49 protein-coding genes and 5 tRNA genes (1 of these 54 running past the window's edge) are annotated in these 56,624 nt (G+C 54.2%); 22 read left to right on the top strand and 32 right to left on the bottom strand.

Features of this window, described 5'->3' with window-relative positions; genetic code table 11:
* The 3 genes from ybeY to miaB all read right to left on the bottom strand — a co-directional run.
* Nucleotides 1-263, bottom strand: partial view of an rRNA maturation RNase YbeY gene (gene ybeY, locus INT33_RS10530; protein ID WP_192539049.1) — the 5' portion only. It extends 202 nt beyond the left edge of the window; only the first 263 of its 465 coding nucleotides appear in the window; the start codon lies at nucleotides 261-263; its stop codon lies off the left edge, out of view.
* Nucleotides 260-1,339, bottom strand: coding sequence for a PhoH family protein (locus INT33_RS10525; RefSeq protein WP_018916709.1), 1,080 nt, complete (start codon nucleotides 1,337-1,339; stop codon nucleotides 260-262). The genes ybeY and INT33_RS10525 overlap by 4 nt, the downstream gene beginning before the upstream one ends.
* Before the next feature lie 87 nt (nucleotides 1,340-1,426).
* Nucleotides 1,427-2,770, bottom strand: a complete 1,344-nt coding sequence (gene miaB / locus INT33_RS10520) for a tRNA (N6-isopentenyl adenosine(37)-C2)-methylthiotransferase MiaB (RefSeq protein WP_192539048.1) — start codon at nucleotides 2,768-2,770, stop codon at nucleotides 1,427-1,429.
* 183 nt (nucleotides 2,771-2,953) lie between these two features.
* Here miaB and INT33_RS10515 point away from each other — a divergent pair.
* The 3 genes from INT33_RS10515 (at nucleotide 2,954) to INT33_RS10505 (ending at nucleotide 3,273) form a co-directional block, all read left to right on the top strand.
* A tRNA-Asn gene (locus INT33_RS10515) sits at nucleotides 2,954-3,029 on the top strand.
* A gap of 46 nt (nucleotides 3,030-3,075) precedes the next feature.
* Nucleotides 3,076-3,151: transfer RNA gene (locus tag INT33_RS10510), tRNA-Asn, on the top strand.
* Nucleotides 3,152-3,197: 46 nt separating this feature from the next.
* Nucleotides 3,198-3,273: transfer RNA gene (locus INT33_RS10505), tRNA-Asn, on the top strand.
* A gap of 209 nt (nucleotides 3,274-3,482) precedes the next feature.
* Here the strand turns inward: INT33_RS10505 and INT33_RS10500 are convergent.
* The gene (locus tag INT33_RS10500) at nucleotides 3,483-5,573 is read right to left on the bottom strand and encodes a carboxy terminal-processing peptidase (RefSeq protein WP_193091854.1); all 2,091 of its coding nucleotides are present in this window, start codon (nucleotides 5,571-5,573) and stop codon (nucleotides 3,483-3,485) included.
* Between the two features lie 138 nt (nucleotides 5,574-5,711).
* Here INT33_RS10500 and INT33_RS10495 point away from each other — a divergent pair, with 138 nt between their 5' ends.
* Nucleotides 5,712-7,016 carry a M18 family aminopeptidase gene (locus tag INT33_RS10495; protein WP_193091853.1) on the top strand — a complete coding sequence of 435 codons (1,305 nt, stop codon included), beginning with the start codon at nucleotides 5,712-5,714 and terminating at the stop codon, nucleotides 7,014-7,016.
* An 89-nt stretch (nucleotides 7,017-7,105) separates the two neighbouring features.
* Here INT33_RS10495 and INT33_RS10490 read toward each other — a convergent pair.
* The 9 genes from INT33_RS10490 to INT33_RS10450 form a co-directional block, all read right to left on the bottom strand.
* A tRNA-Met gene (locus INT33_RS10490) sits at nucleotides 7,106-7,182 on the bottom strand.
* A 64-nt stretch (nucleotides 7,183-7,246) separates the two neighbouring features.
* Nucleotides 7,247-8,338: a redox-regulated ATPase YchF gene (gene ychF / locus INT33_RS10485; RefSeq protein ID WP_192539045.1), complete on the bottom strand. Its 1,092-nt coding sequence runs from the start codon at nucleotides 8,336-8,338 to the stop codon at nucleotides 7,247-7,249.
* Between the two features lie 82 nt (nucleotides 8,339-8,420).
* Complete coding sequence (gene pth, locus INT33_RS10480) at nucleotides 8,421-9,002, bottom strand: aminoacyl-tRNA hydrolase (protein ID WP_192539044.1); 582 nt, start codon at nucleotides 9,000-9,002, stop codon at nucleotides 8,421-8,423.
* 211 nt (nucleotides 9,003-9,213) lie between these two features.
* Entirely contained in the window at nucleotides 9,214-9,849 is a 636-nt protein-coding gene (locus tag INT33_RS10475) for a 50S ribosomal protein L25/general stress protein Ctc (protein WP_192539043.1), read from the bottom strand.
* A gap of 96 nt (nucleotides 9,850-9,945) precedes the next feature.
* Entirely contained in the window at nucleotides 9,946-10,887 is a 942-nt protein-coding gene (locus INT33_RS10470; protein WP_192539042.1) for a ribose-phosphate pyrophosphokinase, read from the bottom strand.
* Between the two features lie 91 nt (nucleotides 10,888-10,978).
* A tRNA-Gln gene (locus INT33_RS10465) sits at nucleotides 10,979-11,053 on the bottom strand.
* A 30-nt stretch (nucleotides 11,054-11,083) separates the two neighbouring features.
* On the bottom strand, nucleotides 11,084-11,935 hold the full coding sequence (gene ispE / locus INT33_RS10460) for a 4-(cytidine 5'-diphospho)-2-C-methyl-D-erythritol kinase (protein ID WP_193091852.1): 852 nt from the start codon (nucleotides 11,933-11,935) through the stop codon (nucleotides 11,084-11,086).
* Nucleotides 11,936-11,998: 63 nt separating this feature from the next.
* On the bottom strand, nucleotides 11,999-12,637 hold the full coding sequence (gene lolB, locus INT33_RS10455) for a lipoprotein insertase outer membrane protein LolB (protein WP_226940154.1): 639 nt from the start codon (nucleotides 12,635-12,637) through the stop codon (nucleotides 11,999-12,001).
* A 193-nt stretch (nucleotides 12,638-12,830) separates the two neighbouring features.
* Nucleotides 12,831-14,624 carry a tetratricopeptide repeat protein gene (locus INT33_RS10450; protein WP_193091851.1) on the bottom strand — a complete coding sequence of 598 codons (1,794 nt, stop codon included), beginning with the start codon at nucleotides 14,622-14,624 and terminating at the stop codon, nucleotides 12,831-12,833.
* 244 nt (nucleotides 14,625-14,868) lie between these two features.
* On the opposite strand from INT33_RS10450, the gene hemA reads away from it, so the two are divergent.
* The 6 genes from hemA to INT33_RS10420 all read left to right on the top strand — a co-directional run bounded on the left by hemA (nucleotide 14,869) and on the right by INT33_RS10420 (nucleotide 22,933).
* Nucleotides 14,869-16,179 (top strand): glutamyl-tRNA reductase, encoded by a 1,311-nt coding sequence (gene hemA, locus INT33_RS10445; protein WP_192539039.1) that lies wholly within the window; start codon nucleotides 14,869-14,871, stop codon nucleotides 16,177-16,179.
* Complete coding sequence (gene prfA / locus INT33_RS10440; RefSeq protein WP_192539038.1) at nucleotides 16,176-17,264, top strand: peptide chain release factor 1; 1,089 nt, start codon at nucleotides 16,176-16,178, stop codon at nucleotides 17,262-17,264. Before hemA ends, prfA begins: the two co-directional genes overlap by 4 nt.
* Nucleotides 17,264-18,112 (top strand): peptide chain release factor N(5)-glutamine methyltransferase, encoded by an 849-nt coding sequence (gene prmC / locus INT33_RS10435; protein ID WP_193091850.1) that lies wholly within the window; start codon nucleotides 17,264-17,266, stop codon nucleotides 18,110-18,112. The genes prfA and prmC overlap by 1 nt, the downstream gene beginning before the upstream one ends.
* A 75-nt stretch (nucleotides 18,113-18,187) precedes the next feature.
* Complete coding sequence (locus INT33_RS10430; RefSeq protein ID WP_018916723.1) at nucleotides 18,188-18,688, top strand: Lrp/AsnC ligand binding domain-containing protein; 501 nt, start codon at nucleotides 18,188-18,190, stop codon at nucleotides 18,686-18,688.
* A gap of 4 nt (nucleotides 18,689-18,692) precedes the next feature.
* Nucleotides 18,693-19,442: a HesA/MoeB/ThiF family protein gene (locus tag INT33_RS10425; RefSeq protein ID WP_192539036.1), complete on the top strand. Its 750-nt coding sequence runs from the start codon at nucleotides 18,693-18,695 to the stop codon at nucleotides 19,440-19,442.
* Between the two features lie 344 nt (nucleotides 19,443-19,786).
* Nucleotides 19,787-22,933, top strand: a complete 3,147-nt coding sequence (locus tag INT33_RS10420; protein ID WP_193091849.1) for a UDP-N-acetylmuramoyl-tripeptide--D-alanyl-D-alanine ligase — start codon at nucleotides 19,787-19,789, stop codon at nucleotides 22,931-22,933.
* 119 nt (nucleotides 22,934-23,052) lie between these two features.
* On the opposite strand, the gene ahpF is transcribed toward INT33_RS10420, so the two are convergent.
* Both ahpF and ahpC read right to left on the bottom strand, forming a co-directional pair.
* A complete protein-coding gene (ahpF, locus tag INT33_RS10415; RefSeq protein ID WP_193091848.1) occupies nucleotides 23,053-24,609 on the bottom strand; it encodes an alkyl hydroperoxide reductase subunit F in 1,557 nt (518 codons plus the stop codon).
* A 214-nt stretch (nucleotides 24,610-24,823) separates the two neighbouring features.
* Nucleotides 24,824-25,387 (bottom strand): alkyl hydroperoxide reductase subunit C, encoded by a 564-nt coding sequence (gene ahpC / locus INT33_RS10410; RefSeq protein WP_193091847.1) that lies wholly within the window; start codon nucleotides 25,385-25,387, stop codon nucleotides 24,824-24,826.
* Between the two features lie 335 nt (nucleotides 25,388-25,722).
* Between ahpC and INT33_RS10405 the strand changes: the two genes are divergently transcribed.
* The 4 genes from INT33_RS10405 to INT33_RS10390 all read left to right on the top strand — a co-directional run bounded on the left by INT33_RS10405 (nucleotide 25,723) and on the right by INT33_RS10390 (nucleotide 29,886).
* Nucleotides 25,723-26,826 carry a polyamine ABC transporter substrate-binding protein gene (locus INT33_RS10405; RefSeq protein ID WP_018916728.1) on the top strand — a complete coding sequence of 368 codons (1,104 nt, stop codon included), beginning with the start codon at nucleotides 25,723-25,725 and terminating at the stop codon, nucleotides 26,824-26,826.
* Nucleotides 26,827-26,921: 95 nt separating this feature from the next.
* Nucleotides 26,922-28,103 carry an ABC transporter ATP-binding protein gene (locus INT33_RS10400; RefSeq protein WP_018916729.1) on the top strand — a complete coding sequence of 394 codons (1,182 nt, stop codon included), beginning with the start codon at nucleotides 26,922-26,924 and terminating at the stop codon, nucleotides 28,101-28,103.
* A gap of 35 nt (nucleotides 28,104-28,138) precedes the next feature.
* Nucleotides 28,139-29,050 carry an ABC transporter permease subunit gene (locus tag INT33_RS10395; RefSeq protein WP_193091846.1) on the top strand — a complete coding sequence of 304 codons (912 nt, stop codon included), beginning with the start codon at nucleotides 28,139-28,141 and terminating at the stop codon, nucleotides 29,048-29,050.
* Nucleotides 29,047-29,886: an ABC transporter permease subunit gene (locus INT33_RS10390; protein ID WP_193091845.1), complete on the top strand. Its 840-nt coding sequence runs from the start codon at nucleotides 29,047-29,049 to the stop codon at nucleotides 29,884-29,886. Before INT33_RS10395 ends, INT33_RS10390 begins: the two co-directional genes overlap by 4 nt.
* A gap of 33 nt (nucleotides 29,887-29,919) precedes the next feature.
* On the opposite strand, the gene INT33_RS10385 is transcribed toward INT33_RS10390, so the two are convergent.
* Complete coding sequence (locus INT33_RS10385; RefSeq protein WP_018916732.1) at nucleotides 29,920-30,129, bottom strand: CPXCG motif-containing cysteine-rich protein; 210 nt, start codon at nucleotides 30,127-30,129, stop codon at nucleotides 29,920-29,922.
* A gap of 177 nt (nucleotides 30,130-30,306) precedes the next feature.
* Here INT33_RS10385 and INT33_RS10380 point away from each other — a divergent pair, with 177 nt between their 5' ends.
* Nucleotides 30,307-30,735, top strand: a complete 429-nt coding sequence (locus INT33_RS10380; protein ID WP_193091844.1) for a DUF3617 domain-containing protein — start codon at nucleotides 30,307-30,309, stop codon at nucleotides 30,733-30,735.
* Nucleotides 30,736-30,830: 95 nt separating this feature from the next.
* Here the strand turns inward: INT33_RS10380 and INT33_RS10375 are convergent, their stop codons facing one another.
* The gene (locus INT33_RS10375; RefSeq protein ID WP_193091843.1) at nucleotides 30,831-33,944 is read right to left on the bottom strand and encodes an efflux RND transporter permease subunit; all 3,114 of its coding nucleotides are present in this window, start codon (nucleotides 33,942-33,944) and stop codon (nucleotides 30,831-30,833) included.
* On the bottom strand, nucleotides 33,944-35,023 hold the full coding sequence (locus INT33_RS10370) for an efflux RND transporter periplasmic adaptor subunit (RefSeq protein ID WP_193091842.1): 1,080 nt from the start codon (nucleotides 35,021-35,023) through the stop codon (nucleotides 33,944-33,946). The genes INT33_RS10375 and INT33_RS10370 overlap by 1 nt, the downstream gene beginning before the upstream one ends.
* 222 nt (nucleotides 35,024-35,245) lie before the next feature.
* On the opposite strand from INT33_RS10370, the gene INT33_RS10365 reads away from it, so the two are divergent.
* Nucleotides 35,246-36,430 carry a BaiN/RdsA family NAD(P)/FAD-dependent oxidoreductase gene (locus INT33_RS10365; protein ID WP_193091841.1) on the top strand — a complete coding sequence of 395 codons (1,185 nt, stop codon included), beginning with the start codon at nucleotides 35,246-35,248 and terminating at the stop codon, nucleotides 36,428-36,430.
* Nucleotides 36,431-36,532: 102 nt separating this feature from the next.
* Here the strand turns inward: INT33_RS10365 and INT33_RS10360 are convergent, their stop codons facing one another.
* The 4 genes from INT33_RS10360 to INT33_RS10345 all read right to left on the bottom strand — a co-directional run bounded on the left by INT33_RS10360 (nucleotide 36,533) and on the right by INT33_RS10345 (nucleotide 38,652).
* Nucleotides 36,533-36,832 (bottom strand): YqjK family protein, encoded by a 300-nt coding sequence (locus INT33_RS10360; protein WP_192539211.1) that lies wholly within the window; start codon nucleotides 36,830-36,832, stop codon nucleotides 36,533-36,535.
* The gene (locus INT33_RS10355) at nucleotides 36,807-37,211 is read right to left on the bottom strand and encodes a phage holin family protein (protein WP_192539212.1); all 405 of its coding nucleotides are present in this window, start codon (nucleotides 37,209-37,211) and stop codon (nucleotides 36,807-36,809) included. Before INT33_RS10355 ends, INT33_RS10360 begins: the two co-directional genes overlap by 26 nt.
* Nucleotides 37,211-37,543 (bottom strand): DUF883 family protein, encoded by a 333-nt coding sequence (locus INT33_RS10350; RefSeq protein WP_192539213.1) that lies wholly within the window; start codon nucleotides 37,541-37,543, stop codon nucleotides 37,211-37,213. The genes INT33_RS10355 and INT33_RS10350 overlap by 1 nt, the downstream gene beginning before the upstream one ends.
* Before the next feature lie 77 nt (nucleotides 37,544-37,620).
* Nucleotides 37,621-38,652, bottom strand: a complete 1,032-nt coding sequence (locus tag INT33_RS10345) for a phospholipase A (protein ID WP_193091840.1) — start codon at nucleotides 38,650-38,652, stop codon at nucleotides 37,621-37,623.
* A gap of 155 nt (nucleotides 38,653-38,807) precedes the next feature.
* Here INT33_RS10345 and mscK point away from each other — a divergent pair, with 155 nt between their 5' ends.
* A complete protein-coding gene (mscK, locus tag INT33_RS10340) occupies nucleotides 38,808-42,161 on the top strand; it encodes a mechanosensitive channel MscK (RefSeq protein WP_193091839.1) in 3,354 nt (1,117 codons plus the stop codon).
* Here mscK and INT33_RS10335 read toward each other — a convergent pair.
* The 3 genes from INT33_RS10335 to INT33_RS10325 are packed head-to-tail and all read right to left on the bottom strand — an operon-like array spanning nucleotide 42,158 to nucleotide 46,236.
* Nucleotides 42,158-42,916 (bottom strand): TlyA family RNA methyltransferase, encoded by a 759-nt coding sequence (locus INT33_RS10335; RefSeq protein WP_193091860.1) that lies wholly within the window; start codon nucleotides 42,914-42,916, stop codon nucleotides 42,158-42,160. The genes mscK and INT33_RS10335 overlap by 4 nt on opposite strands.
* A gap of 26 nt (nucleotides 42,917-42,942) precedes the next feature.
* Nucleotides 42,943-44,982 (bottom strand): hypothetical protein, encoded by a 2,040-nt coding sequence (locus INT33_RS10330; RefSeq protein WP_193091838.1) that lies wholly within the window; start codon nucleotides 44,980-44,982, stop codon nucleotides 42,943-42,945.
* Between the two features lie 30 nt (nucleotides 44,983-45,012).
* A complete protein-coding gene (locus INT33_RS10325) occupies nucleotides 45,013-46,236 on the bottom strand; it encodes an ATP-grasp domain-containing protein (RefSeq protein ID WP_193091837.1) in 1,224 nt (407 codons plus the stop codon).
* A 224-nt stretch (nucleotides 46,237-46,460) separates the two neighbouring features.
* On the opposite strand from INT33_RS10325, the gene INT33_RS10320 reads away from it, so the two are divergent.
* The 3 genes from INT33_RS10320 (at nucleotide 46,461) to INT33_RS10310 (ending at nucleotide 48,184) form a co-directional block, all read left to right on the top strand.
* Nucleotides 46,461-46,790: a DUF1820 family protein gene (locus INT33_RS10320; RefSeq protein ID WP_018916745.1), complete on the top strand. Its 330-nt coding sequence runs from the start codon at nucleotides 46,461-46,463 to the stop codon at nucleotides 46,788-46,790.
* Between the two features lie 80 nt (nucleotides 46,791-46,870).
* A complete protein-coding gene (locus INT33_RS10315) occupies nucleotides 46,871-47,506 on the top strand; it encodes a TIGR04211 family SH3 domain-containing protein (RefSeq protein ID WP_193091836.1) in 636 nt (211 codons plus the stop codon).
* Between the two features lie 45 nt (nucleotides 47,507-47,551).
* Nucleotides 47,552-48,184, top strand: a complete 633-nt coding sequence (locus tag INT33_RS10310; protein WP_192539219.1) for a thiopurine S-methyltransferase — start codon at nucleotides 47,552-47,554, stop codon at nucleotides 48,182-48,184.
* 25 nt (nucleotides 48,185-48,209) lie between these two features.
* Here INT33_RS10310 and INT33_RS10305 read toward each other — a convergent pair whose 3' ends face one another.
* From INT33_RS10305 to cysP, 5 genes are all read right to left on the bottom strand, one after another.
* Complete coding sequence (locus INT33_RS10305) at nucleotides 48,210-48,803, bottom strand: YajG family lipoprotein (RefSeq protein ID WP_192539220.1); 594 nt, start codon at nucleotides 48,801-48,803, stop codon at nucleotides 48,210-48,212.
* 173 nt (nucleotides 48,804-48,976) lie between these two features.
* Nucleotides 48,977-50,068, bottom strand: a complete 1,092-nt coding sequence (locus INT33_RS10300; RefSeq protein WP_192539221.1) for a sulfate/molybdate ABC transporter ATP-binding protein — start codon at nucleotides 50,066-50,068, stop codon at nucleotides 48,977-48,979.
* Entirely contained in the window at nucleotides 50,065-50,892 is an 828-nt protein-coding gene (cysW, locus tag INT33_RS10295) for a sulfate ABC transporter permease subunit CysW (protein WP_193091835.1), read from the bottom strand. Before cysW ends, INT33_RS10300 begins: the two co-directional genes overlap by 4 nt.
* Nucleotides 50,892-51,743, bottom strand: coding sequence for a sulfate ABC transporter permease subunit CysT (gene cysT, locus INT33_RS10290; protein WP_193091834.1), 852 nt, complete (start codon nucleotides 51,741-51,743; stop codon nucleotides 50,892-50,894). The genes cysW and cysT overlap by 1 nt, the downstream gene beginning before the upstream one ends.
* Before the next feature lie 9 nt (nucleotides 51,744-51,752).
* Entirely contained in the window at nucleotides 51,753-52,763 is a 1,011-nt protein-coding gene (gene cysP / locus INT33_RS10285) for a thiosulfate ABC transporter substrate-binding protein CysP (protein ID WP_192539224.1), read from the bottom strand.
* Between the two features lie 301 nt (nucleotides 52,764-53,064).
* Between cysP and rpe the strand changes: the two genes are divergently transcribed.
* Nucleotides 53,065-53,760 (top strand): ribulose-phosphate 3-epimerase, encoded by a 696-nt coding sequence (rpe, locus tag INT33_RS10280; RefSeq protein ID WP_192539225.1) that lies wholly within the window; start codon nucleotides 53,065-53,067, stop codon nucleotides 53,758-53,760.
* 10 nt (nucleotides 53,761-53,770) lie between these two features.
* On the opposite strand, the gene INT33_RS10275 is transcribed toward rpe, so the two are convergent.
* Nucleotides 53,771-55,069 carry an NAD(P)/FAD-dependent oxidoreductase gene (locus INT33_RS10275; protein WP_192539226.1) on the bottom strand — a complete coding sequence of 433 codons (1,299 nt, stop codon included), beginning with the start codon at nucleotides 55,067-55,069 and terminating at the stop codon, nucleotides 53,771-53,773.
* 168 nt (nucleotides 55,070-55,237) lie between these two features.
* Here INT33_RS10275 and INT33_RS10270 point away from each other — a divergent pair, with 168 nt between their 5' ends.
* Nucleotides 55,238-55,933: a phosphoglycolate phosphatase gene (locus tag INT33_RS10270; protein WP_193091833.1), complete on the top strand. Its 696-nt coding sequence runs from the start codon at nucleotides 55,238-55,240 to the stop codon at nucleotides 55,931-55,933.
* A gap of 8 nt (nucleotides 55,934-55,941) precedes the next feature.
* Here the strand turns inward: INT33_RS10270 and INT33_RS10265 are convergent, their stop codons facing one another.
* Nucleotides 55,942-56,466, bottom strand: coding sequence for a metal ABC transporter solute-binding protein, Zn/Mn family (locus INT33_RS10265; RefSeq protein WP_264298935.1), 525 nt, complete (start codon nucleotides 56,464-56,466; stop codon nucleotides 55,942-55,944).
* Nucleotides 56,467-56,624: the final 158 nt, after the last annotated feature.

Raw genomic sequence — 56,624 nt, 5'->3', positions numbered from 1 at the left:
ATCAAATCGCCCAGCAGCGGTAACGTCATGCCGGGCGGATTTTCAAACGGAAACGATAAAACGTTGGTTGGCTTGTCCTTGCCGCGATAGTCACGATTCAGCGCCTGGCTTTCCTGCTCATCGACAAAGCGAATGGTAAGCTCTTTACGTTCATCATCGGGGTGATGCGCAAACACGCAGCCCACCCAGTGGGTGAGCTGCTCAAGAGTAGGTAGTGTCGGCTCATCAATCGCGGCTTGGCGATCAATCACGATAGCGTTCAACGTGACGTATCTCCCCAGCGTTCCTGCGCCTGAAGGCGTGCTTCGCGCTCTTGCTGGCGTGCATCGCGACGGGCACGCTCTTCGACTTCCTGCTGCGATTCAAAGTCGTCGTACGCTTCGATAATGCGCTGTACCAAGGGGTGACGTACCACGTCTTTAGCGGCAAAGTGAGTGACGCCGATTCCCGGGGTGTCTTTTAATACGTCAAGCACTTGGGACAGGCCTGAACGCTGCCCACGGGGTAAGTCGACCTGGGTAATATCCCCGGTGATCACCGCCGTTGAACCAAAGCCGATCCGGGTCAGGAACATTTTCATCTGCTCCGGCGTGGTGTTCTGGCTCTCATCCAAAATGATGTACGAATTGTTTAGCGTGCGGCCACGCATATAGGCCAGCGGGGCTATTTCAATCACCTGACGCTCAATGAGCTTGGCCACTTGTTCAAAGCCGATCATCTCGTACAGCGCGTCATACAGCGGGCGCAGGTACGGGTCGATCTTTTGTGCCAGGTCGCCGGGCAGGAAGCCGAGTTTTTCACCCGCTTCAACCGCTGGGCGTACCAGCAGAATACGCCGAACTTCCTGCTGATTAAGCGCTTCCACGGCAGCCGCAACGGCAAGGTAGGTTTTGCCGGTGCCCGCCGGCCCAATACCGAAGTTGATATCGTGCTCGCGGATACTTAACACATAGCGCTGCTGGTTCAGGCCGCGCGGTTTGATCATGGTGCGCGGGGTGCGCATGATCACTTCATCGCTGCCGCCTTCACCATCCTCTTCGTCCTCTAGCGCTTCCATGCCAGATTCCTGAAGGAACAGGTGCACGGTATCGGCAGAAAGCTCATCAGCCGCCGTTTCACGATAAAGGTGCTCGAGTACGTTCGCCGCTGCCTTGATGCGATTAGCTGGCCCTGCAAGCTGAAAAACATTGCCCCGGTTGCGTAATGTCACATCCAGTCGGCTTTCAATCAACTTCAAGTGCTCATCCTGCTGGCCGCAAAGGCTTGCAAGACGCTGCGGATCATTGGGTTCAAGGCTTAGGGTAATGATGCGATTGGCCTGAGTTGATGGTTGGCTCAAGAGTAGGAAACCCGTCAGTTGATGTATGTAGGTCTCAGCTTACTGCCCCGACGGGTGTCGGGGCAATTACCTAAGATAAGAGAGCGTTCAGTAACGTTCTGGGGAAGCAAGCTCGCCGCGCAGAGAGTTGGGGAATGCCTCGGTAATTTCGACATCCACAAAGTAGCCAATCAGCTCGGTCGGGTTGGCCGCACGGAAGTTCACCACGCGGTTATTCTCGGTACGTCCGGAGAGTTGTCCTGGATCTTTCGGCGAGAAGCCGGTGACCAGAATACGCTGAGTGGTACCTACCATGCGCCGGCTGATCTGGGCCACATTCTGCAGGATGCGCTCTTGCAGAATCGCCAAACGCTGCTTTTTGACGCTTTCCGGCGTGTCATCGGGCAGGCCAGAGGCGGGGGTGCCTGGGCGCGCCGAGTAGACAAAACTAAACGAGTGGTCAAAACCAATCCGGTGGATCAGGTTCATCGTGGCTTCAAAGTCTTCCTCGGTCTCGCCGGGGAAACCAATGATAAAGTCAGACGAGAAACTGATATCCGGACGGTTGGCGCGAACGCGCTCCATCTTCTCAATGTACTCTTCCGCCGTATGGCCACGTTTCATGGCGCTCAGGATACGGTCAGAGCCTGATTGAACCGGCAAATGCAGGTGGCTGACAAGCTCGGGGATATCCGCGAAGGCATCAACCAGACTGTCGGTAAACTCAACCGGATGCGAGGTGGTAAAGCGTATGCGGTCAATACCATCCACAGCGGCGATACAGGCAATCAGTTCAGCAAGATCAATTTCATCGCCATCGTCGTTATCGCCTCGGTAGGCGTTAACGTTTTGGCCCAGCAGGTTGACTTCGCGCACCCCTTGATCGGCCAGATGGATAACTTCATCCATGACCTTTTCAAACGGACGCGAGACCTCTTCACCGCGGGTATAGGGCACCACACAGAAGGTGCAGTACTTGGAGCAGCCTTCCATGATCGAGACAAAGGCCGTTGCGCCGTCCGACTTGGGCTGAGGCAGGTGATCGAACTTCTCGATTTCCGGGAACGTTACGTCTACCGCAGCAATTTGGTTATTGCTGCGTGCATCCAGCATGGAAGGCACACGGTGCAGCGTCTGCGGGCCAAAAATCATATCCACAAAGGGGGCGCGCTTGCGCAGCGCTTCGCCTTCCTGGCTCGCCACGCAGCCGCCTACGCCAATCACTAGGTCGGGGTTGGCATCTTTAAGCTTTTTCCAGCGTCCCAACTGATGAAACACCTTCTCCTGCGCCTTCTCACGAATCGAGCAGGTGTTAAGAAGGATAACGTCGGCTTCCTTCTCGTTATCGGTTAATTCAAGCTGGTGAGATTCACCGAGCAGATCCGCCATACGGGAGGAGTCGTACTCGTTCATTTGGCAGCCGTGCGTTTTGATGAAGAGCTTCTTCGCCATCGGTACCTGTCATCTATGAGTCGTCGGGGGACGAGGGATGAATGAAATGTCGTGTCAGTGGTTTAGGCCACTGTTGAATAACCCTATTATACGGACACACGAAACCCGGGGCTAGCGTTCAGCTATAATCGATACTTGACCTTCGAGTCTCAATCAGTATACTACGCACCGTGTTTGAGCAGTTCCTCGATAGCTCAGTTGGTAGAGCAAATGACTGTTAATCATTGGGTCACAGGTTCGAGTCCTGTTCGAGGAGCCAACACTTTACAAGTTGGTTCTGCTTGAAATACAATAGCTTAAGATGTTCCTCGATAGCTCAGTTGGTAGAGCAAATGACTGTTAATCATTGGGTCACAGGTTCGAGTCCTGTTCGAGGAGCCAACACTTTACAAGTTGGTTCTGCTTGAAATACAATAGCTTAAGATGTTCCTCGATAGCTCAGTTGGTAGAGCAAATGACTGTTAATCATTGGGTCACAGGTTCGAGTCCTGTTCGAGGAGCCATCTTATTGTCTTTCTAGATGTCTTTTAGTGCACTTCTTCGTGTGCGATTCTAGATTGATGTGCCAGGCTTATTTAAATCTCCTTGCTACTTTAACGCCCACTGCTTAGCCGCATTTTGGGTAATTTCGCGTGTCTGGCGGTTAGTAAAATGTTGCGTTATAAAAAACGCCGACCTTCAAGGCCGGCGTTGCAGGGCGGAAGCTTGGCGCTTAGCGCGCGGCCATCCGCTGAGATTTTTGCATATGGGCGTAGTCGAGCAGGATTTCTGCCGCTTCTAGCACTGGTGCGCGGTCAACCGGCATATCCTCATCTTCGTTCTCGTCCGCCTCGGCACCTTCCTCGGGCTCGCCGCTGTCAAGGCGCGCGTCCATCCATTCGTCAAGCTCCGGAAGATTTAGTGCTCGGCGGCGCTGGTTTTCAAGCGAAAGCTGCTCGGCTTCCTGAGCTTCAAGCTCGCGCTGGCGCTGCTCGCGGTTCAGGCTGACCGTCGTGTGCTGTTCGCGCAGCTGGCGGGCTAGCGCCGACTGGCTTTCAAGATAGCGGAAGTTGGGGTTCGTTTTGGCACGCGCCGTATGTTCAGCCGCCAATGCATCGATAAAGGTTTCCGGCGTACCGTAGCGACGATACTGAACATTTTGAACCGTATCCCAGCCTAGGGCGTTATCCAGGCTGCTTTCGCCGATGCGTTCCGGGTCGATCAGGCTTGGGAAGCTGATATCCGGATCAACTCCGCGATTTTGCGTACTCTCGCCGGAAATGCGGTAAAACTTGGCGCGGGTCAGCTTTATTTGCCCATGGCTTAGATCGTTCAAGGTTTGAACGGTGCCTTTGCCAAAGGTTGAAGAGCCAACCACTAGGCCGCGACCGTAGTCCTGAATGGCTCCCGCGAAAATTTCTGAGGCAGAGGCAGAGAGGCGGTTCACCAAAACGGTCAACGGGCCATCGTAAGTAGTCCCTGCATCCGTGTCGCCGTAAAGCTGAATGCGGCCTTGAGCATCGCGCACCTGGACGGTGGGGCCGCGGTCAATAAACAGGCCGATAAGTGAGTTGGCTTCCTGTAGGGCGCCGCCGCCGTTATTGCGCAGGTCCAGCACGATACCTTCAACGCCTTCTTCTTTCAGGCGCTCAATTTCACGGGCTACGTCGCGCGTAGTGCTGCGATACTCTTCTTCGCCTGCCTGCCATGCGTCAAAATCAACATAGAAAGTGGGGATATTGATTACCCCGACCGGGTGAGGTTCGCCATCACGCTCAATGTCGATTACTTCGCCGTGGGCCGCCTGGTCTTCAAGGCTTACCGTATCGCGGGTAATTTCGACGATATGCGAGCGGGTCATATCAACGGCCTGGGCGGGAACGATGTCCAGGCGTACCACTGAACCTTTGGGGCCGCGAATCAGGTCGACCACGTTATCCAGGCGCATGCCTACCACATTAACCATTTCGCCGTCTTCCTGGCCAACGGCAATAATGCGATCGGCTGGCTCCAGAACGTCAGCGCGATCAGCCGGGCCTCCGGGTACCAGGCTTGCCACTTTGACGTATTCACCGTCGGCCTGCAGCAGTGCTCCAATACCTTCAAGTGACAGACTCATCTGAATATCGAAGGATTCGCTTTGGCGCGGAGAGAGGTAGCCGGTGTGGGGGTCAATTGTGCTGCTAACAGCAGCCATCAAGAGGCCAAACACATCTTCAGATTCGGTCTGCCGCAGGCGAGAGAGCTGGCCTTCATAGCGCTGGCGCAGGTTGTCCTCGATCTGCTCGTCATCCTGGTCGGTGAGGGCGAGAGTCAGGGCGTCGTTTTTCAGGCGCTTGCGCCAAAGCTCGTCCAGTTCGCTTTCGCGGGTGGCCCAGGGGGCATCTTCGCGGTCAATCTCAAGGCGCTCGTCGCTATCGAAATCAAACGCTAGGCCTTCGTCCAGACGCGCTAACAGCCACTCCATACGCGCTATATGACGCTCGCTTAGCTGATCATAAAGTTTGAAGGCATCGTCCAGGTCGCCTTCAAACAGCGCATCGGCCATACCATCTTCCAGATGACGGTAGGGCTCGATATCACGGCTCAACAAATAGGCGCGCTGACCATCAAGCATATCCAGGTAGCGTTGAAAGGCCTCCTGTGACCACTGCTCATCAAAGCTAATATTAGCGTAGTGGCCGTAGCGGAGCGCATCCGCAATTTCTTCTGCCGCTTGGCGTTGTTCGTCGGTCGGCGCGATTTGTGCCATTACTGTCGGGCTGGTAACTACCAGCATGACGGCAAGGACGACCGAGCGCGAAAGCGTTGCAAACAAGCTCATCAGTCAAGCTCTCCCGGATTTGTGTACACTCATTCTTCCCTAGACCCGCAGGTGACCTATGAGTTGCGTAGGCCAGGGGAGCATTGTAGCAGGTCGTCTGCTCTATGAGACTCAATCATTACTGTTATGAGGATTTCCATGTCCGAAGCTTTCAACGCCGATCGTTTAACGCGGTTATGTGATTTTCTGCGCCAGTCGCCCACGCCGTGGCATGCTACGAAGACAATGGCTGAGCGTTTAGAGAAAGCGGGTTTTCAGCGCTTGAAGGAAACGGCTAACTGGCAGCTTACGCCTGGGAAGCGCTATTACGTCACGCGCAATGATTCCTCGATTATAGCTTTTCAATTGCCCAGCGATACGCTTAAGAGTCTGCGCATGTTGGGCGCGCATACCGATAGCCCGGGGCTGCGCTTAAAGCCTAACGCGACACAGTACTCGGCTGGTTGGTTGCAGTTGGGTGTGCAGGTGTATGGCGGGGTATTGCTGGCACCCTGGTTTGACCGTGATTTAGGCTTGGCTGGGCGAGTGCACGTGCGTCATGCCGGCGGCCAACTGGAAAGCCTGCTGCTTAATGTTGATCGCCCGGTCGCCATGGTGCCAAGTTTGGCGATCCATATGGACCGTGAGGTGAATACAGGCCGGGCGATTAATCCGCAAACGCAGATGGCGCCGGTGTTGCTACAAAGCGATAGTGCCAAGCTTTCAGACTTGCTGGCCGTGTGGCTTGAAGAGCAGCACGGCATGCGCTCGGTTGAAGTAGTGGATTTCGAGCTGGGTTTTTATGATGTGCAGCCGCCTTCACTGATTGGGGTCAAGCAGGAGCTAATTGCCAGCGCACGCCTGGATAATCTGCTGTCGTGCTTTATGGGCCTGGAGGCTCTGCTTGAAAGTGATGGTAGCCAAGGGGCGCTGTTAGTGGCCAATGATCACGAAGAGGTGGGTAGCGCTAGCGCCTGTGGTGCACAGGGGCCTTTCCTGGGTGACGTGCTTAAGCGTATCAATGGGCAGGTGGGTGGCGGATCCGAGGAGTCGCTGATTCAGCTGATTCAGTCGTCGCTGATGATCTCCTGTGATAACGCCCATGGCCTGCATCCTAACTTTAAGGATAAGCACGATGAGCGCCACGGTCCGGCATTGAATGGCGGCCCGGTTATTAAGGTAAATGCCAGTCAGCGTTATGCGACCAATAGCGTGACCGGTGCGCTATTTCGCGATGTGTGCCGCGAGGCGGATGTGCCGGTTCAGTCGTTTGTAACCCGTGCGGATATGGGCTGTGGCAGCACCATAGGCCCGATAACCGCCACTGAAGTGGGTGTGCCTACGCTGGATGTCGGCGTGCCGCAGTGGGCGATGCACTCCATCCGCGAGACGGCCGGTACGCGCGATGTGGAGTATCTTACCCGAGCGCTAACGGTGTTTTTAAATCGGCCAGCGTTGAGCTGATGCCTAGCTATTGGGCCTAGCGCTGAGCATAAAAAAAGCCCGCTGACGAAGTCAGCGGGCTTTTAGCTATTGCTAGCTTAAATCGGTGTTGGTGGCTACGCCCTGATTTGAACAGGGGACCCCATCATTATGAGTGATGTGCTCTAACCAGCTGAGCTACGTAGCCTTTCAACGGGGGCGTATGTTACTCAGCGAACCGCCACCCGTCAAGCGCTTATTGCTGAAAGCGCTTACACGTTGAACCGGAAGTGCACCACATCGCCGTCTTTAACAATGTACTCTTTGCCTTCCAGGCGCCATTTGCCCGCGTCTTTCGCGCCTTGCTCGCCGCCCAGTGTGACAAAGTCGTCATAGGCGATGACTTCTGCGCGAATAAAGCCTTTCTGGAAGTCGGTATGAATAGCGCCAGCAGCTTCGGGCGCTGTTGCGCCTTGCTTGACGGTCCAGGCGCGGACTTCTTTTACCCCGGCAGTGAAGTAGGTCTGCAGGCCGAGCAGGGCATAGCCTGCGCGAATCACGCGGTCCAGGCCGGGTTCGTCCATGCCCATTTCGCCGAGGAACATGGCGCGTTCTTCGTCTTCAAGCTCAGCGATTTCCGCTTCAAGCTGGTTGCAGACAGGTACCACGACTGCGCCTTCTTCAGCGGCGATTTCTCTGACAATCTCGAGATAGGGATTGTTTTCGAAACCGTCTTCATTGACGTTGGCGATGTACATGGTGGGCTTCAAGGTCAAAAAGCCAAAGCTTTTTACCTGACGCTTTTCGTCTTCATCCAGGCCAAAGCTGCGCAGTGGCATGCCTTCGGCCAGGTGTGGCTCGATTTTATCCAGAATGGTTTTGGTGGCGATGGCGTCTTTATCGCCGCCTTTCACGGAGCGTAACAAGCGCTGGCTGGCTTTCTCAACGGTATCCAGATCGGCAAGTGCCAGCTCAAGGTTGATCGTTTCGATATCCGCACGCGGATCAACCTGGTTGGCTACGTGAATAACGTTGTCGTTATCAAAGCAGCGCACCACGTGGGCAATCGCTTGAGTTTCACGGATATTGGCCAAAAACTTGTTGCCCAGGCCTTCACCTTTGGAAGCACCCGCTACCAAGCCTGCGATATCCACAAACTCCATGGTCGTAGGCAGTATTTTCTGGGGTTTTACAATGGCGGATAGCTTGTCCAGACGCGGGTCAGGCATGGGAACGATACCCACGTTGGGTTCGATGGTGCAGAAAGGGAAGTTTTCGGCATCAATACCTGATTTGGTCAGCGCATTGAAAAGCGTGGATTTGCCTACGTTGGGTAGACCGACGATACCGCAGTTAAAGCCCATAAATTCATTCCTAGCCGCTAAGCAAGCGCCGCCTAAATGCCTTATCCAGCGCTGGCCTAAAGTGAAAAAAGATCAGTGTTAGCTATTTTACGCTATGCAGGCGGTTCATGGCTTTCGCCCAGTCGCCTTCTAGTACAAGAGGGAGCGTGGCCTGGCACTCGTCAAGGGTGCGGTCGATCGCTTCCTGTTCGGCTTTGCCGGGGCGGCCAAGTACATAGTTGGTAACCTGGCGTGCCTCACCGGGGTGGCCGATGCCGATACGGATGCGATGAAACTGCTTTTGATTGCCCAGCGCGCTGATGATATCGCGCAAGCCGTTGTGGCCGCCGTGGCCTCCGCCTGTTTTATAGCGTCCTTGCCCCGGAGGGAGGTCGAGCTCATCGTGAGCGACCAGCAGGTTTTCAGGGGCAAGTTTAAAAAACTGGGTAAGCGCTGCTACCGCGGCACCGCTGCGGTTCATAAATGTAGTCGGGTTGAGCAGATGAAGTTCATGGTCGCCAATGCGTGCCTTGGCATAAAGGCCAAGGAACTTCTTTTCCGGGCGTAGTTCGGTATGGGCGCTGCGCGCAATGGCGTCAATTAGCCAAAAGCCCGCATTATGGCGGGTGGCGTCATACTCGGCGCCGGGATTGCCTAGGCCTATCAGGGCCGTTACCTGGCTCATTTACCTACCTCCAAATTAGCTACCTCAAAAAAGTTTCCGGTAGAAATTTTTGGCGTCGCATCAAAAGCGGCTCGAAGGGCGGTTGCCAGGAAGGCAAGCCGCAAAAAAAATCAAGCGCCGAAGCGCTTGATCTTATCATTCTTGGGCCATGCAGGCATGGCCCAAGCAAAGTACGTGTTAGCCGTTATGGCTTTGCGTACTGATATCAGGCTTATTCAGCGCTGGTACCTTCTTCGTCTTCACCTTCGTCTTCTTCTTCGCTACGTACCTTCACTTTAGTGATGCTCAGCACGGCGTTGTCGTGCTCTTCACCGTGAGATAGGTCAACGGAGGTAACGCCTTTCGGCAGAGTCAGATCGGACAGGTGCAGAGTCGTGCCCAGCTCAACCGCTGAAATATCAACTTCCAGGTAGTCAGGCAGGTCTTTCGGTAAGCAGCTGATGGCAACTTCGTTGGCCAGTACGTGCAGTTCGCCGCCCTGGTCTTTGATGCCCACACATTTTTCTTCGCCAGTCACGTGCAGCGGTACGTTCATGGTGATTTCATGAGTAGCGTCAACGCGCAGGAAGTCAGCGTGGGTCAGAAGCGGCTTGAAGGGGTGACGCTGAAGATCACGTACCACTACCTGCTCTTCTTTGCCTTCGATAACCAGCTTGATTACTGAGGAGAAGAAAGCTTCGTCTTCAATCGCTTTGTAAAAAGCAGTTTTTTCTACAGAGATTGATTGCGCGCCTTTTTCGCCGCCGTAAATAACGGCCGGTACTTCTTGGTTCGCACGACGCAGGCGGCGGCTCGCACCTTTCCCCAGGTCGTTACGAACGGTGGCTTTCAGGATAAAATCAGACATGTAATTTGCCTCTTGGTTTAAGTAAGGAAACGCCGCCGACCGCGACCAGACGACGACGTTTCCAAGGCCCCAGAAGGGGGCTATATCGTCAGGCGGTTAGTGGAACATCGCGCTGACAGATTCTTCGTTACTAACCCGGCGGATAGCTTCCGCAATCAGGCCAGCAACGCTCAACTGGCGAATTTTTCCACTGCGACGCGCATGGTCGGCAAGCGGAATAGTGTCGGTCACGACAACTTCATCCAGTACAGAGTTGGTGATGTTGTCAACGGCTGGGCCGGACAAGATCGGATGTGTAGCATAGGCCACGACGCGTGCAGCGCCATGATCTTTAAGTGCTTCACCGGCTTTGCACAGCGTGCCGGCGGTGTCGATCATGTCGTCGACAACGACACAGGTGCGGCCTTCGATTTCGCCGATAATATGCATTACCTGGGCCTGGTTGGCCTGGGGGCGACGCTTATCGATAATCGCAAGGTCTGCGTTAAGCTGTTTGGCGATGGCGCGCGCACGTACTACGCCGCCTACGTCGGGAGAGACCACGACCAGGTCTGCATAGTTTTGGCGCTCGATATCATCCAGAAGAATTGGCGAGCCGTAGACGTTGTCTACCGGTACGTCGAAGAAGCCTTGGATTTGATCGGCATGCAGGTCCATGGTCATCACGCGGTCAACGCCGGCTTTTACCATCATGTCCGCAACCACTTTAGCGGAAATAGGTACGCGGGCGGAACGAACGCGACGATCTTGGCGGGCATAGCCGAAGTACGGCACCACCGCCGTGATGCGAGTCGCCGAGGCACGACGCAGTGCGTCGACCATCAGGATCAGCTCCATCAGGTTGTCATTCGTCGGTGCACAGGTGGACTGGAGGATGAACACGTCCTTACCGCGCACGTTCTCATTGATCTCGACTGCGATTTCGCCGTCGCTAAATTGACCAACCGTGGCATTACCCATGCGGCTGTCTAAGCTCTCGGCAATCTTTTGAGCGAGTTCGGGATTGGCATTCCCGGTGAAAACCATCAATTTTGACACGCGCAGCCACCTTTGCAGTGTTTGGAATCAGGGGAGAAAACGCAGATCATACTTAGGCCATATCTGACAACTAGGTTTCTAATGACTAAGTTGGCTGGGGTACCAGGATTCGAACCTGGGAATGCCGATACCAAAAACCGGTGCCTTACCACTTGGCGATACCCCAGCAATAACCTAATGCGATGACCGGGCGCTTTCAGCAGCCCAGAGCATCTTGTAGGGGAGAGGTGTTGAGTCCGCGTGCGACCCACGTCGGCCAGCGTTGACCTGCCAATTCAGCGATTGTTTGCGCTGCTTTTTCGGACTCAAAAGCGGCGAACAAACAGGCGCCAGTACCGGTCAGCCGACTAGGTGCATACTGTGCGAGCCAGTCAAGCGCTTCCGCGATAGGCGGATAGCGTTTTCGAACAATAGCCTCACAGTCGTTACGCCACTCAGGCACTCCCCCCTGCAGTGCGCGCGCCATAGTAATGGGGCGGCTGTCGCGTGTCAATTCCGGGTCTTGGAAGATCAGGGGCGTTGAGACGCTAACCTGCGGATGGATAATCACAAACCAGGGAGTGTCGATAGTGACCTGCGTGAGTTTCTCACCAATACCCTCCGCCCAGGCGCTGTGCCCATGAATAAATACCGGAACGTCCGCACCAAGCTGCAGCCCCAGCTTGGCTAATGCTTCCCGCGTCAGCCCCAGCTGCCACAGCTTGTTCAAGCCAAGCAGGACGGTAGCCGCGTTAGAGCTGCCCCCGCCAAGCCCGCCCCCCATGGGGAGCTGTTTTTCAATCGTCAGGTTTACCCCTTGGGAGGTACCGCTTGAACGTTGCAGCAGGCGGGCAGCGCGGACGATTAAATTATCCTCGTGAACCACGCCATTGACAGGCGTGGTGAGCGAAACCTCGCTATCTTCACGCAGGGTTAGCGTGAGCTGATCGCATACATCGATTATTTGAAACAGCGTTTGAAGCTCGTGATAGCCGTCATCACGACGGCCCACGATATGCAGCATACGGTTGAGCTTCGCAGGGGCTGGCAGTGTTAAAGAAGCAGACATTCAAGCTCGCTCACGGTGACTTGGGCTAATCGCTACTTGGGCTAATCACTATGGATGGAAAGCTTAAGAGCGCCACTCGTTAACGACAAGGGTAATGCGCACATCGTCATAGTTCATGACTAGGCGACGCGGTAGCCACATTCCTTCAATTTCGTTCCAGTCGCGGTAGTCGATTTCCCAGCCGTCCTGCTCTAAATGAAGCGGGAAGCCCAGCTCATCGGTTTCCAGCTGAAAGCTTGCGTGATCGCCCGGCAGACCGCGCACCCAGTCGGGCATGGCGCTAACCGGCAATGACCAGCCGAGCTGTTCTTCCATCAGCGCTTCGGGCGTTTCTGCTTCAAAGCGGCCTTCACCGGTGGTGAGTGAGAAGCGGCCTTCGCGGCCTTCAAGCACGCTGCGCCCACCGCCAAAGGGGCCGCTAATTAGCATGCGGAAATAGTGCGGGTGCTGGCTCCAGTCCAGATTGGCGCTCTGGTTCTCTTGCGGTGTGCGAAGGCCTGCTTTGCCAATCAATGTCCAGGTGTCAAAAGCTTCTACATCCGCCTGCTGGCGCTCCCACTGGCCTGCCTGACGGCCACCTTCTTCCATGGGAGCTTGGGCGGCGCAACCAGCGAGCAGCAGCAGGGCCAGGCTTGCAATCCATAGCCGTGAAACGTGTGCTGCAGTGGTAAGGCGCTTTAAGGTGGGCATTGTGGTCAACATAACTGGCTCCATGTCAAAGTGTTGAAGGGGTGCTGGATAAGCGTATTAAAGCAATATTTCTTGAAACAACAGTTCTTGAAATAACAGTTCTTAAAACAGTGTTTCTTAAAACAAGAGTTCTTAAAACAAGAGTTCTTAAAACAATAGCTCTTAAAACAGTATTTCAAGCAGGATCGTAAAGAGCGCGCCCGCTTTAGGGCGCGCCTGCAGGTGTTAGTTCAGGATGGCGCTCAAGTAAGTCATCAATCAGCGGGTGCTGAGAAGTTCTTTGCATAATCCGGCTGATTATATCGCGGGCTTCATCGCTACGCTCTAGGGCGTGTAAGACTTCAGCCAGATGCGCGGCAATTTCCTGATCAGGCATTTGCTGGTAGGCGCTTTCTAACCAGGCAAGCGCTTCGTCGGGTTTGCCAAGCCGAAAGTGAATCCAGCCCATGCTGTCGAGTACGGCCGGGTTGTTCGGGGCTACTTCGTAGGCGCGCTCGATCAGCATGCGGGCCTCTTCGAGACGGCCGGGCAGGTTAAGATCCGCCAGGGTATAGCCCAGGGCATTTAACGCATTGGCGTTATTGGGCTCAATGCGTAATAGCTTACGTAGGTCCTGCTCCATGCCCGCAAGGTTGCCGGTTTCCCAGGACCGCATCGCCCGCAAATAAAGCAGGTTAATATCATCCGGTGTGCGGGTCAGCTCACGATCAAGCAGTGCCGAGGCTTCTTCATGCTGATTCATTTCATCAAGCAGTTGAACCTCAAGGGCCACCAGATCGCCAAAATAATTTTCATAACGCATGCGCTCGATGCGCAAAAAAGCCCGCGCGTCGATCAGCCGGTTATCTTCAATCAGCATTTTAGCGGCGGTGGCTCGGGCAGGTAAGAACTCGCTGCCTTCACTTACCTGGCGATAATAAAGTAGGGCGTTATCGATATCGCCTTGCGACTGGGCGATGCCGCCCAGTAAGTAATAGGCAAAGTTGGGAACGTTATCCTGACCAATAAGTGGCTGCAGCAGGCGGTACGCGGGTTCGCTGTGGCCTTCTTCCAGATAGAGCTGGGCAAGCGCCAGGCGTAACTCCTGATTGCCGCCATGGCTTTCAAGCAGCGCATTGGTCTGAACTTCTGCCGCAGCGATGTTGTTTAAACGAATTTCGGCCTGAGCTAGCAGCAAGATGAAGCGTACTTCGTCAGGAGCAATGCTGAGGCCCTTTTGAGCGGCTCGTCTGGCAGTTTGTACATCACCGGCCTCAAGTGCCAGTCGCGCCTGGGCAAGCCACAGCGCGGCGGATTCCGGCTCACGCTGGGCAACGTCGTCCAGGTGTGTTTGCGCTTGGCGGGTATTGCCTAATGCCGCCTCAAACAGAGCAGTGGCCAGTAAAGCATCGCTATGGTATTCAAGCTGCTCGGCGCCTGGCTGGGCGAGATGCTCACGCAGTAGCCCCGCCAGCAAGCTCAGCGGAGCAGTATTACTGTTAGTGCCACTTTCAGCCACCGCCAACTCGGCAAAGGCGGTTAGCTCGCCATTGCCTCCACCTTGGGTAATCGCCAGGCGCTGCTCCAGGCTATCCAGCCAGTCACCCCGCTGTAGAGAGATCGACGCTAGCAGCCGGTTGGGCGTTTCTGCCTGGGGCGCCAATTCACGCCAACGCAGGGCAGACGCCTCCATTAGCGCCACATCTTCGCCAAAACGCGCCGCAAACGCCGCCCGTTCTGCCAATGCCGGCACGCTATAGCGCTGTGATGCCTGTAAATAGCCTTGGCTGGCGTAGCGATAATCGCCACGCTGGCCCGCAAGCTCCGCTGCAAGCAGAGTGCGCAACCCTTCGGCATCCAGCCCACGCGTAATGGGCGGTGCCGAGCGCATAGGATCGCCTGACAACAGGCTAGGCGAGCCGCCTTGAAAAGTGGACGATGACTGGCAGCCGCTCAGAAGTACCACGGTGGCGGCCAGGGGCAGCAGGGGCGAACCCGATAATAGTGAGCGAAAGGGCATGCGTCTCTCATTTAAGTGGCCGAATGCTCAGCATAGCGGCTTGACTGGCTGCGGCAAAGTGGTGTGCGCCAGATGTTGGTGTGCTGTGATAGAATAGTTGGCCTTGAAAGGCAGGCAGGTAAGCGCAATTGAGTATTCAGAGCCGCTGCCAAGGCTTATGTTAGTCAGCGTAAGACGTAAAACACCGACACTTCAAGACCGATAGCGACGTGACGACCGAACCACTAGCGAAGACGCATACCGCATGACGCTTCTTGCCCTGGGAATCAACCATCGTACTGCCAGCGTGGATGTACGCGAGCAGGTAGCCTTTACTCCGGCGCAGTTACAAAACGCGCTGGAGCAACTGCGTGGCTTGCCACAAATCAGTGAAGCCGCAGTGCTCTCAACGTGCAACCGCACTGAACTCTATTGTGTAACGGATGCTGCCGGTGAGCGAGCTGTTCTTGAATGGCTGAGCCGTTTTCACAATTTAAGTATTGATGAGCTGACACGCTGTGCATACCACTATCTAGACAACGACGCCGCGCGCCATTTAATGCGTGTGGCCGTTGGGCTTGATTCCATGGTGCTAGGCGAGCCGCAAATTCTCGGCCAGTTGAAAGACGCTTATCAGCAGGCTCGTGAAATGCAAGGGTTGGGCGGCGAGCTTGAGCGACTTTTTCAGCACACGTTTGCTGTTGCCAAACAGGTGCGCACGGAAACCGGAATCGGCAAAAATCCGGTATCTATAGCCTATGCCGCGGTAAGTATGGCCAGCCGGATTTTTGATGACTTCAGCCGTGCCCGGGCGTTATTGATCGGGGCTGGCGAAACTATTGAGCTGGTAGCCCGTCATCTACACGAAGCTGGCGTGCGCGAACTTACCGTGGCTAACCGGACGCGCGAGCGTGCCGAGCTGGTTTCCGCCAAGCTGGGCGGTAAGGCGATTACGCTGCCTGAAATTCCGGCCGCGCTGGAAGAGGCTGATATCGTTATTTCTTCCACCGCATCGCCCCTACCGATTCTGGGCAAGGGGATGGTGGAAAGCGCACTCAAAAAACGTCGCCATCGCCCGGTCTTTATGGTGGATATCGCCGTACCGCGCGATATCGAGCCCGAAGTAGGTGAGCTTGCTGATGTGTTTCTCTATACGGTCGATGATCTGGAAGAAGTCATCGAAGAAAACATGCGCTATCGTCAGGTCGCGGCTGATCAGGCAGAGTCGCTGATTGAGCATGGCGTCGGCAGCTGGCAGCATGAAAAACGCATTCGTAATGGTGGTGAACTGATTCGTGACTATCGCCAGCACGGCGAAAACCTGCGTGATCAGTCGCGTGACCAGGCGCTAGAGCGTCTGGCACGTGGCGAAGACCCGGCTAAAGTGATTGAGCGCCTGGCCCATCAATTGACCAACCGCTTAATGCACGCACCTACCCAGGCAATACGCGATGCGGCCTCACAAGAGCACCATGAACTGCTAGACGCCGCGCCGCGCCTGCTATTGCCTGTTAAACCCGCCTTTGAAAAAACCGCGCCCAAGGCTAACCGTCAGAAGGATAATACGCCCGCATGAAAGATACCTTGCGCCAACGTCTCGACAGCTTTACTGAACGTTTTGAAGAGCTGGCGATGCTGCTGTCTGAACCTGAGGTCATTAATAATCAGCAGCGCTTTCGCGATTATTCACGTGAGTACGCTGAGCTTGAAGAGCTTGTGGCGGCCTGGCAGCGCTATCGCAGTGTAGAAAACGATATCGAGGCGGCGGAGCAGTTAAGTCGGGATGATGATCCTGATATGCGCGAATTGGCTGAAATGGAAATTAGCGAAGGCCGCGAGCAGCTCGAGATGCTGGACGCTGAGCTAAAACGCTTGTTAGTGCCTAAAGACCCCGATGACGGCCGTGGCGTGTTTTTGGAAGTGCGCGCAGGCACCGGAGGCGATGAAGCGGCTATTTTTGCTGGTGACTTATTTCGTATGTACTCCCGCTACGCTGAAAAGCGCGGCTGGCGCGTGGAAATCGTCAGTGCTAACCACGGCGAGCATGGCGGCTATAAAGAGGTTATCTCCCGTGTGAAGGGCGATAGCGTTTACGCACGTCTGAAGTTTGAGTCGGGCGCGCATCGGGTGCAGCGCGTGCCGGCGACGGAGTCTCAGGGGCGTATTCATACCTCAGCGTGCACGGTGGCGGTGATGCCGGAAGTCGACGACGTCAGCGATATCGATATCAAATCATCGGATCTGCGCGTTGATACCTACCGCTCAAGCGGTGCCGGTGGTCAGCACGTTAACACCACCGATTCGGCCATCCGGATTACCCACTTGCCCACCGGCGTTGTGGTTGAGTGTCAGGAAGAGCGTAGCCAGCATAAAAACCGCGCGAAAGCCATGTCGCTGCTGGCTGCCAAGCTGAAACGCAATGCCGTTGACACCCAGCGCCAGGAGCAGGCCGATGCCCGCCGCTCGCTGGTGGGCTCGGGAGACCGCAGCGAACGTATCCGCACCTATAATTTCCCACAAGGGCGGATTACCGATCACCGCATCAACCTGACGCTTTATAAGCTCAATGAAGTGGTTAGCGGCGAGCAGTTAGATGACGTCATCGAGCCGTTGATTCATGAGTATCAAGCTGAACAGCTTTCGGCGCTTCAGGACGCGTAATGACCTTTGATGCGCTATTGCAGGCAGCGGCTATACGCTTGAAAGCCGCCGGGTCGACGTCCCCACGTCTGGATGCCGAAGTGCTGCTTGGGCATGTCATTGCGCGTGACCGCACATGGCTTTATACCTGGGGCGACCGTGACTGCCCATCCTGGGAGCATGCCCGCTTTGATGCCTTGGTGGCTGCGCGTGCTCAGGGCCAACCGGTGGCTTACCTAACCGGTGAGCGCGAGTTTTGGGGGCTGCGGTTAGCGACCTCGCCTGATACGCTAATCCCCCGGCCAGATACGGAAACACTGGTAGAAGCGGCGCTCAACCGCGTCACCTCGAAAACCGGGCGACTGCTGGACTTAGGCACCGGTACCGGCGCCATTGCGCTTGCCTTTGCAAGTGAACAGCCAGAGTGGCAGGTGGTGGGCGTCGATCTTCGCCCTGAGGCCGTTGCCCTGGCCCAAACCAACGCTGCGCACTTGAATATTGCCAATGCGCAATTTATGCAGAGCGATTGGTTTAGCGTTTTTGAACAAGCCAGCGCTCCCGCTGAACGATTTGACCTGATTGTCAGCAATCCACCTTATATCGCGGCTGATGACCCGCACCTGCGCCTTGGCGATGTGCGCTTTGAGCCGATGAGTGCTTTAGTGGCCGATGCCGATGGCTTGGCGGATCTGGCGCATTTAATAGTCACGGCGCCGCAGTATTTGGCTCCCTCGGGCTGGCTATTATTGGAACATGGCTATCGTCAGGCGGCCGAAGTGCGCGCAGCGCTTAGCCAGGCGGGCTATCAAAACGTTGAAAGTGTGCGCGACCTGGGTGGGCATGAGCGGATTACGCTGGGAAAAATTTAACTCGGTTATTATTGTACAAAGCCGTTTCTGAAACGCCTTTACTAATCGCCTGATTCATCAGCAATGGATCCTGCCATGAAACCTAAAAATAGAACGCTGGATCGAATCGATCTTAAAATACTGCGCTGCCTGCAAGAGAATGCACGGATTTCCTATGTGGATCTGGCATCCGAGGTTGGGTTATCCACAACCCCTTGCCTGGAGCGTGTGAAACGGCTGGAGCGGGCGGGCGTTATTCGGGGCTACCAGGCAATTCTTGACCCGCAGGCGCTGAAAGCCAATTTGCTGGTCTTTGTGGAAATCAGTTTGGAAACTCAATCGCCCGCTGTGTTTGATGAATTTCGGCGTGCCGTGGAAAAACTGCCGCAAATTCAGGAGTGCCATTTGGTCTCCGGTCAGTTTGACTACATTCTGAAATGCCGCATTCCGGAAATGGCTGCTTATCGCCAGCTGTTGGGGGATGTAGTGCTGACTCTACCCGGCGTTAAAGAATCCAAGAGTTATGTGGTCATGGAAGAGGTTAAAGAAAGCTTTAGCCTGCATGTGCCTGACTTCGATGAATTTGAGGATAAATAACCCGATGATGGATGACCAGGCGCTGCTGCGCTATAGCCGCCAGATTATGCTTCCAGAAGTGGATATTGAAGGGCAGGAGCGCTTGCGTCGCGCCCATGCATTAATTATTGGAGCAGGTGGGCTAGGCTCCCCGGTAGCGCTTTATTTAGCCGCGGCAGGCGTTGGACAAATTACGATTGCCGATGCCGATACGGTCGAACTATCTAACCTGCAGCGCCAAATTGCCCATCAGCAGGCAAGCATTGGAGATAATAAAGCGGCTTCTGCCAAAGCGAGCATGCAGGCGCTTAACCCTGAATGCCATATTATGGCGATTGAAGAATACGCAGACGGTGATACGTTGGCGCAGCTAGTAGCTTCTGCCGATGTGGTCTTGGACTGTACCGACCGCTTTTCCAGCCGCTATGCGATTAATGCCGCCACGCAAAAAGCAGGGGTTCCGTTAGTCTCAGGCGCCGCCATCCGTTTTTCAGGGCAGCTAGCCGTATTCGACCCTCGTGACCCTGACAGCCCCTGCTATGCCTGCCTTTATCCGCCGGACGATATGGGGGACGAGGCGCTTAGCTGTGCTGAAAGTGGGGTGATGGCGCCGCTGGTTGGGTTGATCGGCTGCTTTCAGGCTGTGGAAGCTTTTAAGCTTCTTAGTGGAGCAGGGCAAACCCATCAGGGGCTTTCTACGTTTGACGGTCTGTGTGGTCAATGGCGGCACTTTAAGGTACCGCGTGACCCGGCGTGTTCTGTTTGTGCGCCTTAACGTAATGATCTACTTCCCACGTTAATGTTTTATTGGTTGCTATATCCTCCCTCTTAGAGCGTTCACTAAACGTTGTGGGCGCCTCTTCTTCATTAGCCATGATGTAGTATTCTGCTGGTAAGCTGTTCGCTTTGCTTGGCTATAAGGCGAAGCCTTTGTGTGCTCTACTTTTAACGGTGTAAACGGCAAGCAATAAGGAACGTCAGATGGCGAAATCGTTCGGCTCGAAAAGCTTAAAATTGGCGCAACGTGCACAGCGCAGACATAAAAAGATGTCAGCTAAACCTGCATTGCAGGTGCCTAAAGCATCAATGCTTCCATCCGAGCCAGCCAACGTACCCACAATGCCTCTGAGTGAAATTCTGCTAGCTGCCCGCCAGGCACTTGATGAAGCATTAAAAAACGAGCCGCCCGGCCAAACGTTACATGTGTTTATATCGCTGACCGATGGCGCTCAACGTGCAAGCGTTGTTAATGCAAGCGGGGACAAGCTGGAAGATATCTGGTTAGCCCTCACGCAGAAGCTACAGCATTACGCGGCAAACACCCAAAATGTGCGCTGGTTAAGAGTTGACTGGGCCAACCAACTTGAAGCGCATACCTGGCAGACGTTAGCGGTAGTGCTTAAGCAGTATAAGCGTAACTATTTTCGTAAAGGTATCGCTTTAGATCCGCAGGGCAATATCGCCTTCCTTGAGCAAGAGCTAAATGCAAACGCGATGCTCTATGCTGGTAGCCAGGTGGCCCATGCGCACGTCAACGAAAACAACTTTTCCCGCTATGCAAGAAAACGCTATGGAAAGAGCGTAGCGCTTGATTTTACGCCCGATCATCCCGTGTATACGTTCACTACGCAGGCACTATTTATAGAAGCAGGGAAAAAACCGTTGCGACTTTACGAGCATACGGGAGGAAAAGAGGGGCGCCACACCGGTCGGCGAATGATTGAGCCGTTGGACGCGCCGACAGCGCACACGCTAATCGACGATGCTAGCCAGTTTTTGGCTGCTCAAGTGCAAAGCGATGGGCAGTTCGTTTATGGCTTACATCCGTGTTTTGACCGTGAAATCAATACCTATAATACCCTGCGCCACACCAGCAGTATTTACAGCATGCTGGAAGCCTGGGAAGTTACGCGCAGCGAAACACTTAAAGGTGCCATTGATAAAGCGCTTAACTATTTGACCACGCAACTGCTGCGTACCTGGGAGCATAAAGGGGAAAGCGTTACTTATCTGGTCGAGGTCAATCATGAAATCAAGCTGGGCGGCAGCGGTGTCGCACTGCTGGCACTCAGCAAATACACCGAGTTAACCCAAGACAAGCGCTATTTACCTTTAATGGAACAGATAGCCCTCGGCGTTCGCCAACTGCAAGATCCTGCCACCGGCGGTTTTACACACGTGCTTAACGCAACCGACTTAAGCGTTAAAGATGCCTTCCGGATTATTTATTACGACGGTGAAGCCGCGTTTGGTTTAATGCGCTTATACGGTTTAACCAAGGATGATCGCTGGCTTGCGGTGGTGGAAAAAGCCTTTGAATACTTTATCGCTAAGCAGCACTGGAAGGCCCACGACCACTGGCTGAGTTACTGTGTTAATGAGCTGACGCTTTACCGGCCTGAAGAGCGTTATTATCGGTTTGGTATTCAAAACGTGGCCGGGTATCTGGCGTTTGTAGAAGAGCGGATTACCACCTTTCCCACTCTGCTTGAGCTCATGATGGCCGCGCATAAGATGATCACCCGCTTGCAGCAGCAGGCGGAGTATCGCCATCTGCTTGAGCTAATCAATCTAAAACGCTTCTATCACGCATTAGAAACCCGTGCGCACTATCTGCTCAACGGGCATTTTTGGCCTGAATACGCCATGTACTTTCAAAACCCCCAGCGTATCGTAGGCAGCTTTTTTATTCGCCATCACAGTTTTCGTGTACGCATTGATGATGTTGAACACTACTTGTCGGGCTTTGTGGCATTTTTGCAGCACTACCTGAATGTCGATAGTGTGCAGGCCCAATTGAAAGGCACTCCGGTGGAGAAGATGCGCCCTGAGCCGCGCTCTTTGATAGCCGGCAATATAGTCGCGCGCTGTTTTGTGAGTGCCGATAACTGGAAGGCAATAGATTTACAACAGGCTACGCCTGGGGAGTGGCTAAAGAGGCCATCATCAGTTAACTGGCGAGCTACGGGTCTAAGCTTTACCCAGCTTACTATGGCGCCTGGGCATATGACGGTGGTAAGAGCTGAGGAGGGTAAGCTGGGCGTACCTGCATTGCTGCTTGACCGGCTGCCTTACAAGCCCCAGCTTTTGTTGACCCAGTCGCCCTCTAATAAAGCACTGTTGGATGCGCAAGGTGTGCCCGTTTATCAGGTGGCCGACCTCAATGAAGCGGTACTGGATCTGGGGCGCTACGCGCGCCGCCAGTTAACGGGCAAGGTGATTGGCGTGACCGGCAGCGCGGGTAAAACAAGCAGTATCAGCCTGTTGCAAGCGCTGCTTAACCCATGGGGGCAGGTGGGTGCGACCACGCATAGTGCTAACCTGCCTCACGGTATCGCCTGGACCTTGGCCTCTGTACCCTGGCAGGCGCCTTTTCAGATCATCGAGATGGCCATTGGCCGTATGCGCCAGAACGCAGCGCTTACCCGCCCCGACGTCGCGGTCTTTCTGAACGCCGGGCCGAGCCATCTTGAGTATCACAAAACGGTGGAAAACGTGGCGATTCGCAAGAGCCGCATTTTCGAAGGCATGCAGCCTGGGGCGTACGCCATTATCAATCGGGATATGGACGCCTGGCCAACGGTTTCCGCCGCGGCGGAAAAATATGGACTCAACATACTTTCTTTTGGGCAGCATCCTGAGGCAAATATTCGCTGGCTGAATCCGGAGCAGAAAAACGCACTACAGATAGCGCTTGACGGCTCGCTTATCAAGGTTGGCTATAAGGGACAAGGCAGCCACTGGGTTATGAATGTGCTGGCAGCGTTGGGCGTTTTGAATGCCTTGGAACTGCCTGTGCAGGCGTCTTTGCCATTCATTGATCATGCCGTGATACCCGAAGGACGCGGGGGAGAGCGCTTGGTGAGCTGGCAAGCCGGTGAGATTACTGTGCTAAACGACGCTTATAATGCCAATCCGCTCTCCATGAGCGCCATGCTGGCGCGGGTAGCGGGTATTACATCGCCAGGTCATAAGCATCTGGTGCTTGCCGATATGCGAGAGCTTGGTCCGGACAGTGACCGCTATCATCAGGCGCTGGTCGAGCCCATCGTCGACAGCGGCGCACAGGCGGTATGGCTATTGGGCGAGCAGATGCATACGGTGGCTGAAGCGCTCAAACCGCATATCGAACGAGTTGCTCACTTTGCCGATATATCATCGCTTGAGACAGCGCTTAAGGCTGAGCTGCGAGCCGGTGATTGGATTGCCTTTAAAGGGTCTAACAAGTTTGGCTTGAGCCAGCTGGCCAAAGCGCTTGCAGAGTAATAGGCGCGCAAAAAAAGCCCGCTTTGCAGCGGGCGTGACGTCACGGTCTTTTGCGTCAAAAGCACTTACTATCAATAAGAACAGGGGAGGGTAGTGGTGCTCACAACCGGTCTTAATGATTAGTTGCGAATCAGGTAATCAAACGCGCCAAGTGATGCTTTAGCACCTTCGCCCATGGCGATAATGATCTGCTTGTAAGGCACCGTGGTGACGTCGCCTGCGGCGAACACGCCGGGAACCGATGTCATGCCGTGGGCATCGACAATGATCTCTCCGCGCGGTGTCATTTCGATCGGCGAATCTTTCAGCCACTCGGTATTGGGTACCAAGCCAATCTGGACAAAGATCCCTTCCAGCACGATGTTTTTAGTCTCATCGGTGTTGCGATCTTTATAGGTCAAGCCGTTAACGCGGCTGCCATCACCCGTTACCTCGGTGGTTTGAGCATTCAGAATGACATCCACGTTGGGCAGGCTTTTAAGCTTTTTCTGGAGTACCGCATCGGCACGCATTTCACCCATAAATTCGACCAGGGTGACGTGACCTACGATACCGGCCAGGTCAATCGCTGCTTCAACGCCGGAGTTGCCACCACCGATAACCGCTACGCGCTTGCCTTTGAACAAGGGGCCATCACAGTGCGGGCAGTAAGCAACGCCCTTGTTACGATACTGCTGTTCACCGGGCACGTTCATTTCGCGCCAACGTGCGCCGGTTGCGAGTACCAGGGTTTTGCTTTTAAGTTTGGCACCCGATGCAAAGGTTACCTCGTGAAGCCCACCTTCGATTTCTGCTGCTTTAAAGGCGTTGGCTAACTGCAGGTTCATCACGTCGACTTCGTACTCTTTGACGTGCTCTTCAAGCGCGCTAACCAGCTTCGGACCTTCGGTATGGGTTACCGAAATAAAGTTTTCGATACCCATGGTGTCGGCTACCTGACCGCCAAAGCGTTCTGCAGCAATGCCCGTGTTAATCCCTTTGCGCGCCGAGTAAATGGCGGCCGCTGCGCCTGCCGGGCCACCGCCGATCACCAGCGTATCGAAAGCGGCTTTTTCGCTGAGCTTTTTCGCATCGCGCTCGGCAGCGCCGGTATCTACTTTGGCCAGGATTTGCTCAAGGGTCATGCGGCCCTGGTCAAACGGTTTGCCGTTTAAGTAAATGCTCGGCACCGACATGATTTCCCGCTCTTCCACTTCATCCTGGAAAAGCGCACCATCGATCGCCACATGACGAACGTTGGGATTAAAGATCGCCATGAGGTTAAGCGCCTGAACCACATCGGGGCAGTTCTGGCAGGAAAGCGAGTAATAGGTCTCGAACAGCATGTCGCCTTCGAGCGCCTTGATCTGGTTAAGCACCTCATCAGAGGTTTTCGGCGGATGACCACCGACTTGCAGCAGTGCCAGGACTAGCGAGGTAAACTCGTGTCCCATGGGGATGCCTGCAAACACCACACCGGTTTCTTCACCGGGCCGGTTAATCGCAAACGAAGGGGCACGACTATCCTGGCCGTCAGTTTTTAGCGTGATGTTGTCGCTTAGGCCGTTGATATCTTCTAACAAGCCCAGCAGTTCACGTGACTTGGCACCGTCATCGAGGGACGCAACGATCTCGAACGGTTGAGTCACTTTTTCTAAATAAGCTTTCAACTGGTTTTTTAAATTGGCGTCCAACATGACAGTGATTTCCTCGTAATCTGTAAAAATTGCTCTCAACCGACAGGCGCGTCTAACCTGCGTGTGTAAATACCACAGCGCCAAAGTATTCCAGAGGGAGAGCAGATAGCGTTTTTTTTAAACACCCGGGCAAGAACTACCCGGGTGTTGTACCGCCTTACTAACCAGCGCCAATGATTAGCAACTGTTAAGCGTTAGCGGCAGTGTTCGCCGTTTAGATTTTGCCAACGAGGTCTAAAGACGGTGCGAGTGTTTCTTCACCTTCTTTCCATTTGGCCGGGCAAACTTCGTTGGGGTTTTCACGAACGTACTGAGCGGCTTTCACTTTGCGCAGCAGTTCTTCAGCGTTACGGCCGATGTTACCGGCGTTGATTTCGACGATCTGAACTTTGCCATCCGGGTCTATAACGAAGGTGCCGCGCTCAGCAAGGCCAGCTTCTTCAATCAGCACTTCAAAGTTGCGTGAAATCTGAAGCGTCGGGTCAGCCAGCATCGGGTACTGCAGCTTGCCGATAGTTTCAGAGCTGTCGTGCCATGCTTTGTGCGTGAAGTGGGTATCGGTGGAGACGCTGTAAATTTCTACGCCCAGCTTTTTGAAAGCGTCGTAGTTATCCGCCAGATCGCCCAGCTCTGTGGGGCAAACAAACGTAAAGTCAGCGGGGTAGAAGAAGAAAATAGACCATTTACCCTTAAGATCAGCTTCGGTGACATCAATGAATTCGCCATTAACATAGGCAGTCGCTTTAAACGGCTTTACTTCGGTGTTGATCAAAGACATTCAGGTTATCTCCGGGTCTGTTGAGTGAGGGTGAAAAGATGTTGCCCATAGTAGGCGCTTTCGAATAATAGCTAAAATTGGAAAATGCCATATGTTCGATAGGCTTCTACTATAATTGCGTCGGTCAGATCAATAGTTGCGCAGGTCAATCTCGCTGCGCTGTTCTTGAAGTGGGGGCAACGCCATTATAATGCAAGAATCTTTCACATTGACTTGCGATAGAGGTCACTGCGTCGCAAAATTCGCACGTTCAGTAGAAAGGCCTACGCTAATGCTAGTGGCTGGCGTCAAGCTAGGTGATATCGTTTTTGAGTAATGAAATGAGGAGCAGGATCATGGGGAACATTCACAAACTTTCAGGGGCCGTTGCGGCCGTTTCTTTTGCCGCAGCGGCGACATTCGCTCACGCCGATGAGGTGAGGGTTTATAACTGGTCAGATTATATTGCCCCTGAAACGCTTGCGAAATTTACTGAGCGCACGGGTATTGATGTTACCTATGATGTTTATGACAGCAACGAGACGCTCGACGCTGCTCTGTTAGCGGGCCGTTCGGGTTATGATGTGGTAGTGCCTTCAACGCACTTTTTTACCCGTCAACGCCAAGCCGGTGTGTACCAGGCGCTGGACAAAGAACAGCTGCCTAATCTGGAAAACCTGAATACCGAGTTAACCGATAATCTTGAAGCTATTGATCCCGATGGCGAATACTCTGTGCCTTATATGTGGGGTACCAACGGGTTTGGATATAACGTTGAGCGTATTCAAGAAATTCTTGGCGATGATGCACCGGTAGATAGCTGGGCAATGCTGTTTGATCCGGAAATTACCTCCGCCTTGAATGAGGCAGGTTGCGGCATTTCGATGCTGGATACCGGCGAAGAAATGATTCCTGCCGCGATGGCTTACCTGGGCCTGGACCCGCTGAGTCAAAAGACCGAAGACCTTGAAGCGGGTGGCGAGGTGATTGCGGCTATTCGTGATAATGTTACCTACTTCCACTCTTCACGCTACGTATCCGACCTTGCCAATGGCAATATCTGTGTCGCGGGCGGTTATTCTGGCGATGTTTTCCAGGCTGCTGAGCGGGCTGAAGAAGCGGGACGGGATTTTGAAATTGCCTATAGCATTCCCAAAGAAGGCGCTGCCTTGTGGTTTGACGTGATGGCTATCCCAGCCGATGCGCCCAACGTAGAGAACGCCCACGCCTTTATCAATTTTATTTTAGACCCCGAAATTGCCGCTGAAATTACGGACTTCGTAAGCTACGCCAATCCTAACGCAGCGGCTGATGCTTACCTGCCAGAAGAAATTCTGAATAACCCAGCGGTTTACCCGGAAACCGAGGTCATGAAGAACCTGTACGTGGCCATTGATATGCCGCAGCCGGTACAGCGCATTCGTACGCGTATCTGGAACCGTGTAAAGTCTGGCCGTTAATCAAACCTCATCCGACAGCGAGTCAGGCCTATGCGCCTGGCTCGCTGTTCATCTTTTAATGCCCGGCTTTCCGGGCCTTTTGATGGGAGTGGCGAATGGTCACTACGCCCCTATCGAACGAACCGTTAACGGATTCCTCGGTCGCTTCATCAGTACAGCGCCCTCAGGGGAAAACACCACGGTTTGCAGAAGACATCGTGCTTGAGGTTAAGGGCTTATGTAAGCGCTTTGACGATGCCTTGGCGGTAGATAACGTAAATTTACAGGTAAAGCGCGGCGAAATTTTTGCGCTTTTAGGCGGGTCTGGATCGGGTAAGTCGACGCTTTTGCGTATGCTGGCTGGGTTTGAAACCCCCACGGAAGGAAGTATTTTGCTCGGCGGTAACGATATTACGGCGGTGCCGCCTTACAAGCGCCCGATTAATATGATGTTTCAGTCCTATGCGTTATTTCCGCATATGACCGTGGCACAAAATATCGCATTCGGGCTAAAGCAGGACAAGCTTGCCAAAGCTGAGGTGGAAGCGCGTGTTGCCCAGATGCTGAAACTGGTGCATATGGAGCGCTTTGCCAAACGCAAACCACATCAGCTTTCAGGCGGCCAGCGCCAGCGGGTGGCACTGGCGCGCTCCCTGGCCAAGCGCCCAAAACTGCTGCTGCTTGACGAGCCCATGGGCGCGTTGGATAAAAAGCTGCGTACCGAAATGCAGCTGGAAGTGGTCGAGATTATTGAGCAGGTAGGCGTGACCTGCATTATGGTGACCCACGATCAGGAAGAGGCCATGACCATGGCCGACCGCGTGGCCATTATGGCCGATGGTTGGATCGAGCAGGTCGGCTCGCCCGTGGATGTTTACGAAAGCCCGGCTAGCCGCATGGTGGCGGAATTCGTGGGAACGGTGAATCTGTTTGAAGGCGAGATTGTGGAAGACGCCGCCGATCATTGCCAGATTGTATCTCCTGATCTTGAACGCCCTATCTATATCGATCACGGGATTACTACCCAGGCAGTTGACCGGCGAGTATGGGCGGCACTGCGTCCTGAAAAAATCTGGCTGACCCGGGAAAAACCCACGGGCGACTATAACTGGGCTGAAGGTAAAGTTGATGATATTGCCTACCTGGGCGGTTTTTCGCTTTACTACGTACGCACGACCAAAGGCCAGTTGATCAAGGTCAGTATGGCGAATACCGAACGGCGGGGTGATCGGCCAACCTGGGAAGACAGCGTGTATGTCTACTGGGAAGATCACAGTGCCATCGTGTTGAACCGCTGATGCTGCCTACTCTGGCTATTAGGAGATTGCTTTAGATGATGCCATCTCAGGTTGTCGCTCTGCTTAAGCGTTGTCAGCTTGGGCGCCGAGCGGTCATTGCCTTTCCGCTTGTATGGCTTTTGCTGTTCTTTTTGCTGCCTTTTGCTCTGGTATTGAAGATCAGCTTGTCCCAGGGAGCTGTGGCGATTCCCCCTTACGGGCCGCTGCTTGAATATGCCGACCAAACGCTGCATGTCTTTTTAAACCTGGGTAACTACCTTTTCCTGCTTTCCGATTCGCTCTATGTAGCCGCGTATTGGGGATCAGTGAAAACGGCGTTTATTGCAACCGTCGCCTGTCTGCTGCTGGGCTATCCCATGGCCTATGCCATGGCGCGCGCGCCGGCACGCTGGCAGCTTATTTTGCTGCTTTTGGTGATGCTGCCTTCCTGGACATCTTTCCTGATCCGGGTCTACGCCTGGATGGGTATCTTGAGCAACAGCGGGTTAATCAATAATCTGCTGATAGGTCTTGGCCTGATTGACACGCCGCTACGTATGATGAATACGCAGTTTGCTGTCGTGATTGGCATTGTCTACGCCTATTTACCCTTTATGGTACTGCCCCTTTATGCTCACCTGACCCGGCTGGATAACTCGCTTCTGGAAGCGGCCTCTGACCTTGGGTCACGCAAGATCAACACGTTTATCAAGGTGACATTGCCCCTTTCAATGGGCGGCATTATCGCAGGCTCCATGCTGGTGTTTATTCCCGCAGTGGGGGAGTTTGTTATCCCTGAGCTGCTGGGTGGGCCGGATACGCTGATGATCGGCAAGGTATTGTGGGAAGAGTTTTTCCTTAACCGCGATTGGCCCGTGGCCTCGGCGCTGGCAATGGTCATGTTGCTAATGCTGCTTATACCGATTGTTTGGTTTCATCGTTATCAGTCTCGGGAGCTTGAAGAATGAGTACAGTCCGTCGGCGTCCGCATTTTTCAACGGTAATGCTGATAGTGGGCTTGCTGTTTCTTTACCTCCCAATGGCAGTGTTGGTGGTGTACTCCTTCAACTCCTCACGGCTGGTTACCGTATGGGCAGGATTTTCGACACAGTGGTACGGCGCACTGTTTCAGGATCAACAGATTCTTTCAGCGGTATGGACGAGCCTGAAAATCGCGTTTTTTGCCGCGAGCATGGCGGTGTGCTTAGGCACGGTGGCTGCTTTTGTCATGACCCGGTTTGGCCATTTTCGTGGTAAAACGGCGCTTTCCAGCATGGTGACCGCACCGTTGGTGATGCCTGAAGTGATCACCGGGCTGTCCCTGTTATTGCTGTTTGTCCAGATGGCACAGCTGACAGGTTGGCCCGCCGACCGGGGTGAGGGCACTATCTGGATTGCGCACACTACCTTCTGTAGTGCTTACGTTGCCGTGGTGGTCGCCGCGCGGCTGCGCGAATTGGATAGCTCCATTGAAGAAGCCGCGATGGACTTGGGCTCGCCGCCGTTAAAAACATTCTTTTTTGTAACACTGCCCATTATTGCACCTGCACTGGCGGCCGGCTGGCTGCTTGCTTTTACGCTGTCTCTGGATGACCTGGTAATTGCAAGTTTTGTCTCTGGGCCCGGTGCGAACACGCTGCCCATGGTCGTGTTTTCATCGGTGCGCATGGGCGTGTCGCCTAAAATTAACGCCCTGGCAACGCTGATTATCTTGACCGTATCGCTGGCCACGTTTGTGGCCTGGTACATGATGCGGCGTAACGAACGGCGCCAAATCACCCAGCGCCAAGAAGACGCCGCATAGCGCTAAAAAGCATTGTTTTTCAAAACAGGGCCATCAAAAAACATCGTCATCACGGCCGGTGAGCACGGCTTCAAGCTCACCAGTCATGGGTGAGATGATAATTTCCAGCTGAATGGGCGCACAGCATTGATGGCAGTCTTCCCAGGTGGCGTGGCTACCTTGGGATGTGTCGATGACAAAGGTCAAAGGGGCATCGCAATAGGGGCAGTGAAAATCGTGGTTCACTAAGGCGTCATCGTGCATAAGAAGCTACCTTTAACAGTTTGAAACTCGACGCTAGTGTAGCAGTCTGGTGCGAAGCCGGGCATCGTGGTGATGAATCAGGTAGGATGTAAACGGTTCTCCACGTACCGTTTTCCACGTGCTATTTCCAAGTGCTATTTTTTAAGTACTATTTTTTAAGTGCTATAGAGAGAAACGATGATGTTACGAAACATGGCAGTAGCGGCCGCTTTGGCCTTCCCGATGGTCGCCTTGGCAGAAACACCCAATGTTACGCCAGGCGAGTGGGAGTTCGTCAGCGTGACCAGTATCAGCGGCGATATGGATATTCCGGATCAAACGGAAACCGAGCGCCAGTGTATTACTCAGGACGACCTGGATGGCGCTGAGTTCGGCTTTATCGAGGAAGAAGAAGGCTGTGAGCTTCTTAACCAGGATATGAACGCCGATGGCCTTGCTTACAGCATGGTATGCCGTGCCGAAGGCGGTGAAGCCACTATCGACGGCGATATGCGCTTTATGGGTGAGCAAATCAACGGTAGCGTAGATATTCTGACGCAATCGCCCATGGGTGAGTTGGCCATGAACACCACGATTGAAGGCGAGCGGGTAGGCGACTGCGAGTAATCTGTACGTACAAGTATTTTGCCTAACGAAAAGGGCGTCTCTTTAAGAGGCGCCCTTTTTTATGCTGCTTTGATAAGCCTCACGGGGTTAGCAGGTCACTGCTCCTCCGTTGCGTCGGCAATTTCCTCTTCAAGCCGACGCTTAACGGCACCCGGCGAGCCGGTATGACGGGCCAGTAAATCATAGGCGACGGGAACCACGAACAGCGTAAACAGCGTGGCCGCGCCAACGCCTGCCATGATCACTGTGCCAATTACTAACCGTGACTCTGAGCCAGGGCCGCTGGAGATGATCAGGGGTATCGCGCCTGCCATGGTGGTAATTGCGGTCATTAAAATAGGCCGAAGGCGGGTAACCGATGCCTCTATGAGCGCTATATGAAACGTTTTGCCTTCATCACGAAGCTGGTTGGCAAACTCCACAATCAAGATACCGTTTTTGGCGGCCAAGCCAATTAGCAGCACCAGGCCGACCTGGCTATAGATATTAAGCGACTGCCCGGTTAGCAGTAGCGCCAGTAAGGCACCGCTCATGGCAAGCGGTACCGTCAGCATAATCACAAACGGGTGGATAAGGCTTTCAAACTGCGCCGCCAGAACCAGAAATACCACGACCGCCCCCAGCACCAGCAGGAAGGTGGTTGCCCCACTTGCCTGCTGAAAGTCACGAGAGGGGCCTGCCACGTTGGTTTGTGCTTCCTCGGGTAGCAGAGTGTCGGCGGTTTCCTGTAGGTAAGTCAGCGCTTCACCGAGCGGATAGCCATCGACCAGATTGGCCTCAATGGTAATCGCCCGAACGCGATCAAAACGGTTTAGCGTACTGGCCCCGGCAAAGTCGGAGAGGGTGACCAGGCTTGCCAGCGGGATTAATTCACCAGAGCGTGCCGAGCGCACCTGTATATTGTCCAGGGCGCGGGGGCTATTTTGGCGACCGCGATCACCTTCGACAATCACATCGTACTCTTCGCCGTCATCTACATAGCGAGTCACATTGCGCCCGCCCAGTAGTACCTCTAGCGTGCGGCCTATTTCAGTGACGGTGACGCCTAAGGCGGCGGCACGTTCGTAATTGATCTCGACGCTAAGCTGGGGTTGAGTCTCGTTGTAGTTACTTTCCAGGGCGGTAAGACGTGGATTATCTTCACGCACATAATCCATCATGGTGGTGCGCCAGCGGGCAAGTTCTTCGTAAGTGCCACCGCCAAGAACAAACTGCACGGGCTTTTGGGTACGCTGCCCAAACCCTTGGCGCATTACCGGGAACGCCTGAACACCGGGTAGCGAACGCAGTAATTCGCGCACGTCATCCATTACCTCCCAAGCGCTACGGCGACTGCCCCAGTCGGTCATGTTAATAATGATGAAACCGCTGTTAAAATTTTCGATATTACCAAAGCCGCGCGGGGCGCGTACCACCACACGCTCAAGCTCACCCGCGTCTATGAAAGGAGTCAGGCGTGTTTCGATTTCATCCATGTAATCCATCATGTAATCGAAGGTGGCCCCTTCAGGGCCATTCACCAGCACAATGAAGTTGCCGCGATCCTCTTGAGGCGTGTACTCATTAGGCAGCTGGGTGGCAAGCCAGGCGGTGGCAGCCATTAGCAAAGCGAAAAGCCCAACCACCAGCCAGCGGCGTGCCAGTAACCATTCAAGTATGTGCTGATAATGTTGCTGAGTGCCGTTAAGTAGCCGCTGTACGCCTCGGCCAATAGCGCTATCGTGCATGCCTGGCTTCAGAATCTTGGATGCCATCATGGGGGTTAGCGTAAGGGCGAGTAGTGTCGAGAAGACAACGGCGGATGCCATGGTAAGCGCAAACTCGGAGAACAGGCGGCCGATATCGCCCTGCAGCATGCTCAATGGCACAAATACCGCGACCAGCACGAGAGTGGTAGCGATAACCGCAAAGGCAATTTGTCGCGTGCCTCTAAAGGCCGCCACCAGCGGCGTTTCACCGTAGTCGTGCATCCGGCGATTGATATTTTCCAGTACCACGATAGCGTCATCGACAATCAACCCAATCGCCAGAACTAAGGCGAGCAAGGTAAGCAGGTTGATTGAAAAGTTCATGGCGGCAAGCGCGATAAACGCACCGATAACGGCGATTGGCACGGTAACGGCAGGCACTAGCGTGGTGCGTAAATTCCCCAGGAACAAAAAGATAACGATGACCACCAGGCCCATGGCGATAAACAGGGTCATTACCACCTGTTCAATCGCCCCGGAAACAAACACAGATGCGTCGTAGTTCAGGGTAAGCGTCATACCCTCCGGTAGCGTATCCTGAAGGCGTTCAAGCTCACGCTGAACGGCGCTGGAAAGCTCGATGACATTCGCCGTCGACTGCATGATCATACCCAGCCCGACCATCGGAATGCCATTGGCTCTAAACACCGAGCGATCTTCGACCGAGCCGACTTCTACCCGCGCGACATCCGCCAGACGTACCAAGTAGCCGTTATCGCCTTGAGTAAGTGATAGGCGTTTAAAGTCATCGGCGGTTGCGAAGCTGCGCGGTAGGCGAACGATGAACTGGCGGTCTTGCGATTCGATCGAGCCTGCTGGTAGCTCAACGTTTTCTGCGCGGAGCGCATCCTCAATATCACCCACGGTCAAGCCCCGGGCAGCAAGCGCGTTACGGTCAAGCCATACACGCATGGCGTAGTCTCGGCCACCGCCGACGCGAACACGGGCGACCCCCGGCTGAACAGATAGGCTATCGACCAGAAAGCGGTTGGCGTAATCGGTAAGCTCGGTAATTGAGTAGTCGGCGCCTGAAAGGCTCAGCCATACGACAATTTCCTCACTGCTGTCCGCCTTGGTGACTTCCGGGGTGTCGGCATCGTCTGGCAGGTTACGCAAGGCGCCTGAGATGCGATCCCGAATATCGTTCGCGGCAGCGTCGATATCCATTTCAATGCCAAATTCGATTTCAACGCGTGAGCGGCCGTCCTCGCTTTGTGAGGTAATTAGCTCGATGCCCTCGACGCCAGCAATTCGATCTTCCAACACCTGAGTAATCCGCGTTTCGACCACATTGGCGGCGGCCCCGGGGTAGCGAGTATCAATACTGACAATCGGAGGATCTACAGTAGGGTATTCCTGCAGTGGAAGCCGGTTAAGCGCGAGTAAACCAAAAGCGATAATCAGCGCGGCAATCACCATGGCGAGCACGGGCCGCTGAACGGAAATATCGGATAGGCGCATTAGCGATCAGCCTCCAGCAAGGCGCGGATATCCGTTTCACCATCCATGATGCCTAACAGGCGTACTTCGAGGCCGTCTCTTGCCAGCTGCAGGCCATGTACGACCACTAGATCGCCTGCGTTAATACCTTCGAGAATTTCGACCTGGCCATAGCGCCGCTCGCCAATCACGACCTCGTGTCTTTCAAGGCGTGGGGCATCACCGCTTTGGTCGATCAGCATTACATAGTGCTGGTCACCACTGGGTTCGAGTGCCGCTTCCGGCAATACCACCGCATCCCGTACGCGCTGCTGAACGATTACTTCCATCAGCATCCCTGGGCGCAGGCGCATGCCTGGGTTTTCCAGCACGGCGCGAACGCTGACGCTTCGCGAGACAGGATCAATGCGCGTCCCGATGCTGGCGATTTCTCCGCTAAATACTTCATCAGGGTAGGCCGCCGTAGTGGCGCTTAGTGTAAGCCCCTTTGAAAGGCGTCCTAGAAAGCTTTCGGGAACGCTAAAGTCGAGCTTCATGACGTCGAGCTTATCGAGCGTGGCAAGCTCCATGCCGGGTGTGACCAGCGTGCCCGTGCTGATGTTACGAAAGCCCACCCGACCGCTAAACGGGGCTTTAATCTGGTAATTGGTAAGGCGAGCTTCAAGCGCCTGGATATCAGCCTGTGTTTGGCGAAGCTGTGCTTGAAAGTCTTCTACATCCGCGCGGGCGGCCAGATTGCGATCCTGCAGTTGGGTGGCGCGGCCAAGCGCGTTACGCCGCTCGTCACTTATGGCCTGCGCGGAACGCAGTAAAGCTTGTTCTTCGGTATCTTCCAAGCGTACCAGCAGCCGCACCTGTTCGACCTGTTCGCCATCTTTAAAGTTAATTTCGGCAACAATCTCGGTTACCGTGGCCGATAGCGTAACGCTTTCATCGGCACGCAGGGTGCCCAATGCTTCTAGCGGGTCGGACCAGGTGGTTGCTTCAGCACGGCTGCCAATAACGGGAAGCGCTGCCTGCCCGGATGTTTGTGCCAGCGTGGGCCCGGAAAAAACCACAATGAATGACAAAAGCAAAAACGGTCGGACATACGCGGACATAAGCTTCTCAGTATTAGGCTTGGAGGCGGTTTGTTAACCCAGGAAAGGTTGGCCTTCCCATCGGGTGTGCGTCTGATGACGCCTTCTATGCTCTCCAGCAGCTATTAAAATACGGTCTTGGTTAGCGTTTTTGTAAGGTGCAATGAAGCGTGAAGAAAAATTTTATTACTGCCTTGAGCTGTTAAAATGCGGTTTTTTACACCCTCCCAAGAGCTATTTTCTATGGTTTATGATGTCGTGGTTATCGGCGCCGGTGCGGCTGGCTTAATGTGTGCGGCACAGGCCGGTTACGCAGGCCGACGTGTGCTGGTAATTGACCACGCCAACAAAGCAGGTAAAAAGATACTCATGTCAGGTGGGGGCCGCTGCAACTTTACCAATCTTGGCACGACACCTCAGCATTTTTACTCTGAAAATCCGTATTTTTGTATTTCTGCGCTAAAACGTTACCGCCCCGAACACTTTGTGGAGCTGGTTGACCGGCATGGCGTGGAGTACGTTGAGAAAGCGCCCGGCCAACTATTTTGTGCAACGTCTGCCAAAGAAATCGTACGTGTATTATGGACTGAATGTGAGTGGGCAGGCGTTGAAGTAAAGCTTAATACCCAGATCACGAAGGTCGTGAGGCAAGGCGAGGGTATGCGTCTTTCTACCTCAATCGGGGTTATTGATGCTGGGGTAGTGGTAGTGGCAAGCGGTGGTTTATCCATACCGACCATGGGCGCCACCGGGTTTGGTTATGAGTTTGCCCGCCAGTTTGGTCTGGAGGTATTGCCTACTCGAGCAGGGCTGGTGCCATTTACCTTGAGTGATTTCTGGAAAGACCGCAGTGCAAAGCTTTCAGGGGTCAGTTTGCCTGTGGCGGTTAGCTGTGCCGGGCGGCGTTTTGTCGAGCCCATGCTGTTTACCCATCGCGGGCTGTCGGGGCCTTCCATGCTGCAAATATCCAGCGTATGGCAGCCAGGTTCGCCCATTGAAATTGATCTACTAGCGAATGAAAATGCCGCGGATTCGCTACGCGAGGCACGTAAGATAACCCCTAAGCGTCAACTCTCGACCTGGTTAGGCGAGCGTTTCCCCAAACGATTTGCCCAGGCGCTCCTGGAGTGGTATCCCGACTCAAACCAGCTCAAGCCATTAGCCCAATACAGCAATGATGAGTTGGATCAATGGGCCGGTCGGCTTAATCAATGGCAGCTCAAGCCCGCAGGAACAGAAGGGTGGCGTACCGCTGAGGTGACTATGGGGGGAGTCAATACGGATGCGATATCATCTAAAACGTTTGAGGTAAAAGATCTGCCTCAACTGCGTTTTATAGGGGAAGTGCTGGACGTGACCGGTGAGCTTGGCGGGTATAACTTTCAATGGGCGTGGGCGAGTGGGGTTGCCTGTGGTCAAGCTTGCTAAATCGCATGATGCGACCTTGCAAGCTTAGTTAGAACGGTACTGGCAGTAACAAACTTAGGCAATGACGCACCTAGATAGTAACGGATGCAGCTGTCGGCAAGCTTAGGTGGCAATTTTTGCCAGGAGTTTTAGCTTGCGAAACAGCATGTAGCCCGCAAGCCCTTTTCTGCCAGCCGCCATTATTCCACCTGGGCGTCGTACGAGCTTATATGCCAGTAGGCCACCCGCCGCATACAATGGCAGTTTAATACTGCGCCAGCTTTGATCGAGCGGCGATGCCGAGCGCTGCAGATATTCGCTACATACTAAAATATCTACACGCTGCTGCTCTAACTGAGCCAGCAACGCCGCTTTACGTTCAGCACGGCTGGGCGGATTAACGCTCTTGTCGGTTTGCTTCATCTCCGTTCACCTCAAGCAGAGCACGATCGGCCGCTAGCTGTTTAAGCGTTTCTTTTAGCAGCGTATGGCGCTTGGCCTGACGAACACCAATGGCTGCCAGCAAAAAGCTAGCCGCTAACAGTACGCCTGCGCTTCCACCAATCGCCAATAGTCGGTAAGAGTCCCAAAAGATCACTACGATAAGAGCCGTTAATGTAGCAACGCCCAATAGCAGTAGCAGTAAGCTGGCACCCAATAAAAGAAACAGCGTGAACAGGCGGGCGCGCTCTTCTTCAAGCTCTAAAACCGCCAAACGCAAGCGGGTTTCACTGTTCGCAACCAGTGACTTCAGCAAGCGTTTGGCGGCAGAGAATACGCGTTGGGTTGGACCCAAAGACATTAGCGGCGTCCGAGCAGCATACCTACCAATACACCTACAGCGGTGCCGATACCGATGCTAGACCACGGGTTTTCATGCACGTAGCGGTCACAGCAATCTACTTGTTGTGAAATCGTTTCACGGGTGTCGTCATAGATACGCTCACCGCGTGCTTCAAGGCGCGCACGTGCAGTTTTAAGACGTCCCTCTGCACGAGTACGAAGATCGTGCATTTCACTGCTGGCGTCTTTTGACGTGGCTTTAACCAGCTCTTCTACCGTGTCGCTTAAATGACGCAGATCTTCTTTCCATTGATCAGCGCTGTTATCAGTACCAAATTGACGCTTAGCCATTTTGTCTTCCTTTGACGAATGAATTATTTAACCTATATCAGCATAGCAGCCGACACATGATAGACAAGCTCGTTTTGCTAACGGTTCAATCCAGTGGCACTAAATAATGGGTTTAAGCTAAAACCAATGCTTAGGCGATGAACGCGGTTGTCGTAATCAATCATGCTTTCACCGTAGCCATAGTAATACTGCACGTGGGCTCGCAAATTGTTAAACGTGGGCCAGCTATAGTCGATCTGAGTACCATGATGCCCTGCGCTGGGGTTGCCTCGCCATTGGCCACTGATTTCATGATTGTTCTCAAGCCGCTTAGCAAGCCGAATATCGCCGTAACCCATATACCGCTCGATATCAGGATTATCGTCATCGCTTTCTGATTCTGGCACACGCCAATGGGGAGCTAATGTCAACGCCCAATCGCCGCGCTGAAAAATGCTTTCCAAATAGACGCGATTCCAGCTTCGCGAAAGTGGGTCAGAGCGACCGTTGGACTGATGGTTAAAGGACACTCGATTGCGCGTATTGACCCATCCTAAAGCGCTCCAGGCATTATCGAAGTCGATAAATATTTCGGGCTCGTAGTTGGTTTCCCGAAACGGTGAAGAGGCATCGGTATTGTATGCCTGCCACCAGCTGCGCTGGGTATAGCCGAAGTAGACATCTCCCACACGACCGAAAATATCTTCCGCTAAATTTACCTTAACGCTGAGCTGAAACTTGACTTCGTTACTATCAGGCCCGGCATCAGTGGTGACATTGCGAAAATTCTCATTGTTTTGCTTGGCATTGTAACTAACCGGGAATAAGTAGTTAGTGCGATGCGTGGTAATAGAGAAGGGATTTCGAGTGGACTCTTGCTCCAATTGACGGCGTTCAATGAGATCCTCACGCGCCTGTTCCACAGGCAGCGTTTCATCAGCCACATCGGCTGATGACTCATCAGACGCGTGCATTTGCTGCAACTGCTGGTTAAGTTGATAGCGCTCATTATCAAGCGCACGGATACGTGCTTCAATTTCTTCTTTCGATTCTGCTAATGCGGCGTTACCGAGCATTTCGGCGCTTAGCAATACCGTTAGACCGACCAACATCAGTTTTCGGATGACCATCTAGGTGGCTCGCAAATAGGGGAGAACAATTATCAAGGTTGTTTCTATACACGCGGAGGGTGTAAGTCAACTCCTCTTCATTGCGCTTATCCTTAGAACGCCTGACAATAGCAACTGTTTCCGTATCGGCGGGTTTTAATAATGTCTGTGAGGGCATGATTGACGTGGTGAGATTTGCTGGCAGTTGGCTAGTTAGAAGCCTGTTTTTGCTGTGGGTATTGATGGCTTGCGTTCATGTTCACGCGGCCGATTACCCCCCACTTGACCGGGTACCCCCCCAAAAAGAGCTGGCCGAAAGGCTCGCCGAATTAGATGCGGCTGAAGGCGAACTTACACCCCAACAAGGGCGTGATAAAGATGCACTCGCAGCTGCCTTGCAGGCCTATGAGCGATTAAGCGCGGTTGAAGAGCGGTTGTCGGCATTAACTCAGCGTGTCGAGCAGGCGCCAGAACAGCGGCAGCTCTTGGAGCGCCAACTCAATGACATTAACGATGATAGTCAGCAATTAAGCGTTACCGATTTAACCGACACGCCGCTTGATACGCTCGAAGCGCAGCAGACGGATGCTGTCGTAGAGCTACAACAGTTGCAGAGCCAACTGGCGGAAGTGAATTCGCAGCTTCTTTCTGCTCAAACCCTACCCGAGCGAGCTCAGCAGTCAATTTCTGAAGCGCTTCAGCGCATTGAAGTCTTACGTCGCCAGCACGATGAGCGGGAAGCGCTCCTGGCTGACCGGCAGCTTTCTCCTCTGAACGATGCTCAACTGATCCAGCTACGCCTAGAGCGCGCCTTAGCGGAGCGAGAGGTCACTTATAATCAGCGCGAGTTAAGCGCCAATAGCCGGTTACGTGAGCTGGCGCAGCAGCGGCGTGATCTGCTTTCAATGCAGATCGACCGTCAGGAGCAGCGCTTAAATTTACTACAGGGAGCGATTGATCGGCAGCGCCGTCTGCAGTCGGAACAGGCGATCGCCGATGCCGCCAGGGATGATCCTTTAATTGCCGAAGGGCATCCCGTTGTCTTACGTGCCCAGCAAATTAACCAAGAGCTTAGCTTGGAGCTGCTGCGTGCGACGGATCGTTCCAACAGCATTGTGCGTGAGAATATCGAAGCGCAGCGTCAGTTGGATCATGTGCGTCAGCTGCAGCGCAGTCTTAACGAGCAAATCGATGCTATCCGTGGCAGCCAGTTACTCTCACGGATTCTGCGTGAGCAGCGTCAATCATTGCCATCGATTGTGCCGCGTCGTGATCTTCAGGACGAAATTGCCGACCTGCGACTAAAGCAGTTTGACTTGATTCGCCAGCGCGACCAGTTACGCCAAGGCGAGCGGCTGGCGACCCAGCGCCTGGAAGAGGCTGGACTTGAGGTGACCCCCGGCTTGGTCAGTTCGCTTTCACGGCTTTACCAGTCGCGCCGTGAGCTGGTTGAACAATTAGAGCAATCTTATGGCAGCCTGCTAAGTGCTGCCATTGAGCTGCAGCTTAATCAGCAACAGCTATTGACCACTACCCGAGAGCTGCGTACGACCATCGATGAGCAGTTGTTTTGGGTGGCTAACAGCCGACCGCTGGATCTGAATTGGATGCGCCAACTGCCCCACAACGCGCGCCAGGAGTGGCGAGAAGGCGAGTGGCGAGCCATTTTGCCCAGTCACTGGAAGGGCGTTTCCTGGGAGGTGCTCAGCGGTGCCCCTCTGGTACTGGTAAGCCTGTTATTAGTGGGTTTGCGGCGGCGTATCAAGGCAGGTCTTGCTGCCATTCATTCACAGATTGGTCGCTTAAAAAGCGATACCCAACTGCATACCCCAAAAGCGGTGCTCTTAAACGCGCTGCTCGCGATCCCCGGGCCGCTAGCGCTGGCGGGCGTAGGACTAGGACTTAGCGCAACCCAGGGCGCATTGGCCCATAGCGTTTCACCAGCGTTGCTGCAATTGGCCTTAAGCTGGGCCGTGGTGGCGTGGGGGCGCAGGTTATTAGTGGCTGACGGCGTGGCCGAACGACATTTTACCTGGTCGGCTCATTACAATGCTCGGCTGCGCGAACTGCTGCGTGGGCTAGGGTTAGCATTAGTGCCAGTGGTGGCCATTGCGGCCATGTCAGAACAGATGGAAACCCCATTGGCGATGCGGCCTGTCGCCATGGCGCTGATTACGGTAGGGCTTCTGGCCATGAGCTGGTGGCTAGCCCAGCTGATTTTGTCGCATATACCGTTTTTTGGCGTTCGTCTGTTTCGATTGATGCTGGGGCTTGCCATGGCATCCATACCGCTCGTGTTACTGGGGCTGATGGTATGGGGGTATGAATATACGGCGCTACGCCTGGTGGGCCGCTTTGCCATTACGCTGTACCTGCTGGGGCTATGGATTGTGGTCGAGGCAACGGTGGTGCGCAGCTTGGCCGTTGCCGCCAGGCGGCTTGCCTATCGACGCGCTCTGGCTCGCCGCCGGGCGCAGGTGCAGGAGGGGGCTGAAGGTGGGCTTGAAGTAGTGGAAGAGCCACCGCTGGATATGGAGAAAATCAACAGCCAGTCGCTGCGCCTTTCCAAACTGATTCTGCTGATTGGTTTCAGCGCACTTTTGTACCTGGTGTGGGCAGACCTGTTATCCGTGCTGGGTTATCTGGATCACGTCTCGCTATGGGATGCCGAAGAGGGCGATTTGGTCGGCGATACGCTGTCGATTTCCGATGTGTTTACGGCACTCTTGATTGTGGCCATTACTATTATCATGGCGGGCAACCTGCCGGGACTTTTGGAGGTCATGGTGCTATCTCGCCTGGCGTTAAAGCAGGGTAGCGCCTACGCCATAAGCTCGCTGCTTTCCTATGCAATTGTAGGCACGGGCATTGTGATGGCGCTGGCGACGCTAGGCGTGTCGTGGGATAAACTGCAGTGGCTGGTGGCGGCGCTCAGCGTGGGCTTGGGGTTTGGCTTGCAGGAAATTTTTGCCAACTTCATTTCAGGTTTGATTATTCTTTTCGAGCGCCCTATTCGAATTGGCGACACGATTACGCTTGGCAACCTGCACGGTACCGTAAGCCGTATTCGGATACGCGCCACCACGGTTACAGACTTTGATCGTAAAGAGATCATTATCCCCAATAAGACCTTTGTCACCGATCAGCTGATCAACTGGTCGCTTTCCGATAACATCACTCGGGTGGTGTTGACCTACGGCGTTGCTCACGGCTCTGATTTAGACAAAGTGCATCGACTTTTGCGCCAGGCGGCTGACGAGAACGAGCGGGTGCTGGCTGACCCGGAACCCCAGGTTTTCTGCTTAAGCTATGGCAACCACAGCCTCAATTTTGAGCTGCGCATCTTTGTTAATGACCTGGTGGATCGCTTGTTTGCGGCGGATGAAGTGAACTGCCGGGTGGATCAGCTGTTCCGGGAGGCAGACGTTCGAGTCGCTTTCGAGCAGATGGATGTCTGGCTGCACCGTGACAAGGGGGAAGCCGCCAAGGTGCAGTCGATAAAGCGGCTGCCGCCCGCCACGCTTAGCTAGCCTTGTTTGATGGCGTGAAGAAGAAACTCCCGATTGCCGTCTCCACCGGTGATCGGGCTTTCCTGCCAGTGCTGTACGGCTAACCCGCAGGCGCTGCACGCCGTACGAATTTTCTCCTCAACAACCTTGTAGTCAGCCGCTCGACGAACCACTCCGCGCTTATCAAGCGCTCCTGGGGTTAATTCAAACTGCGGCTTGACCAGGGAAATAAGCTCACCGCCAGGCGGCAGCAGCGCAGCGATTTCAGGCAGGATCAGGGTTTGTGAAATAAACGAAACGTCCATCACCGCGATATCAAGCGGGAGTGTCGCGATAGCTTCTTGGAGCGCTGGGGATGTGCTCATATGCCTGGCATTGAGGCCTTCCAGGCACGTCACCCGCGGGTCTGTGCGAAGTGAATCGACAAGCTGCCCGTGGCCTACTTCAATCCCTATCACCTGACGTGCGCCATAGTGCAGCGCGCAATCGGTAAAGCCCCCTGTTGACTGGCCAACGTCCAGCACGACTAACCCATCAAGGCGTTTATTTAAAACGTTCAGTACGCTTTCAAGCTTTAAACCGGCGCGCGAGACGTAGCGCTCTTCCGGGTCATCATCGACCTGTAAGCGCGTCTCTATCGGCCATTTTTCTGAAGGTTTGATCAGCGCATGCGGGTGCGCCTCAAGGCGAACACGGCCATGGCGAATAAGTCGCTGGGCACGGGTACGCGAACTGGCAAGCCCCTGGCTAACCAGCAGTTGATCGAGTCGTAACATAGAAGACATGGGTTAATTAAGCGCGGTTATGGCTGATTAATTGACGAGTGGGCGCCTTCATTGGCCTGTAGCTCGGTGTCTGGCAAACGAGCGCCCCCCCAGCTGCGATATAGATACTGTTTGACGTCTTCAAGCTCTTCATCGGCTACCGTTGCCAGCTCACCGTGCTCCAGAGGATCAAAGTGATAGATATATAGCCGCGAGGTAAACTGATCAAAGGGCAGAGACGCCTCGCCAAAGCGCTCACCGTGACCGGCAGTGCTCACAACGACGCCATCTCCCCAATCCTGACCGCTGTCATTATTGGGGTTATAGAAATACAGGCGCATTATATCCGATGGATCAAGCGATGCGCGCAGTATTGTGATGGCATGCCAGCCAATGAAGCGGGCGGCGCTATCGGTAATCGCAATACCCGCCGGTTGAGGGTGGATAAGGGGCTGATTGCCATTGTAGAAAGGATGATAGCAGGCATAGAAATGGCGTATAAAAGAATCAATATTCGTCAGTTGCCCTGTGGCAACGTCAACATTGATGCAAAATCCGCGGCCTGACCACCAGCCATGAAACTCAGGGTTCACCCAGCGGTGGGGGTCACCTTCACGGCCAATACAGCGCCTGCCCATTTCCGCATAAATGCGGTCAAGCTGGGGCACCACAATCAGCGAAACGGGGTCTAGATCTATCGGGAGCTCTGTCGCCACCCCCGACTGGCTCTCTTTAGAGGAGATCGGCTGCCCCTCAAAATGTACGATGATTTCATCATCGCGCGCCGCCCAGGCCACCATTTGCAGCAAGTAGTCCGGGTCGTTATACGCCCACATGGAAAGCGCCCTGGCCGACTGACAGGTAGGATTATTGCCCTGGCCTACCCCTAAAGGGAGTCCCAGCATGCATAAAACCCCTTCAAGTAAGCGCGCCCGGGGCGTGGTGAGTTCACCGTAGGCAAGATTTAGACGTGCCTGAGTCCAGTCGGAAAGCGGCAAATTCAGCTGGCGCCACATGGCGGGTGCCACTGGCGGCTGATACAGAATGCCCCGTTCAAGCAGCAGCGCCAAGCCATAGACTGCCTGCGCGGTGGCCGGATAAATGGCGCTACGGATCAGTGCATGAACCAGTTCGCGATAACACAGTAGGCAGTCGCGCCCGGTCGAGGATAGGCCCATCGCTTCGGTGAGTAGATAATCGCCCTCTTCAAGTAGGTGGCGCATTAACACGGCGTGGTAGGGGGACACCAGCCCGGTATCGTGCATGGCGCGGGCGAACCCCGTGGCCTCGGCTTGTAAAGCCGAAGTGTCCATCCGTTCAAGGCGCTCACGATAGATGTCCACGCCTGGGTCTTCACGACAGGCCTGGGTAGGGCCGAAGAGTGAGCTTACTAAGCGATCAGCGCCTTGTCCGCTTGCCCCCAAATCAATATCCGGATTTGCCTGGCATAGCGCAATCTGGGTAATCATCTGCTTGATAGCGTCTACCTGAATAGGTCGCTGCTTCAAGATTCGCCAGATTTCATCGATCAATTGATCAATTACATGCTCATAGCCAATACGTTCGGCAAGATGGCTAAATAGCTGTCGAGTAATCGTCGAGAGCCGCCCTTGAGTTTCCCGCTCGGCTTCACTGGGCGTACCAAATAGCAGCCAGAGATTAATCGCCATGACCTGCGTCAGATAGTGGCGCGCCTGCTCCTGAGAGAGCAGTGAATGCTGATAGCCCCCTTTGGCCACAGCAAGCAAACGTAATTCGCTTAATGCCTCAATAACCACTACGTTGGCGTCGGCACTCTTCAGCGAGAACGTCGTGAGCGTAGGCACTAGATATTGAGGCGTTTCCCAGTCTGAACCTGCAAAAACGCCCGAAGCTTCAATGGCTGCCGCACGCGTTTCAAGCGCTGCACAGCCGCCGGGCTGTAATAACACCCGGCGGGCGGTGTCCAGTACTCGGGGAAGCTTTCCGGGCTTGGAAAAAGCGGGTGCGTCGGCTAGTAGCGCCACCGCTTCGTCTAGTTTGTGCAGCAGCTCGTCAAGCTTGCCGGCGTTTGAAAGCGACTCGATATGAGGCGTCACAATGACTCCTTGTCCCGGTAATAGCTGGGATTATACATAGAAGTCGAGGTCTTCCTGACGTTTAAGGAGATCGCGCATGGTATGTGCGTCATCGCCCTTGAAGTAAATCAGCCCCCAGTGGGTACCAAAAGCGGTGCGCTTAGTAACCGTTTCTTCAACCGGCGAGGTCAGCTCATGAGACTCAAAGTAAGCGTGATCTTCGGTCTCTTCCGGGATTTCAAGGCGGCTGACAACGCGACGTCGCGGGTAAACGCCGAAACAACCGGCAAACCCGTTGGCATCGACCACCTCCTTGGGAAAGAACGCGGTGATTTCGTCGGGCGTGCTTTTTGGATCAAACACCAGCATGGACGCTTGATAGGCGTTAAACCCGTAAACACGTTCCAGCAGCTCAAATACTTTAAAGCCAGGCGGACGATAGGCGACTTCGCCAAAGTACATTTCGCCGTCGCTTGTAACGAAGTATTCGGGATGAATCAAGCCAAATTCAATATCGAAGGCCTTAATCAGCTTTTCAATCTGAGTCGTAATCTGATCACGGTATTTTTCAAGCTCGGGGGAGGCGGGCACAAACACGGAATAGCCTAGTGTTACGTATTCCGAAATATTCAAAAAGGCGATTTTGCCGTTATGAATCCACGCTTCAACCGCAAATTCCCATCCATCCAGGTGGGACTCCATCAACACCGGAAATTCCTCTTCAGGAATGGCATCAATCTCGTCAGGGGTGCGAATCACACGGTGCCCAAGGCAGCCCGCTTTATCAAACGCTTTAAGGTGAATAGGATCATTTGGATCGCCATCGAGCTTAAGCAGCGTCTGGTTGACGCGTTTCAAAAAACGTACAACGTCTTCTTTATCATGCGCTTCTTCAAAAATCCCCACGCGGATGCCACCCAGCTGGGCGCGCCGTTTCATCAAAGCTTTATCGCGCAGCAGCAGTGACTGGCCATAAAGGCGTGGATTATCAAGCAGAACGGAATTGATGGCGCCAGCCCATTCAACCGTTTCTTCAAACAGCGGAATCGCGACGTCTACGCCTTTTTCTTTAAGCGTTTCGGCAATTTCTAAAGAGCGGTCATTGAGGCGTTCGAAATTCCAGGCGACATGGGGTATTTCATGTTGCTGGCAATACTCCTCAGCCCAGTCAGGAGCCACCACGATATAGCGTCGGTCAAATTTTTCTGCTGCTTCGATGGCGTTTAGGCTCCAGCCAAGCAGTGCGATATAACCTTTATTTGGATCCTTCTGCATAATCGTTACTCCTGTAGGGGGGGGTATGCCTTTCTTCTTCCTTCTCTTCTTCCTTCTATTCACCCTACACGATGCCTGTCATATCGGCTAATTAGCACTTCGTTAAGTGGGCGGTTAGCGCTTATTAACGCTTTAAGACACGTGATCTAAGGCTCTACTGGTTGGGTTATGGTACGCTAAGGCCGGAAAATTTTACGTTCAAATGGCAAGAGGGATAGGCCAAGATGGCGGCCAAGCCGATTTATAGGGTGGTGGTTCACCAACAGGGTGAAATTTGGGATTTATACGTCCGCGAGATATTTCAAAGCGAACTCTGGGGCTTTATTGAAGTCGAGGAGTTTGTCTTTGACGATGCGTCACGGGTAGTCGTTGATCCTGCAACCGAAAAATTGCAGCGAACCTTCGAGGGCGTCAAGCGTAGTTACCTGCCTTTAAATGCGATTGTGCGTATTGATGAGGTGGAGCGCGAAGGACCTTTGAAGGCAGTTAAAAGCGATGCCCGCGTTGCTGAGTTTCCTCGTCCCTTTCCTCTACCGCCGCGTAGCGAAGGGTAAGCGCCCAAGACAAGCGCGACGCTGTTAGCGCTGGTGGCTTCGTCCGCCATGCAGCGTTTTTTTAATCAGGACATGACGTCATGCAAGCAGATAAATTTCGTTTCTCATGTGTTGCAGCCGCTGCCAGCGTGCTGCTAAGTGTGGCCAGTACACAGGCAATTGCACAAACCGATAATCAGGCCTGGGTAAGCGATGCGTTAAGCACTTATGTACGCAGCGGCCCCACTGATGGATATCGTATTATCGGTACACTCAATGCGGGTGAGCAGGTAGAGGTACTGGAAGAAAGCGGTAATTACACGCGTGTGCGGGGTGGCAGCGGTGATACGGTATGGGTGCTGACTGATGAGCTTCAGGAAACCCCTAGCGCACGCGAGCAATTACCGGTTCTGCAAGACCGTGTCGATGAACTTACGGCTGAGCTTGCGGGGATCAACGATACCTGGGAGCAGCGTACTTCCTCCATGACCGAAACGCTGGAAATACGTGAACAGCGGATCAGCGATCTTGAAGCGCGCAACAATGAGCTGGATAGCGAAACCGAGCAGTCGCGCCAGCAGGTGCGTGCTTTACAGGCGCGTCTGGACACTCAGGAAGAAGACCTGCTGATGCGCTATTTCATGTATGGCGGTGGCGTGGCGGGTGCTGGCCTGCTCGTGGGGCTTATCGTGCCGCACTTGCCGCGTCGGCGTAAAAAGCGTGATCGCTGGTTCTAAGCTTGCCGCTGTTTCAGAGCCTGTAAAAAAGTGAAGGTGATCTCAATGAGTACTTCCTGGCGACAGCGTTGGCAAGAAGGCCGAATTGGTTTTCACTTGGATCAGCCGCACCCGGCGCTAGTTCACTACTGGCCCACGCTTGAGGTCGAGTCCGGCACGAAAGTGCTAGTTCCCTTATGCGGCAAAAGCCTGGATATGCGCTGGTTGGCGGAAGCTGGGCACCCCGTATTAGGAATTGAGCTGGCGCCGGAGGCGATTGAGCAGTTTCTGGCCCAGCGCTCGATTGGCGTATCACGCTACGCTCAAGCGGGGTTTGAAATCTCGCGCCAGGGGAGTGTGGAGCTTTGGTGCGGAGATTTTTTTCATCTCCACATACAGCAGGCAGCGGAGGTAGGTGCGTTTTATGATCGCGCCTCGCTCATCGCATTGCCGCCGGCAACGCGAGAACGCTATGCGTTTCACCTGGCTCAATTAGTTCCACCTGGTGCCAAAGGCTTGCTGGTCAGCATAACTCATCAGGATGATGAAGCAGGCCCGCCGTATAGCGTGCCCGGCGACGAAATAGCCCAGCTGTTTACGCCGAATTTTCGTGTAACGCTGTTAGAGAAGGGTAGCCCCGATGAGCGGGGCCGTACTGAATCGGTATGGTCGCTTAAGCGGCGCGGGCCACCGCTGTAGTGTGCCCCACGCTGCGTTAGCGGTCTTAACGGGCAAGCAGGCGGCCAAGTTCGGGGTCGTTGAATGCCCGGTTCAGGCCGTCGCTCAAAAGGTCATTGAGCATACGGGTGTTGGTGTCTTCACCCGGCTTGACTGCGTAGCCTTGAGTGCGGCGTGAGGTATAGGTGCCGGTGTACGTCGTGCCTTTATTTTTGGCAATCGCGCGGAAAACACCTTCAAGGCGGGCCTCGTCCACTAACGGCTGGCCGCTGTCACCACGTCCGTAATGCAAACTGGCAAGCTCAAGCGTCAGCGTAGGGCGGCCCTGGGCCTGCTCTGTTGTGGGGTTAAAGCCCATTTCGCGAACCGCACGCTCGGCTTCCGCCTGCAGTTGGGGAATCAGCTCGTGGCTGTTAACCGTGATTTGCGCGGTTGACATATTGCCACCCGCCCGCGTACCGATCACTTCACTTTCCCGGCCATCGACGGCAACAACTGTTACCTGCTGGCCTGATCCGGTTTGCGGTACGTTGCCACTGCGCTCTGGGCTAAGCTGAAGATATTGGGGGCTTGCACAGCCCGCTAACCAAACGCCTGCCAAAAGCACACCTGAAAGACGTAAAAACTGGCGCCGAAGCATATTTTTCTCCGCTATTACGGTTTGTTTCAAGAAGGTGTCTTTGAGAACGTGTCTTAAAAACTGCCTTTGAGTTTCTCTATACAAACTATGCCGTTGTTACGCCTTAAATACCAGCAAGATACCGTCAGCACTCATGAGTTTATGCTGATAAAGGTTGATGCTGGAATGACGTTTTAAACTACCCGTGACCGTTCTGCAGCCAGTGCTTCATCCTTAAAGCGGTGCCACTGGCGAGGGTAGGCATAGAGATGCTGCCCGCGGCGCATTTGAAGGCGCTCAAAATCAGCATGGCGCACGGTGGCAAGCCAAGGCTTGGCTAACCAGTCCGCCTCCAGTTCGACGCGCACTTCTGCACCCACTGGTGAAATGGCGGTGACCACTACCGGTAAATGGCAGGTGTCGCTTGGCTGCTCAGCCAGACGTACTTCATGCGGACGCAGCAGCAGCTCTTCGGTGCCATTCGGCAGGTCAACGTGTAAATAGGCATCGCCACAGGTTAAAACGGCGTTATTAACGTTGCCTTCCAAGTGGTTTACATCGCCTAGAAACTCAAACACAAAGCGGTTTTTGGGCGAATGATAAAGCGTATCGGGGGCGTCAATTTGCTCGATACGCCCGTTACTCATCACCACGACACGGTCGGAAAGCTCCAGAGCCTCTTCCTGATCGTGGGTGACAAACACGCTGGTAAAGTTAAGCTCGCTATGCAGGCGGCGAAGCCAGCGGCGCAGGTCTTGACGGACTTTTGCATCAAGCGCACCAAACGGTTCATCAAGCAGCAGGACATCTGGTTTTACCGCTAGTGCACGGGCCAGTGAAACCCGCTGCTGCTGGCCGCCCGAAAGCTGTGCTGGGTAGCGCTTGGCCAAGTGCTCAAGCTGGACCATTTCCAGCAGGCGAAAAACGCGAGCGCGAATCTCACCGCTTGAAGGGCGCTCTTTTTTGGCCATTACCGTCAGGCCAAACGCGACGTTGTCATACACGCTCATATGACGGAAAAGTGCGTAGTGCTGAAATACGAAGCCAATTCGCCGGTCACGCACGTGCACGTTGCTGACATCGCGGTCGCCGAACAGGATCCTGCCCGGTTCGGGCGAGCGGTCGGCGTTTTCAAGCCCCGCAATAATGCGTAGCAGGGTAGTTTTGCCCGAGCCTGAGGGTCCCAATAAGCCCACCAGTTCGCCTTCATGGATATCCAGATTGACAGGCTCAAGGGCCAGTGTTTTGCCAAAATGCTTTGCAATATTCTGTAAGCGAATGCTCATAAGAGCGCCTCCCGACGCGATGCGCGCCATTCCAAGCTTGCCTTGGCCGCCAGGGTAAGTAGAGCGATCAGGGCCAGCAACGCGGCACAGGCAAAGGCGCCCACCGCGTTGTAATCCTGGTAAAGCTGTTCAAGGTGAAGGGGCAGCGTATTGGTTTGACCACGGATCGCGCCTGACACCACCGATACTGCGCCAAACTCACCCACCGCCCGGGCGTTGGTTAAAATGACCCCGTAAAGCAGCGCCCAGCGGATGTTGGGTAGCGTGACTCGCCAAAAGGTTATCCAGCCTTTCGCGCCCAGCGTAGCCGCGGCCTCTTCCTCGCGCGAGCCTTGTGCCTGCATCAGGGGAATAAGCTCGCGGGCAACAAATGGGCAGGTCACAAACACGGTGACCATCAAAATACCCGGCCAGGCAAACATCAGTTGAATATCATGACCATCCAGCCAACTGCCTATCCAGCCATTGCGCCCGTAAAGCAGCAGATAAATAAGCCCTGCCACTACCGGTGAAACTGCAAACGGGATATCGATCAGGGTTTGCAGAATTCGCCTGCCCGGGAAGCTGAAGCGAGTGACCAGCCATGCCAGAGCAACGCCAAATATCAAACAGATAGGAATGGTAAGCAGGGCAATCCCGAGCGTTAAACCAATCGCATGCAGGGTGAAGTAATTGCTGACGTTAGACCAGAAAACCGCCATGCCCTGTGAAAACGCCTGAGCGAAGATAGCCACCAGTGGCAAAAGAAGAAACAGCGCCGACAGTACTAACGCCGCGCTAATCAGCAGGCGTTTAACGGCCGGTGCATCACCGATTCGACGCATTAGCCTTTACCTCCGTGCAAGCGGCGGACAAAGCGGCCCTGCCAGACATTAATGGCAAGCAGTAGGGCAAGCGAAACGAACAGCACTACTGAAGCAATGGCAGACGCGCCCGCGTAGTCGTACTCCTGCAGCTTGACAAAAATCATCAAGGCGGTAATTTCAGTTTCGTAGGGCATATTGCCCGCGATAAAAATAATCGCGCCAAATTCGCCAAGCGAGCGCACAAAGGCAAGCCCCGTGCCGGTAACCAGGGCTGGCCACAAATGCGGCATGATGACCCGGCGAAAGGCGACCCCGTCGGTGGCACCTAGCGACATGGCGGCTTCATCGACTTCAGCAGGTAAATCCTCTAATACCGGCTGAACGGTGCGCACTACAAACGGAATGCTGGTGAACGCCATGGCAAGCGCAATACCCACCCAGGTGTAGGCGACCTGAAAGCCCAACGGCTCAAGCAGGCGTCCCATCCAGCCGCTGCCCGCATACAGGGTGGCGAGCGTAATACCTGCAACCGCCGTGGGTAGGGCAAAGGGCAGGTCCATCAGCGCATCAAGCAGGCGTTTGCCCGGAAACTCATAGCGAACCAGTACCCAGGCCAGCAGCAAGCCAAATACGGCATTGATCAAGGCGGCGACTGCTGCGGCACCGATGGTGACCATATAGCTTGCGACAATCCGCCCTTCGGTAATGATCGCCCAGTATTGGGCAAGGCTCAGCTTGGAGAGTTGGCCAAACAGCCCCGTAATAGGCAATAAAAGTACCAGCGAGATAAATAGCACGCTGATACCCATTGAAAGACCAAAACCCGGCAACACGCGAGTGTTGCCGGTTAGACGTAATGCTCGGCTCATAATGTTTTGTTAACGACGCTGCAATTGATCAAGAAGTGCACCACTTTCAAAGTGATTGGTCATCGCCTCATCCCAGCTACCAAATACGTCTTCAACGTTGAACAGTTCGGTTTCCGGAAACTCGTCGGCAAACTCTTCAACCACGGTTTCATCGTGAACGCGGTAGTTAAATCCTGCTAGCAGGCGCTGAGTGTCTTCCTGGTATAAAAACTCAAGGTAGCTCTGCGCAAGGTCGCTGTTGCCATTGCGCTCGGCATTCTCGCCAACCACGGCAACCGGAAATTCGGCAAGAATACTGATGGGCGGTACGATCACTTCGTAATCATCACTACCGTACTCGTTACGGATATTGTTAACTTCTGACTCGAAGCTGATCAGAACATCGCCGATACCACGTTCGATAAAGCTCGTGGTAGCGCCGCGACCGCCCGTGTCGAAGACCGAAACATTGGCCAGGAAAGTACGCATGAAGTCCTGAATCTGTTCATCATCGCCATCAAATTCCTGGTCAGCAAACCCCCAGGCAGCAAGATACGTATAACGACCGTTGCCTGACGTTTTAGGGTTCGGGAAAACAAGGCTGACGTCTTCTTTGGCCAGGTCGTCCCAGTTTTCGATGCCTTTGGGATTATCTTTGCGTACTAAAAAGGCGGTCGTCGAGTAGTAGGGCGAAGCGTTATTCTCAAATGCCTGCTGCCAGTCTTCTGCCACCAAGCCCGCATCTGCTAGCACCTGTACATCGGTTACCTGATTGAACGTGACTACGTCCGCCCGTAGCCCCTGCATGATGGCGCGTGCCTGTGCAGAAGAGCCGCCATGTGACTGGTTAATATTGATTTCTTCGCCATGCTCTTCTTGCCACCATGCCTGAAACTCAGGGTTGATAGCGCTGAACAGCTCACGGGCAATATCATAGGATGAGTTAAGCAGCTCACGTTCTTGCGCCATGGCGGGGCTGGCAATGCTGGCGCCCAATGCAATGGCAAGCAGGCTGCGGCGAAACAGTACAGGTAACGTCATGACAAGCTCCTAAAGGCGGTTGGCGATTCAAATGGCAATGGGCATAAGATAAGCCTGACATTATGGAATTACAATATCGGTTTTATATTCTTTTTGGAAATAACGCCGCGTCAAAACACACGTGATATATCTTTCAAAGCGCTAACGTTAGCGCTTAACCTTTGGGCACAACAAAACAGCGCCTGTTTTTTTGATGCGCTCTGTTAAAATGCGCGCTTTGCAAAGGGCGTCACCAGGTTTGTACCTGCACAAGCCAGTTAGCCCTTTTCCCATGATTAAAATGGTTAATCAGGAGTGCCCCATGAGCGTTAAGCATGATTATTTAATTGCCCCCTCAATTCTTTCGGCTGATTTTGCCCGCTTGGGGGAAGAGGTGGATAACGTGCTGGCCGCCGGGGCTGACGTTGTTCATTTTGATGTCATGGACAACCACTACGTGCCTAACCTGACGATCGGGCCGATGGTATGCAAGGCGCTGCGCAACCATGGAGTGACCGCACCCATTGATGTGCATTTGATGGTCAAACCGGTGGATCGCATGATCAGTGATTTTATCGAGGCCGGGGCCAGCTACATTACCTTTCATCCTGAGGCTTCTGAACATATCGACCGTTCGCTTCAGTTGATTCGCGATGGCGGCTGTAAGGCGGGGCTAGTATTTAACCCGGCGACCTCGCTCTCTTATCTGGACTATGTCATGGACAAGATCGACATGGTGCTGTTGATGAGCGTCAACCCCGGGTTTGGCGGACAGTCGTTTATTCCCGCCACGCTCGATAAGCTGCGTGAGGCACGGGCGCGTATTGATGCTTCAAACAGGTCAATCCGGTTGGAAATCGATGGCGGTGTAAAGGTGGACAATATTGCCGAGATCGCCGCTGCCGGCGCGGATACTTTCGTTGCCGGCTCGGCGATCTTCAATGCCCGTCAAGAGAGCGACCCGCACGACTTTGATTCGGTAATGCGCTCGCTGCGTGATGCGTTGGCGAATCGCTGATCATCCACGATCAATGTAGTTTCATTCTGGGTTTCAAGTAGCGGTTCAACTTGTCCACCACCCAGGTGAGCCCAGTTCTGGGCACGCCATGGATCGAAACCTGGTGCATGCGGTAGAGCGAAGCGTAGGCGTTGCGCGCAAGCCAGCCTTCGAGGAAAAGCCCCCGGGAAGCGCCGCTGCGCATCAGGTTGCCGACGGCATCGTAACGGGCAAGCGATACCAGTGAACCTTTATTGCGAAACTTGAAAGGCTTGAGCGGCCTGCCTTCCAGAGCCTTGCCTAGATTGTCGGCCAGCACGCTGGCCTGCTGGCGCACCGCTTGTGCGGTCGGCGGCACCGTCGAGCCGTCTTCCTGAGGGCAGCTCGCGCAATCCCCCATGGCGAAGATGCTCGTATCATCCACGCTTTGCATGGTTTGCTCGACGCACACCTGGTTTTTCTTGTTCACCGAAAGCCCCAGGTCGGCAAGAAAATCCGGCGCCTTGATACCCGCGGCCCAGACGTTAAGATCGGTTTCGATCACCTCGCCATCCTTGGTCACCAACTGGTACTCCTGGGCCTCTTCGATGGCGGTTTCCACGTGAATGTTGACCCCCAGCTCGTCAAGCTCCTTGTGAACGGTCTGGCTGATACGTTCGGAAAGTGCGGGCAGAATACGCGGCGCCGCTTCGATCAAATGAACGCTGATCTGATTGTCGTCGACATCGGTCACGCCGTAGGCATTAAGCAGACGGGTGACATCCAGAAGCTCGGCGGCAAGCTCTACGCCAGTGGCGCCGGCGCCCACGATACCTACACTGAGGGTCGTGTGCTCTCTGAGCGTCGGGTCGGCATAGCGTAGGAAGGTGTTGATCATGTCGCGCTGAAAGGCCTTTGCCTGCAAAGGCGAATCAATAAAATGGCAATGCTCGGCAACGCCTTGCGTGCCGAAATCGTTCGACACGCTTCCCAGTGAAAGCACCAGGTAATCGTAGGCGAGGGTACGCTCGGGCAGCACCTCTTTGCCGTCTTCATCCACAATGGCAGCGAGGTTGAGCGTCTTGTTGTCGCGGTCAAGTCCAGCCAGAGAGCCGCGTTGGTAGCGGTAGCCATGCGTACTCGAGTGGCCGCGAAAGTCGACCTCATCCATGGTGGAGTTCAAGATGCCAGTGGCAAGTTCGTGCAGCAAGGGTTTCCATACGTGAGTGGCGCTGCGATCCAGCAAAACCACCTCCGCGCGCTTGCGCTTGCCCAGCGTATGGCCTAGCCGGGTCGCGAGGGCTAGGCCGCCCGCGCCGCCACCGACAATAACAATTCGAGGTATGCCCATTGGTTTCTCCTTGGCTTAGCTTGCTTGAGCATAGAAGCTTCCAGCGCATCTGACTAATGCATCAGCACTTTTACATCAGTAAGATGCTGAACTAACGGCCTAATGAATCATTGGCTGCCGCCTCGTGGTTAAACGCTTTTGCCAAACGCATCTTCAAGGAGTATGTACATGCATCCCATACTAAACGACAAGCGGCTAGTCGCCTTCGACCTGGACGGCACGCTGATCGACTCTGTGCCGGATCTTGCAGTCGCGGTGCAGCTGACATTAGGTAAGCTTGATTTACCTTTACCAACCGAGGAGCGGGTGCGCGATTGGGTCGGCAATGGCGCGCCGGTGCTGGTTGAGCGCGCCCTTACCTGGGCATTGGGACATCCGCCAGAGGAGAATTTTCAAGCACGCGCTCTTGATACGTTTATGGAATATTACGCCGCCGCGCCTAATGCATTAACGACGCTATATCCAGGCGTAAAACAAGCGCTGGAAGCGCTTCATCGTGCGGGCTTTACGTTTGCCCTGATTACCAATAAGCCTGAGCAGTTCATTAAGCCGATTCTTGAGCACTTTGGTTTGCTCGAGTGGTTTTCGCTGTGGGTCGGGGGAGACACGCTGGCCGAGAAAAAACCTTCGCCGTTGCCGCTTTTATATATTGCTAAGGCGTGTAATGTTGCCCCTAGCGAATGCCTGATGGTGGGTGATTCACGCCACGATATTGAAGCGGGCAAGGCCGCAGGCTTTGCAACGCTTGCCATGCCGTATGGTTATAACCATGGTGACCCAATTGAGCTTAGTCAGCCGGATGTTGTGCTTTCATCGCTGCTCGCGCTGTTGGAACCTGAAACTGAGCAGGCCTATGCCCAGTAGCGGTGTCGCTACTCAGGGCGCGCGCCGCCTAGCGCTTCATGGATGAGTTCGGTGTTATGACGCATCATGGCGGGGTAGTTATAGGCCGGTTTGTCCTGGCTGCTTAATGAATCAACATACAGCGGGCCTGCCAGCGCAATTCCCGTCTCTCGCGCCAAGGCATCCATATGGATGCAGTCGACAGTGCTCTCATAAAACAGCGCAGGTGGGCGGGTCGCATTTAAACGTTCACTCATTTTGGCCATGGCATCGGCGTTACCTTGAGTCTCGTTATTCATTCCCCAAATAGCGGCGTATTCAAAGCCGTAGGCGCGTGCAAAGTAGCCTAAGCCTGCCTCGCTGGTAAACAGAGAGCGGTTGGTATTGGGGACGCCGTCCAGGCGCTGCTCAATCATCTTGTCGAGCGTTTTTAATGCGTCATAGGTTTCTTCAGCGCGGGCATAAAACGCGTCGGCTTTTGCTGGGTAATGCTCTGCTAAGGTTTCAGCAATCACTTCGATATAGGCGGCAGCGCCTTGCGGGTCCATCCACATATGCGGGTCGACCGCACTGCTGTCCCATAAACATTAATAAATGAAAAAGCCTGGATCCAAGTGAGTAAAATGAGAGTGCGACCAAACACTCTACTCATAAAGGATTCAGGCTTTGTCTCATCATAACACCGCATTTCATCAGTTGCTCCAGCCGTTAT

It is taken from the genome of Halomonas colorata, assembly GCF_014897985.1.
Taxonomy (GTDB): Bacteria; Pseudomonadota; Gammaproteobacteria; order Pseudomonadales; family Halomonadaceae; genus Vreelandella; species Vreelandella colorata.
Note: the sequence above shows the minus strand (reverse complement) of the source record. Positions and strands in the feature narration are given on the sequence as shown.

Excerpts from the sequence above, each read along its gene's own strand:
- pth (WP_192539044.1), bottom strand. The coding sequence starts at position 9,002 with ATGAGCCAGGTAACGGCCCTGATAGGCCTAGGCAATCCCGGCGCCGAG.
- INT33_RS10325 (WP_193091837.1), bottom strand. The coding sequence starts at position 46,236 with ATGCAGAAGGATCCAAATAAAGGTTATATCGCACTGCTTGGCTGGAGC.
- ispE (WP_193091852.1), bottom strand. The coding sequence starts at position 11,935 with ATGTCTGCTTCTTTAACACTGCCAGCCCCTGCGAAGCTCAACCGTATG.
- INT33_RS10425 (WP_192539036.1), top strand. The coding sequence starts at position 18,693 with ATGATGGATGACCAGGCGCTGCTGCGCTATAGCCGCCAGATTATGCTT.
- INT33_RS10395 (WP_193091846.1), top strand. The coding sequence starts at position 28,139 with ATGATGCCATCTCAGGTTGTCGCTCTGCTTAAGCGTTGTCAGCTTGGG.
- prmC (WP_193091850.1), top strand. The coding sequence starts at position 17,264 with ATGACCTTTGATGCGCTATTGCAGGCAGCGGCTATACGCTTGAAAGCC.
- INT33_RS10375 (WP_193091843.1), bottom strand. The coding sequence starts at position 33,944 with ATGCGCCTATCCGATATTTCCGTTCAGCGGCCCGTGCTCGCCATGGTG.
- INT33_RS10500 (WP_193091854.1), bottom strand. The coding sequence starts at position 5,573 with ATGAGCTTGTTTGCAACGCTTTCGCGCTCGGTCGTCCTTGCCGTCATG.
- ahpF (WP_193091848.1), bottom strand. The coding sequence starts at position 24,609 with ATGTTGGACGCCAATTTAAAAAACCAGTTGAAAGCTTATTTAGAAAAA.
- INT33_RS10310 (WP_192539219.1), top strand. The coding sequence starts at position 47,552 with ATGAGTACTTCCTGGCGACAGCGTTGGCAAGAAGGCCGAATTGGTTTT.
- INT33_RS10450 (WP_193091851.1), bottom strand. The coding sequence starts at position 14,624 with ATGCCCTTTCGCTCACTATTATCGGGTTCGCCCCTGCTGCCCCTGGCC.
- INT33_RS10475 (WP_192539043.1), bottom strand. The coding sequence starts at position 9,849 with ATGTCTGATTTTATCCTGAAAGCCACCGTTCGTAACGACCTGGGGAAA.
- INT33_RS10380 (WP_193091844.1), top strand. The coding sequence starts at position 30,307 with ATGATGTTACGAAACATGGCAGTAGCGGCCGCTTTGGCCTTCCCGATG.
- mscK (WP_193091839.1), top strand. The coding sequence starts at position 38,808 with ATGATTGACGTGGTGAGATTTGCTGGCAGTTGGCTAGTTAGAAGCCTG.
- INT33_RS10350 (WP_192539213.1), bottom strand. The coding sequence starts at position 37,543 with ATGGCTAAGCGTCAATTTGGTACTGATAACAGCGCTGATCAATGGAAA.
- INT33_RS10390 (WP_193091845.1), top strand. The coding sequence starts at position 29,047 with ATGAGTACAGTCCGTCGGCGTCCGCATTTTTCAACGGTAATGCTGATA.
- rpe (WP_192539225.1), top strand. The coding sequence starts at position 53,065 with ATGAGCGTTAAGCATGATTATTTAATTGCCCCCTCAATTCTTTCGGCT.
- miaB (WP_192539048.1), bottom strand. The coding sequence starts at position 2,770 with ATGGCGAAGAAGCTCTTCATCAAAACGCACGGCTGCCAAATGAACGAG.
- INT33_RS10365 (WP_193091841.1), top strand. The coding sequence starts at position 35,246 with ATGGTTTATGATGTCGTGGTTATCGGCGCCGGTGCGGCTGGCTTAATG.
- INT33_RS10305 (WP_192539220.1), bottom strand. The coding sequence starts at position 48,803 with ATGCTTCGGCGCCAGTTTTTACGTCTTTCAGGTGTGCTTTTGGCAGGC.
- INT33_RS10315 (WP_193091836.1), top strand. The coding sequence starts at position 46,871 with ATGCAAGCAGATAAATTTCGTTTCTCATGTGTTGCAGCCGCTGCCAGC.
- prfA (WP_192539038.1), top strand. The coding sequence starts at position 16,176 with ATGAAAGATACCTTGCGCCAACGTCTCGACAGCTTTACTGAACGTTTT.
- ychF (WP_192539045.1), bottom strand. The coding sequence starts at position 8,338 with ATGGGCTTTAACTGCGGTATCGTCGGTCTACCCAACGTAGGCAAATCC.
- INT33_RS10405 (WP_018916728.1), top strand. The coding sequence starts at position 25,723 with ATGGGGAACATTCACAAACTTTCAGGGGCCGTTGCGGCCGTTTCTTTT.
- INT33_RS10345 (WP_193091840.1), bottom strand. The coding sequence starts at position 38,652 with ATGGTCATCCGAAAACTGATGTTGGTCGGTCTAACGGTATTGCTAAGC.
- INT33_RS10400 (WP_018916729.1), top strand. The coding sequence starts at position 26,922 with ATGGTCACTACGCCCCTATCGAACGAACCGTTAACGGATTCCTCGGTC.
- ahpC (WP_193091847.1), bottom strand. The coding sequence starts at position 25,387 with ATGTCTTTGATCAACACCGAAGTAAAGCCGTTTAAAGCGACTGCCTAT.
- lolB (WP_226940154.1), bottom strand. The coding sequence starts at position 12,637 with ATGTTGACCACAATGCCCACCTTAAAGCGCCTTACCACTGCAGCACAC.
- INT33_RS10430 (WP_018916723.1), top strand. The coding sequence starts at position 18,188 with ATGAAACCTAAAAATAGAACGCTGGATCGAATCGATCTTAAAATACTG.
- INT33_RS10355 (WP_192539212.1), bottom strand. The coding sequence starts at position 37,211 with ATGTCTTTGGGTCCAACCCAACGCGTATTCTCTGCCGCCAAACGCTTG.
- INT33_RS10300 (WP_192539221.1), bottom strand. The coding sequence starts at position 50,068 with ATGAGCATTCGCTTACAGAATATTGCAAAGCATTTTGGCAAAACACTG.
- INT33_RS10420 (WP_193091849.1), top strand. The coding sequence starts at position 19,787 with ATGCCTCTGAGTGAAATTCTGCTAGCTGCCCGCCAGGCACTTGATGAA.
- INT33_RS10265 (WP_264298935.1), bottom strand. The coding sequence starts at position 56,466 with ATGTGGATGGACCCGCAAGGCGCTGCCGCCTATATCGAAGTGATTGCT.
- INT33_RS10320 (WP_018916745.1), top strand. The coding sequence starts at position 46,461 with ATGGCGGCCAAGCCGATTTATAGGGTGGTGGTTCACCAACAGGGTGAA.
- INT33_RS10495 (WP_193091853.1), top strand. The coding sequence starts at position 5,712 with ATGTCCGAAGCTTTCAACGCCGATCGTTTAACGCGGTTATGTGATTTT.
- INT33_RS10360 (WP_192539211.1), bottom strand. The coding sequence starts at position 36,832 with ATGAAGCAAACCGACAAGAGCGTTAATCCGCCCAGCCGTGCTGAACGT.
- INT33_RS10385 (WP_018916732.1), bottom strand. The coding sequence starts at position 30,129 with ATGCACGATGACGCCTTAGTGAACCACGATTTTCACTGCCCCTATTGC.
- INT33_RS10370 (WP_193091842.1), bottom strand. The coding sequence starts at position 35,023 with ATGTCCGCGTATGTCCGACCGTTTTTGCTTTTGTCATTCATTGTGGTT.
- INT33_RS10270 (WP_193091833.1), top strand. The coding sequence starts at position 55,238 with ATGCATCCCATACTAAACGACAAGCGGCTAGTCGCCTTCGACCTGGAC.
- INT33_RS10335 (WP_193091860.1), bottom strand. The coding sequence starts at position 42,916 with ATGTTACGACTCGATCAACTGCTGGTTAGCCAGGGGCTTGCCAGTTCG.
- cysP (WP_192539224.1), bottom strand. The coding sequence starts at position 52,763 with ATGACGTTACCTGTACTGTTTCGCCGCAGCCTGCTTGCCATTGCATTG.
- cysW (WP_193091835.1), bottom strand. The coding sequence starts at position 50,892 with ATGCGTCGAATCGGTGATGCACCGGCCGTTAAACGCCTGCTGATTAGC.
- INT33_RS10275 (WP_192539226.1), bottom strand. The coding sequence starts at position 55,069 with ATGGGCATACCTCGAATTGTTATTGTCGGTGGCGGCGCGGGCGGCCTA.
- cysT (WP_193091834.1), bottom strand. The coding sequence starts at position 51,743 with ATGAGCCGAGCATTACGTCTAACCGGCAACACTCGCGTGTTGCCGGGT.
- hemA (WP_192539039.1), top strand. The coding sequence starts at position 14,869 with ATGACGCTTCTTGCCCTGGGAATCAACCATCGTACTGCCAGCGTGGAT.